This window comes from Pseudoxanthomonas sp. CCNWLW251, from assembly GCF_037402255.1.
Classification (GTDB): Bacteria; Pseudomonadota; Gammaproteobacteria; order Xanthomonadales; family Xanthomonadaceae; genus Pseudoxanthomonas_A.
Genome location: NZ_JBBEGA010000001.1, coordinates 1,302,723 through 1,360,393 on the forward strand (window position 1 = coordinate 1,302,723; position 57,671 = coordinate 1,360,393).

Genomic DNA, 57,671 nt, shown 5'->3' on the forward strand with positions numbered 1-57,671 from the left:
AAGGCGCTGTGCGAGAAGCAGCGTGTGGTCGGCGATGCCGACCTGCAGGCGCTGATGCAGGATGCCGCAGTCAGCGACGGCTACCGGTTGGCCTCGATGACGATCAGCGATGTCGGCAGCCGCGCCAACGCGCTGGTCGAACTGTCGGATCCGGATGGCAACCGCGTATCCGAAACCGCGCAGGGCAACGGACCGGTCGATGCGCTGTTCAGCGCGCTGGCCGCCGCCACCGGTGTGCAGCTGCAGTTGGAGAGCTACCAGGTGCACAGCGTCGGCATCGGTGCCGATGCGCGGGGCGAGGCCAGCCTGTCGGTGCGTTGCAATGGCGAAGAGTACGAGGGTACCGGCACCAGCAAGGACATCATCGAAGCCAGCGCGCTGGCCTGGCTGGACGTGGCCAACCGGTTGCTGCGCCAGCGCCGCATCGAGAAGCAGGAAGCAGCGGCCGCCTAGGAACCTCCCACCGTCATTCCGGCGAATGCCGGAATCCAGTGCGCTGTTGGTTCTTGCTCAGCGAGTCGGACAACAGCAACGGCAACATGGATCCCGGCTTCCGCCGGGATGACGACGGAAAACGGGTTGGATCGCCTTGTTCGACACACCATGAAAAGCATGACGGGAACCTCTGCATGACTGCGCCACGCACCCTGTTCGACAAACTGTGGGACGCCCACGTCGTCGTCCCCGAGACCGACGCGGCGCCCGCCGTGCTGTACATCGACCTGCACCTGATCCACGAGGTCACCTCGCCGCAGGCTTTCACCGAGCTCGGGGCGCGCGGCCTGTCGCCGCGCCGCCCGGACCGCACCAAGGCGACGATGGACCACTCCACACCGACCCTGCCCGCTGGCCCGGACGGGAAGCTGCCTTACTACACGCAGGCCGCCGAAACGCAGGTGGATACGCTGGCACGCAACTGCGCGCAGCACGGCATCGAGCTGTTCGACATGGCGTCGCCGAACCGCGGCATCGTCCACGTCATCGCGCCCGAGCAGGGCTTCACCCTGCCCGGCATGACCATCGTATGCGGCGACAGCCACACCAGCACGCATGGTGCGTTCGGCGCGCTGGCCTTCGGCATCGGCACCAGTGAAGTGGGCCATGTGCTGGCCACGCAGTGCCTGCTGCAGCGCAAGCCGAAGACGATGGCGATCACCGTGGACGGTGCGCTGGCACCGGGCGTGGGCGCCAAGGACATCGTGCTGCACGTGATCGGCGTGATCGGCGTCAATGGCGGCACCGGCCATGTGATCGAGTTCCGCGGCAGCGCGATCGAGGCACTGGACATGGAACAGCGCATGACCCTGTGCAACATGTCGATCGAAGCCGGCGCGCGCGCGGGCATGGTGGCCCCCGACCAGACCACGTTCGACTGGGTGGCACGCACGCCGCGCGGGCCGAAGGGCGAAGCCTTCGATGCGGCGGTCGCCTACTGGAAGACGTTGCGCAGCGAGGACGGCGCCGCATTCGATGCCGAGGTACGCATCGAGGCCGCCGACATCCGCCCGACCCTGACCTGGGGCACGCACCCCGGCACCGCGATCGCGGTGGACGCACCGATTCCCGCGCCCGCCGATGCGGCCGCGCAGAAGGGGCTGGACTACATGCACCTGAGCGCCGGCCAGCGTCTGGAAGGCACGCCGGTGGACGTGGTGTTCGTCGGTTCGTGCACGAACGGCCGCCTGCGCGACATGCGCGAAGTGGCGCAGGTGCTGCGCGGCCGCCAGGTCGCCGCGGGCGTGCGCATGCTGGTCGTGCCGGGTTCGGAGATCGTCAAGCGCGAAGCCGAGGCCGAGGGCATCGATGCCATCGTGCGTGCTGCCGGTGCCGAATGGCGGGAGCCCGGCTGCTCGATGTGCATCGCGATGAATGGCGACCTGGTGGCGCCGGGCCAGTTGGCCGTCAGCACGAGCAACCGCAATTTCGAAGGCCGCCAGGGGCCCGGCGCGCGCACGCTGCTGGCGTCGCCGTTGACAGCCGCATGGGCGGCGGTGAACGGACGTGTCAGCGATCCGCGCGACCTGTTCGCCGCACACAAGGAGGTGGCGTGATGCCCGGCTTCCGCGAACTGCGCTCCAAGAGCGTGGTGTTGGCGCAGACCAACATCGATACCGACCAGATCATCCCGGCACGCTTCCTGTCCACGACCGAACGTGCCGGCCTGGGCAAGAACGCCTTCAACGACTGGCGCTGGCAGGCCGATGGTTCGCCGAACCCGGCGTTCCCGTTCAACCAGGTGGAGAACGCCGGCAGGCAGATCCTGCTGGCCGGGCGCAATTTCGGCTGCGGCTCCTCGCGCGAGCATGCGCCGTGGGCCCTCACCGATCTCGGCCTGCGCGCCATCGTCAGCAGCGAGATCGCCGACATCTTCCGCAACAACAGCCTGAAGAACGGCCTGGTGCCGGTGGTGCTGCCGGAGGAGATCGTGCAGTCGCTGATGCAGCGGCCGGACGATGAGCTGGTCGTCGACATCGCGAGCCGGGAACTGCGCACGCCCGACGGCTCCGTCTTCGCGTTCCCGCTGGATGCCTTCGCGCAGACCTGCCTGCTGGAAGGCGTGGACGAACTGGGCTACCTGCTGGCCCGCCACAACGACATCGAACATTACGAGGCCACCCGCCATGCACGCTGATATCGCCCTCCTGCCCGGTGACGGGATCGGTCCCGAGGTCACCGCTGCCGCCCTCACCGTGCTGCGCTCACTGGCGCGGCGCCATGGCCATACCTTCGACTTCCACGAATACGACATCGGGGGCATCGCCATCGACCGTCACGGCGAGCCGCTGCCGCAGGCCACGCTGCAGGGCTGCCAGCAGGCCGACGCCGTCCTGCTTGGCGCGGTCGGCGGCCCGAAGTGGTCGGACCCCAATGCGAAGGTCCGCCCCGAGCAGGGCCTGCTGGCGTTGCGCAAGGGCCTGGGCCTGTTCGCCAACCTGCGCCCGGTGCGTCCGCACCCGGCTGCATTGAATGCATCGCCGATCAAGCCGCACCTGCTCACCGGCGTGGACATCGTGGTGGTGCGCGAGCTGACCGGCGGCATCTACTTCGGCGAGAAGACCCGCGATGCACGCGGCGCCAGCGACCTGTGCAGCTACAGCGTCACCGAGATCGAGCGCGTGGTACGCAGCGCCTTCAGGCTGGCGCGCCAGCGCCGCAGCTACCTGGTGTCGGTGGACAAGGCCAATGTGCTGGAGACCTCGCGCCTGTGGCGCGACGTGGCCACGCGGATCGGCCGGGAGGAATTCCCGGACGTGAAGCTGGAGCACCAGCTGGTCGACTCGATGGCGATGCACCTGCTGGCCAAACCGCGCGAGTACGACGTGATCGTCACCGAGAACATGTTCGGCGACATCCTCACCGACGAGGCCTCGATGCTGGCGGGTTCACTGGGCCTGCTGCCGTCCGCCTCGCTGGGCGATGGCAAGATCGGCCTGTACGAACCGATCCACGGCTCCGCGCCCGACATCGCAGGCAAGGGCATCGCCAATCCCTACGCGACCATCCTGAGCTGTGCGCTGCTGTTGCGTCACTCGCTGGGCCTGCACGAAGAGGCCGACTGCATCGAGCGGGCCGTGGATGGCGCGCTCAACGCACAGGTCTTCACCAACGACCTGGCCACCGGCGGTCGCGGCGTGTCCACGCAGGTCGCGGCGCAGGCGGTCATCGAGCAGATGCAGGCGCATTGCTACGTGGCGGAACTGCGCGACTGAGCAATCGGATGCGCCGCGCCTGTCAGTTCGACACCAGCCGGTCGCGCCCCCGCTCCTTGGCACGATAGAGGCGTTCGTCGGCCACGCGCAGCAGATCGCGCAGGTCCTGGCCCGGCTGCAGTTCGGCCATGCCGATGCTGACCGTGCAGCGCAGCGCGCTGCCGTCCGGCGCCTCGATGCTGGCCTGCGCGATGCCCTCGCGCAGCGCCTCCAGCCGCGCGCGCGCAACGGTCCACGGCAGTTGCTGGCACACCAGGAATTCCTCGCCGCCGTAGCGCGCGATCAGCACGCCTTCCTGATCGCCTGCCAGCTGCCCGGCCAGCGCCGCCACCTGCGACAGCACGTCGTCACCGAACGCATGCCCATAGCGGTCGTTGACCGACTTGAAGTGATCGATGTCCATCAAGGCGACGCAGAGCGGACGGCCTTCGCGACGGCTGGCCTCCAGCGCATCGGCCAGGAACGCATCCCCCGCGCGCCGATTGGCCAGACGGGTCAGGGGATCATGCCCGGCCTGGTAGGCCAGTTGTTCCAGCAGGTGGGCATGGGCCTGGCTGGCCCGCTCGAGCTGCGCGTTCTTGTCGCTCAGCTCCGAGGTGCGTGCGTCCACCAGCGCTTCAAGCCTGCGCTGCCGGCGCCGCTGGCGCCGCATCGCTATCAGCAGGATGCCCCAGCCGGCCAGCGCCAGCAGCAGCGCGTAAGCCGCCATCGCCCATGCGCGCTGCCACCACGGCGCCGCCTTGTCGAACGCCACCGCCTGCGTCACCACGGCGTCCTGCTTGCTCCAATCCGCGGGCGCATTCATCACCTGGACCTCGAAGCGCAGCTGTCCGGAGGGCAGGTTGGTGTACACGGCGGCGTGGGCGATGCCGTCGTCGGTCTCGATCCAGTCGCGATCGAAGCCCACCATGCGGTAGCGATAACGCAGGCGCTCGGGTGCGCGCTGGTTGATGCCGGTGAAACGGATCACCACCCGTCGCGTGTCTGCGGCCAGATCATGGCTCGCCTGCATGGGCAACACGCGGCCGTCGGCTTCCACGGCTTCCATCACCAGTGTGACGCCCTGGGCGCGCTGGCGCCTTGCGTCGTCGGGATCGATCACGCCAATGCCGTTTGCCGTCGCGAACCACAGCTTGCCGTCGCGCATGCGCCATCCCGCCGGTGCGCTCGCGCCGTTGGCCTGGCTGCTGGGCAGACCATCGGCGTGGGTGAATGCCTCCACCGGCAAGCGGGCCAGGTGATGGTTTTCCACCGCCGTCAGCGCCGGTCGGGAGATACGGAACACGCCCCGGTTGCTCGATGCCCAGAAATCGCCGTTGTCGTCTTCCAGCAACCGGAAGAGACGGTTGTTGGGCAGGCCCTGGCGATGATCGAACTGCACGAACCGCCCGTCCCGCCAGTGCAGCAGGCCGCGATCGGTCGCGATCCACAGGCTGCCATCGGGATCGGCCAGGAAGTCGAACGCGGCCACGGCGGGGAAACCGGAGCCCGGCGTCCATGTCCGCAGCGACCCATCACGGCGCATCATCGCCATGCCGTTGCTGGTGCCGATCCACATCCCGCCCTCGCCGGTTTCGTACAGGACGTAGACATTTCCTTCGGGCAGGCCGTCGGCGGCACTGTAGTGCCGCACGATGCGCCCCTCCCGGTACACGCTCAGGCCCTCGTTGCTGCCGATCCACAATGAGCCGTCCGCGCGCTCCAGCAGGGCGCGCACATGGTTGGAGGGCAGGCCCCGTGCTTCGTCGATGCGCCAGGGCAGCGTCTGTTTGGTGTCAGCGGTAGCAGGCAGGTGGATCACGCCCTGGTCGTAGGTTCCCACCCAGAGCCCGCCGTCGCGCGCGTTGGCCATCGACAGCACGGAGGGGTCGGGCTTGCCATCGAATGCCAGCGACACCGCGCGGCTGCGACCGTTCTCCCATGCGTCCACGCCCATCGGATGACCGATCCAGACGCCCTGCCCCGGCCGTTCGATGATGGCGCGCACGTAGATGTCGCGCAGGCCGTTGCTGCGTCCAAGTCCGAAGACGGGCCCGTCGGAGATGCGGAACAACCCGTTCGTGGTGCCCACCCACAGCAGGCCGTCGCGATCCTCGAACAGGGCCGGGGCCAGGCGACCCATCAGGCCGTTGCGCTCTCCCAGCGTCTCATGGCGCCCATGCACATACCGGCGCAGGCCATCCAGGGTGGAGATCCACAGATTGCCGTTGCGGTCCTCCAGCATGGCCTCGGCGCGCGCGCCGGTGATCTGCTGCGCGCGACCCCGTTCGATCCGCCATGCGCCCCCGCTTCCTCCCACCAACATGCCGCCCCAGCGCGAAGGCTGGATGGCAAGCACAGAGGTCTCGGGCAGGCCCATCGCGCGTCCCCAGTCGCTGGCCCGGCCCTGGGCGATCCGGAACAGGCCGTGCCGGTTGCCCACCAGCGCCTGCCCGTCGGGCAACGGCAGGATCGCCAGCACGCGCTCGTTGGCCAGGCGCGCGTGTGCGCTGCCGACGTCGTGCAGGCGACCATCGCCGTCGAGGCGGAACAGGGAATGATCGGTACCGATCCACAACACCCCGTCCGGGCCGAACCGCAGCACCGACACGTCCGGCAAGGTGCCGGCACGTCCGGGCAGGCGTTGCCAGCGGCCCTGGTGAAACCGCAGCAAGCCGGGGCCGACACGCCCCAGGCTGAGCACCATGCCGCCCTCGGGATGGGGCGTGATGGCACGCACGCCCTCGATTTCCAGGCCCTGCACGGTGCCCGCGTCGTACTGGGTGAAGCGGCGACCATCAAACCGCGCGGCGCCTTCCCATGTTCCGGTCCACAGGTAGCCCTCGGCATCCTGGCTGAGGGCGTGCACCAGGTTGTGCGACAACCCGTCCTCCATGGTCCAGCGCGCAAGCGTGTACTCCTCCACCTTGCGCGCAGGGTCGAGCGCCCACGCGGGCGCGCCGACGAACAGGGCCAACAGGCAGAGGCCGGGGATCAGCAGGCAGCGCACGGCACCGGGTCCGGAGGTCTTCGACCTGTGCAGTATCGGCTGCGGCGGGGGTTTCTTTGAACCCCGCCGCGCGCGGGGCGTTACGGACCGGCGCCCTGCTCCGGCTTGACCTTGAACCATGCCGCATACAGCGCGGGCAGGAAGAACAGCGTCAGCACCGTGGCCACGGTCAGGCCGCCCATGATCGCCACCGCCATCGGGCCGAAAAAGGCACTCCGCGACAGCGGGATCATCGCCAGCACCGCCGCCAGTGCGGTCAGCACGATGGGACGGAAGCGGCGCACGGTGGCGTCGATGATCGCGTGCCAGCGGTCATGCCCGGCGCGGATGTCCTGGTCGATCTGGTCCACCAGGATCACCGAGTTGCGCATGATCATGCCGGCCAGTGCGATGGTGCCCAGCATGGCGACGAAACCGAACGGCACCCGGAACACCAGCAATGCCAGGGTCACGCCGATCAGGCCCAACGGCGCGGTCAGCAGCACCAGCGCCACCCGCGAGAAGCTGCGCAGCTGCAGCATCAACAGCGTGGTGACCACCAGCAGGAACAACGGCATGCCGGCGGCAATGGACTTCTGCCCGCGCCCGGAATCCTCCACCGTACCGCCGGTCTCCAGCAGGTAGCCCTGCGGCAACTGCGAGCGTATCCCGTCCAGCGTCGGCAGGATCTGCTGCACCACCGTGGGCGGCGTCACGTCATCATTGCGGATGTCGGCGCGCACGGTGACTGTCGGCAGACGGTCGCGGTGCCAGATGATGCCGTCCTCGAACGCGTATTCGAGGTTGGCGATCTGCGACAGCGGCACGCTGCCGCCGTTGCTGGTCGGCACGGCCAGGCTGCCCAGCAGGTCCAGGCGGGCGCGCTCTTCGTCCGGTCCCCGCAACAGGATCTCGACCAGTTCGTTGCCTTCACGATAGGTGCTCACGCTCAGGCCCGACAGCGAACCCGACAGGAAGTGCGAGACCTGCGCCGTGCTGACACCCAGCGCGCGTGCGCGATCCTGGTCGATCTCCAGCCGCACGACCTTGCTGGGCTCGCTCCAGTCCAGGTTGACGTTGGTGACGTGCGGGTTCGCGCGCACTTTTTCCGCCACCTGCCGCGCGATCGCCTGCGCGCGGTCGACGTGCTCGCCGGAGATGCGGAACTGCACCGGATAACCCACCGGCGGCCCGTTCTCCAGCCGCGTCACGCGGAACTGCAGCTCGGGGAACTGCGGGCCGACCTCGTCGATCAGCCAGCGGCGCACGTCCTCGCGGGCCCGGGCGTCATCCGTCAACACGACGAACTGCGAGAAATTCGCCTGCGGCAACTGCTGGTCCAGTGGCAGGTAGAAACGCGGCGAACCGGTGCCGATGTAGGCCACGTAGTTCTGGATGCCCTTGCGCGTGGCCAGCAGTTTCTCCAGCTTGCGCGCCTGCGCATCGGTGGACTTCAGCGAACTGCCCTCGGCCAGTTCCAGGTCCACCATCAGTTCCGGGCGCACCGAATCCGGGAAGAACTGCTGCGGCACGAAGCGGAACAGCGCGATCGACGCGACGAACGCCGCGACGGTGACGCCGATCACTAGCCAGCGGCGACGCAGGCAGAACGCCAGCCAGCCACGGAACCGCTGGTAGAACGGCGTGTGGTACGGATTGTGGTCATGCGCGTCATGCGGCTTCGGCGCCAGCAACGCGCCGTACTGCGGCCAGCGATCGGCCAGCCGCGCGCGGAACCCGTGCCAGCGCGCCGCGAACGAACCCGGTTTCGGCGGCTGCGGATTGCCCAGGTCGGGCAGCATCTTGTCGCCCAGGTAGGGAATGAACAGCACCGCGGCGACCCACGACACCACCAGCGCGATGGTCACCACCTGGAACAGCGACCGCGTGTATTCCCCCGTGCTGGACGCCGCCGTGGCGATCGGCAGGAAGCCGGCCGCCGTCACCAGCGTGCCCGTCAGCATCGGGAACGCCGTGGACTCGTAGGCGAAGCTGGCCGCCTTCAGGCGATCGAAGCCCTGCTCCATCTTGATGGCCATCATCTCCACCGCGATGATCGCGTCGTCGACCAGCAGGCCCAGCGCCAGCACCAGCGCGCCCAGCGAGATCTTGTGCAGGCCGATGCCGAAGTAGTGCATCACGGCGAACGTCATCGCCAGCACCAGCGGGATGGACACCGCCACCACCAGCCCGGTGCGCAGGCCCAGCGAGAAGAAGCTGACCAGCAGCACGATGATCACCGCTTCGGCGAGCACGCGGACGAATTCGCCCACGGATTCCTCCACAGCGGCCGGCTGGTCCGACACCTTGCGCAATTCCATGCCCAGCGGCAGGGTCTTCTGCAGGCGCTGGAACTCGGTCTCCAGCGTCTGGCCGAGCTTGAGGATGTCGCCGCCGTCCTTCATCGCCACCGCGATGCCGATGCCGGGCTGGCCCATGAAACGCATGCGCGGCGCCGCGGGATCGGCGAAGCCGCGCTTGATCTCGGCGATGTCGCCCAGCTTCACCGTACGGCCGCCGGCGCGGATCGGGAACTCCCGGATCTCGTCCACCGAACTGAATTCGCCGCTCACGCGCAACTGCACGCGATCGCTCGCCGTTTCGAAGAAGCCCGCCGGCGTCATCGCATTCTGTTCTTCCAGCGCCTGCTGGACCGCGCTCAACGGAATGCCGAGCGTGGCCAGCTTGGTGTTGGACAGCTCGATCCAGATCTTCTCGTCCTGCAGCCCGACGAGTTCGACCTTGCCGACGTCGTCCACCCGCTGCAGTTCCAACTGGATCCGGTCGGCATAGTCCTTCATCACCGCGTAATCGAAGCCATCGCCGGTGAGCGCATAGATGTTGCCGAACGTGTCGCCGAATTCGTCGTTGAAGAACGGACCGATCACGCCGCTCGGCAGCGTGGCACGGACGTCGCCGACCTTCTTGCGCACCTGGTACCAGAGGTCCGGAATTTCCTTCGACTTCATGGAGTCGCGCGCCATGAAGATCACCTGCGATTCACCGGGACGCGAGTACGAGCGGATGAACTCGTAGTTGCCGGTGGTCATCAGCGCCTTCTCGATGCGCTCGGTCACCTGCTGCGAGACTTCCTCGGCGGTCGCGCCCGGCCATACCGTTCGCACGACCATCGCCTTGAAGGTGAACGGCGGATCCTCGGACTGGCCCAGGTGCTTGTACGACCACGCACCGATGATGCCCAGCAGGATCATCAGGAACAGCACCAGGCTGCGGTTGGTCAGTGCCCATTCGGAAAGGTTGAAGCGGCGCATGCCGTTACTCCGGGCGCGATGCGATGTTGGCCGCATCGCCACCCGCGGCGACCCGGAGCGGGCGGTTGTTGCGGTCCACCGGCACCACGGTCTGCCCTTCGCGCAGGAGATGTCCGCCGGCCGCGACGACCCAGTCGCTGGCCTTCACTCCGCCCAGCACCGGCACCGAGGCTTCGCCATACCGCCCCAGCTGCACCACCTGCGCACGCACCCTGCCGGTCGCGGGATCGACGATCCACACCGTGGTCCTGCCCTCACTTCCACGCTGGATGGCCGACAGCGGCAGCTTCAATGCGGCCTTGCTGCCGTTTTCCTGCACGTAGACGCGCGCGCTCTGGCCCAGTTCGACCTGCTGCTGCGCGTCGCCCACCAGGCTGACGCGCGCGGCATAGGTGCGCGTCTGCGCGTCGGCAGCGGGCGCGATCTCCCGGATGGTCCCGGGCAGGCGCTGGCCGGGCGCATTCCACAGCTCGACCATCACCGGCTGGCCTACGCTGAAATCACGGATGCGGTTCTCCGGCAGGCCGATAGCCACTTCGCGTCCACCATCGGCGGCCAGGGTGAAGACGGTCTGCCCGGCCGCGACCACCTGGCCGGCTTCGGCCTGGCGACTGGCGATCACACCGTCGCGCGGAGCACGCAGTTGCGAATAGCCTTCCTGGTTGCGCATCACGTCCATCTGCGCACGTGCGGCACGCGCCTGGCCTTCGGCCGCCTTGTACGCGGCAACCTGCGCGTCGTACGCCGACTGGCTGATCAACTTGTCGCCGACCAGCTTCGCGTAGCGGTCCCGGTCGCCACGCGCACGGACAAGGTCGGCGTCGGCCGCAGCAAGTTGCGCCTGCGCGGCCTGTGCCTGCAGCGCGAAGTCGCCCGCGTCCAGCAGCGCGAGCACCTCGCCCTTCTGCACGCGTGCACCGGCGTCGACATTGCGACGCACCAGGTTGCCGCCGACACGGAACGACAGCGGACTCTCCTCGCGTGCGCGCACCTCGCCGGCATACGCCGAGAGGACGGCCTCGGCGCCACCGCCAGGGTGGACCACCAGCGCGGGGCGCGGCGATTCCACAGGCTGCTCCGCACCGCACGCGGCCAGGCCGAGCAGCACGATTCCGAACACTCCGTTCCAGCGCATATGGCGCATACACCGCTCCATGACGACTTCAATTAGTAGACTTGGCGGTATAGTATAAATATCGAACCGAGTAGTCTAGTATTAAGACATGGTCAGCCCGCCCACTTCCGCCAGCCGTCGCAAGCCCCCCGCCAAGCCCGCCACCAGCGGTCCCGGCCGCCCGAAGGATCTCGGCAAGCGTGCCGCGATCCTGGAGGCCGCCAAGCAATTGTTCGCGCGCGAGGGTTTCAACGGCGTCAGCATGGACCAGATTGCCGCCGAGGCGGGCGTCTCCAAGCTGACGGTCTACAGCCACTTCGGCGACAAGGACGCCCTGTTCGCCGCCGCCGTGCAGGCCAAGTGCGAGGAAATGCTCCCCGACACGCTGTTCCAGATCGAGCTGAAGGGCTCGCTGCGCGAACAGCTGAAAGCCATCGCACAGGCTTTCTTCGCGCTGATCACCAGCGAAGAGGCCATCAGCACGCACCGCATGATGATGGTCCCGGGCAACATCGACGACAAACTCAAGCGAACTTTCTGGGAAGCCGGCCCGCAGCGCACCCATGAAGCGTTCGCGGCACTGTTGCAGGCGCAGGTTGCCAAAGGAGAGCTGGACATCCCCGACGTGGCGACGGCCTCGATCCAGTTCTTCACCCTCATAAAGGGCGAATTGCATGCCCGCATGACATGCGGCCTGTGCAGCCAGCCCGGCCAGCTCGACACCCGGCGGCATATCGACGCCACCGTGGACATGTTCCTGAGGGCCTATGGACGGCGCTGAAGCTGAAGGCCAGCCCCGCGCGCCGGAGGTGGCGATGACTTCCGGCACTGCGCCCGCCATGGGGGCTGCCCCGATCCTTGCCCAGCGCGGACGGGGCCAGCCCGGTAAAATGCCCGGCCCAGCCCCCCGCGTCGGATAACCACCCCCATGACGATCAACTACACCCAGGCCCGCGAAAACATGGTCGAGCAGCAGGTACGTCCCTGGGACGTGCTGGATGCGCGCGTGCTGGAAACGCTGGCCACGCTGCCGCGCGAGGTCTTCGTGGCGGACTCGCACCGCGCGCTGGCGTATGCGGACCTGGAACTGCCACTGGGCCACGGCCAGTCGATGATGAAGCCCGTCGTCGAAGGCCGCACCCTGCAGGCCTTGAAGCCGCAGGCCGATGAGGACGTGCTGGAGATCGGCACCGGCAGCGGCTATCTGACCGCCTGCCTGGGCCACCTGGCGCGCGACGTCGTCAGCCTGGAGATCCACCCCGAATTCGCCGAGGCTGCGCGTGCGCGCCTCGATGCCGCTGGCCTGGGCAGCAACGTCCGCATCGACGCCCTCGACGCGCTGACGTGGGACACCGACCGCCGCTTCGACGTGATCTGCGTGACCGGTGCCATGGCCAGCGTGCCTGCCCGCTTCGTGCAATGGCTGCGCCCCGGTGGCCGCCTGTTCGTCGTGCGGGGTACGTCGCCGGTGATGGAAGCCGTGCTGCACGTCAACGATGTCAACGGCCCACGCATCGAATCGTTGTTCGAAACCGACCTCCCCTACCTGGTCGGCGCCGCGCCGGCGCCCCAGTTCGTCTTCTGAAGATTAAAAAAAGGAACCCGCATGAGCCGTCGCCCCCTCGCACTAGCGCTCGCCCTGGCCCTGCCGTCTGCGGCCGGCGCCACCGACCTGATGCAGACCTATGAGCTGGCGCGCACAGGCGACCCTCAGCTGTCCATCGCCGAATCCACCCGCCTGTTCGACAAGGAAGGCGCGGTGCAGGCACGTGCAGCGCTGCTGCCTCAGATCACCGGCAGCGCGGGCTATACGCTGACGCACGACAGCCGGCCGGGCGATCCGCTGGGTGACGGCAAGAGCCGCAGCTACGGTGCCTCGGTCAACCAGACAATCTTCGACTGGAGCCGCATCGCCAACCTGCGTGGCCAGCGCGCCATCAGCCAGGCCGCCGACTACGATCTGGCCTCGGCGAACAATGAGCTGATCACCCGCACCTCGGCCGCGTATTTCAACGTGCTGATCGGCATCGAGTCGCTGGCGGCCGCCGAAACCAACGAGGCCGCGTCGAAGAAGCAGTTCGATTACGCGCAGAAGCGCCTGGACGTGGGCCTGGCGCCGATCACCGACGTGCATGAAGCCCGCGCCCAGTACGACAGCGCGCGCGCCAACACCATCCTGGCCCGCAACTCCCTCGATGACAGCTACCGTGCACTGGCCGAGATCACCGGCCAGCCGATCAGCGGGCTGAAGGGTCTGCCGGATGACTTCCGCCCGGAACTGCCGGCGGAGCAGAACGCCCAGACCTGGGTCGATCGCGCGCTGGAGCAGAACCCCGATCTCAAGTCGGCGGAGTACTCGCTGGAGTCCGCACAGCATGGTGTCTCCAGCGCCCGCGCGGGCCACTATCCCACGTTGAACTTCCGCGGTGCCTACAACAACGGCACCGCCTGGGACAGCGTGCCGGGCACGTTGTCGCAGGACGGCGAAGGCTACAACTGGGGCGTGACCCTGACCGTACCGATCTTCTCGGGTGGCGCCACCCAGTCCGGCGTGCGCCAGGCGCTGGCCCAGCGTGACCGCGCGTCGGACGGCCTGGAGCAGACCCGCCGCGCGCTGATCCGCAACACCAGCAATGCCTACCAGGCACTGGTCGCCGGCGTCAGCGAAGTGGAAGCCCGCCGCCTGGCGGTGGTCTCCGCGCAAAGCGCGCTGGATGCCTCGCAGGTCGGCCTGGAAGTCGGCACCCGCACCGTGCTGGACGTGCTGCAGAACCAGCGCACGCTGTTCCAGGCGCAGGTGGATTATTCAGAGGCAAAGTATCGCTTCCTGCAGAACCGCCTGTTGCTGGAACAAGCAGCCGGCACGCTGGATGGTGCGGATGTGCAGGACGTCAACCGCCTGCTGACTGCGGATGCCGAAGCACGCCTGTCTACGCCAGTTAGCGATACACAGTGAGCTTGAACGTCAAGCTCCTAAGCAATGAAGGCCGCCGACGAGCACCTTCAGGGTGGTGATGAGAAACGGCGGGAGCAATCCCGCCGTTTCCTTTTGGGTAACTGGATTTCTTCTCAGTTACTGGATGAAGCAAGTGCCAGACACCGTGACCGACCAGTGACCCAAGCTGTTTTCATAAGCAAATGGCACCGTGTAGCTCACAAGACTCCCTCCTCGTTGCCTGCAAGCCAGACTGGCCGATCCAGCAGCATAGGAAACGGCTGCTTGACGTGTGGGCCCCGCTCCATTCGCTGTTACATATGCATACGCTGCAATTGCAGGAAAGCTTAAAACAGTTGCAATCGTGGCAATAGCGACTACTCGGACTTTCTTGAGTGCGTTCTTCATAGATCAATCCTTGAAATATGACAAAGGCCACCAGTGTGGCAGCCTCAGTATCTCATCGACATATTGCGCCGATGCTAAAGAACCATTAACCAGAATTCCGGCGACCTATAACCTCCATTTCAACAAAAATTTCTGCGGTATGCTCACCGAGTAGAGGCGGCGGTCGAACATAGCGAATGGGTGTAGCCGACATTTTATCGGGCTGGCCACGATAGGTAGTGACGCGGCGGATGCCGAAGCACACCTGTCGTCGCAGCCCGTTTCGCAGTAATCCCTCGCGCCCCTGGCGTTACGACAACGGCGGGCTTCGGCCCGCCGATGTCGTTCGGGCGTGCGGTCGCGACTTACGTCGCTCCTACAATCGGGACTCAGATCGCGCCGCGCGCCCGCAGCGCCGCGACCTCATCGTCGCTGTAGCCCGCCTCACGCAACACGTTGTCGGTGTGCTGCCCCAGCATCGGCGGCGCACGCGACGGCTGCACCGGTGTCACCGACAACTTGATCGGACTGCCCACCAGCGGCAACGTGCCGGCATGCGGGTGCGGCACCTCGACGACCATGCCGCGCGCTCGAACCTGCGGATCGGCGAACACATCGGCAAGGTCGTTGACCGGGCCGCAGGGAATGCCTGCGGCTTCGAGCAACGACAGCCATGCGCGCCGGTCGCGTTGCAGAAAGTGCGCCTGGAGCATCGGTACGAGCACGTCGCGACATCGCACGCGCTCCGCGTTCGTGGTGAACCGCGCGTCGGTGGCGAGTGCAGGTTCATCCAGCAGGTCGCACAGGCGCGCGAACTGCCGGTCGTTGCCGACGGCGACGATGATGTGACCGTCGGCCACCACGAATACCTGGTAAGGCACGATGTTGGCGTGTGCATTGCCCTGCCGTGGCGGCACGTCGCCACCGACCAGATAGTGGCTGCCCAGATTGGCCAGCATCGCAACCTGCGCATCCAGCAGAGCCATGTCGATCACCTGCCCTTCGCCCGTGGCGTCGCGATGGCGAAGCGCAGCGAGGATGGCGACGGTGGCGTACAGGCCGGTGAACAGGTCCGCCACCGCCACGCCGACCTTCTGGGGCTCGCCCTGCGCGGCGCCGGTGACACTCATCAGGCCACCGAGCCCCTGCACGGCAAAGTCGTAACCCGCGCGCTGCGCATACGGACCGTCCTGGCCGAAGCCGGTGATCGAGCAGTACACCAGGCGCGGATTGGCGGCGCGCAGCGTCGCGGCATCCAGTCCGTACCGCGCCATGTCGCCGACCTTGAAGTTCTCCACCAGCACATCGCTTTGCATCGCAAGCCGCCGGATGATGGCCTGGCCATCGTCGGTGGAGATGTCCACCGTCAGCGAGCGCTTGTTGCGGTTCGCGCACAGGAAATACGCGGACTCTGCGGTTTCGTTCCCCGCTGCGTCGCGCAGGAAGGGCGGCCCCCATCCACGCGTATCGTCGCCACTGCCCGGCCGTTCAACCTTGATGACATCTGCGCCGAGGTCCGCGAGCACCTGCGTGCTCCATGGCCCGGCAAGCACGCGCGTCAGGTCCAGTACGCGCACGCCGGCCAGCGCGCGCGGCGCAACGCCGTTCATGCCACCGGAGCCGGCATGTGCGGCGCGATCATCGCCAGCGTGCGTGCCAGTGCGCCGCGACCGTGTTCGACCAGGGCGCGACCACGGTTCGCCATGTCGTGGCGCCGCGCGTCATCGGCGAGCAGGTCTTCGATGGCGACGGCCACCCCTGTCGCGTCCGGCGCGATCACGAGGGCTTCGGCTTCCTTCAGGCGGCGGGAGATCTCGCTGAAGTTGTGCAGGTGCGGTCCGGTGACGGCAGGCGTGCCGACGGCAGCCGGCTCCAGCATGTTGTGTCCTCCGATGGCTTGCAGGCTGCCGCCGACGAAGGCCACGTCGGCGCAGGCGTAGAACGCCATCAGCTCGCCCAGCGTGTCGAGTACGAAGACATCATCGCCGGACGACGGCCAGCGGTCTCCTCGCCGGGTTCCCACCTTCCAGCCGGCGTCGCGCGCGGCCTCCACCACGCGCGGGAAGCGCTCCGGATGGCGTGGCGCCCACAGCAGCAGCAGGTCGGGCCAGCGCTTGCGCAACCGCGCATGGATGGCGAGTACCGGCGCCTCTTCATCCTCGTGCGTGCTCGCGGCGATCCAGACGCGACGCTGCGCGGCCAGGTGCCCGCGGAAACCGGCGACGATGTCGGCCACGGTGTCCGGCACGGGGATGTCGAACTTCAGATTGCCGACGTCGCGTACCTGTTCGGGCGCGGCGCCCAGCTGCACGAAACGGGCGGCATCGTCACCGGACTGCGCGGCCACGCGACGCACCGTGCGCAGCATGCGTGCGATCAGCGGACGCAGCACGCTGTAGCCGCGCAGTGACCGCGCTGAAAGACGCGCGTTGAGGATGTACACCGGCACCTTCCGGTCATGGCAGCCGAACAACAGGCTGGGCCACAGCTCGGTCTCCATGATCAGCGCCAGCCGCGGCGGGAAATGGCGCAGGAACCGCGCGACGGCGCCGGGAAGATCGTAGGGCGAGTACACATGCAGCACGCGATCGCCCCACAGCGCCTGCACGCGCTCCGAGCCGGTGGGCGTGATGGTGGTGATCAGCAGGCGCAGGCCGCGATGGCGCCTGAGCAGTGCATTCACCACGGGCGCGGCCGCGTTCACTTCGCCCACCGATACCGCATGCAGCCAGACATCCACCGGACTGCCCGGCGTGTCGTAGCTGCCGTAGCGTTCGTTCCAGCGCTGGAAGTACTCGGGGTAGCGGAAGCCGCGCCAGATCAAGTGGTACAGGGTGACCGGCGTCAACACGTACAGCACCGCCGAATAGAGGGCGCGCAGCAGGCGTTCGGCGGTTCGGTTCGGCATCGCCGACAAGGATACCCGGGGCCGCCGTTACAATGGGCCATGGCCGAAACCGAGAAGCGATCCGCCGACGCCCGCGAGCGTCCACCCATGGGACCCGCACAGTGGCCGGCCTGGCTCGGCATCGGGCTCGCATGGCTGGTGGCGCGCCTGCCGTGGGCGTTGCAGCGCGTGCTGGGACGCCTCATCGGCACGCTGCTCTTTGCCGCGATGCGCGAGCGCAGGAACGTCGCCCGCCGCAACATCGCCCTGTGCTTCCCGGAGCTGGAAGCGGGTGCCCGGGACGCGCTGGCGCGCGCCAGTTTCGGCGAGCTCGGCATCGGGCTGTTCGAGTTCGCGCGCGCCTGGTGGGGCAGCGTGGCACCGATGCGGCGGGGATTGCGGGTCGAGGGCCTGGAGCACCTGGCGGCGGCGCGTGCCGGCGGCCGCGGAGTGATCGTGGTGTCCGGACACTTCACCACGCTGGAGATCTCGGCACGACTGATGTGCGACCACGCACCGCTGGCCGGCATGTATCGCCCGCACAACCAGGGCGCGATGGAGTGGGCAGTCAAGCGCGGCCGCCTGCGTTATGCCACCGCAATGTTCACCCGCGAAGAGTTGCGCCCTGCCCTGAAACACCTCAAGCAGGGCGGGCTGCTCTGGTTCGCGCCCGACCAGGACACGCGGCGCGGCGAGAGCGTGTTCGTTCCGTTCTTCGGCCACCCCGCCTACAGCCTCACGTCCACCCATCAGTTGGCGCGGCTGTCGGGCGCGGCGGTGATCGCGTTCTCGCACGTCCGACGCGAAGACGGTGGTTACACGCTGACATTGTCGCCCGCGCTGGAGGATTTCCCGTCATCGGACGCCACGGCGGACACTGCGCGCGTGATCGCCGCGATCGAGTCCATGGTGCGCGAAGCCCCCACGCAATACCTGTGGATCCACCGCCGCTTCAAGCGTCAGCCCAACGGGCGCGGCGAACTCTACCGGTAGAGGCCGGGTTCGCCCTGGGGCCGCGTCTTGAAACGCCGGTGCACCCACAGGTACTGCTCGGGATGCCGGCGCACGACGGCTTCCAGTTCCGCCATGTAGCGTGCCGCATCCTGCACCGGGTCGCCGGTCGGCCATCCTTCCCACGTCGGCTCGACGCGCAGCTGGTAGCGTCCCGCCGCGTCACGATGGAACCAGAACGGCAGCACGACGGCATTGCTGCGGCGTGCGAGATCGGGCGTGGCGGTCAGGGTCGCGGCCTGCACGCCGAAGAACGGCACGAAGGCATTCTGGTAGTTGAAATCCTGGTCCGCGGAATACGCGACGATGCCGCCGCGCGACAGCGTGCGCAGCAGGCCGCGCACATCCTTCTTGCCAATGACATCGGCGAAGACGCGGCGACGGGCAGTGTCGAGCAGATGCTCGATGCAGGGATCGTTGTTGCGCCGCGCGACGATGCTCACCCGTTCGCCCAGCGCGTCGCCCAGCAGGCGCGCGCACAGTTCGGAGTGCGGAATGTGGCCGCCGAACAGCAGGATGCCGCGCCCCTGCGCGCGCGCGGCGCGCATGTGTTCCAGCCCCTGCACGTCGGCCAGCCCGCGCAGCGCCTGCGCAGGTGCGTACCAGCCGCGCACGAGTTCGAACATGCCGGTCACCGTGGCGCGCAGGGTGTCGCGCAGCAGGCGGGCGCGGGCACGGTCATCCAGTGCGGGGAAACACAGCGCGATGTTGGTCGCCGCGTAACGGCGCCGCTTGCCGAGCAGCGGCCACAGCAACCACGTCGTGAGGTTCCCGAGCCGCAGCAGCACCCGCTGCGGCAACCGCGCGACCGCCGACGCGATCAGGTTGGCGGGCGCCACGAACCAGCAGCGCGCGCCCGCCGCGTGCTCAATCGTCATCGCGCGCCAGCAGGCTGCCGGCGTACAAGGCTGCCAGCATCAGCGTCAGGCCGCCCCAGAACGTGGAATAGAACGCAAGGTGCGTGTTGAACGGGAAGACCGTCACCGCCAGCGCCAGCATCGCCGGCCGCGCGCGGTCCTTCGCCTGCGGTGCGGCATAACGCCAGGCACGCCATGCCAGCGCTGCGCCCGCCAGCCACAGCAACAGGCCGATGACGCCGGTTTCACTGAGCACTTCCAGCACGATCTGGTGGGCGTGGAACGCCGGACCCTGGCCCCATGCAGGCCGCTCGCCGGCCCCTGCATCGCACCCGGGGAATGCTTCGCGGAAGCCCCGCGCACCCACGCCGTTGATGGGGTGCTCGACGATCATGCAACCGGCGGCGGACCAGATCTGCCCACGGCCCGACAAGGCGGTGTCCACGCCGGATTCGTTGGCGGTCAATGCATGCGTGGTGAGCCGGATGCGCTCCCGAACCTGCGTGGAAGACATGGCTAGCAGCGTCAGTATCAGTAGTCCCGCCGCCAGCACACCGAACAGCCTGCGCAGGCCGAGCAACCGCCACCCGGATACCACCAGGACCAATGCGTAGGTAATCCATGACGCGCGGGCGCCCGCAAGCAGGATGACCAGACCGATGGCCCCGGCGGCCAAGATCCATCCGAGCGAATCCATGCGCCGCGCCGCTGCAAACAGCAGGAACGGCGACAGGCTCGCCATCACGACGCCCAGCTTCCGGTTGCAGGGGCCGAGGAAGCCACTGAGCCTGTCGATGCCGGCCATCTGTTCCGCAGTGCACATCGGGCGTCCGCTGACCAGTTGCTTGAGCTGGTCCAGGCCCCAGAACAACGGACTGGTGCCGAACACGACCTGCGCCAGCGCGTCCAGCGTCCACACCGCCACGATGATGGCGAGACCGTTGAAGGTGGTACGCCGTGCTTCCCTGTTCGCCACGGCGGCGGCCACCAGCCACAGGAACGGCAGGTAGCGAAGATCCACCGCGGCCTCGCGAAATGCCCGCGGTGCGTCGACGGCATCCACGGCCGAGATGACTTCGGGCAGCCAATAGGCGGCAAACAGCGCGCTGGTCAGCGCCCATGCCGCGCCGCTCAGCAGGCGCGTGCCGCCACGGAACCTGTCGAGCAGCAACCGGATGACGGCCGCCAGTGCGCCCAACACCATCACGGCCTCGGCATAGCCCGGTGCCGGCCAGAGGGCGACGAACGTCAGCACCCACGCGGGTGCCCAGCGCCAGCCGTGGGTGCGGCCACGGACAGGCATGTCAGGGATCGATGGCGAGTCGGCGGTCATCGGCAAGGTCGTGGTAAAGGGCGAGCGTGGCGTCCTGCATCGCGCGCAGGGTGTAGGCGTCCATCGTAGCCAATGGCGGCGGCGGATGGGCGAGCATCGAACGCGCCGCGTCGAACAGGCGGTCTCCATCGAATGCCGGCACCGCGCCCGCGGGCTGCAGTTCGCGCAGCAATTCGCCGACACCGCCATGCGCCCAGCCGGCGACGGGACGTCCCACGGACAGCGCTTCGACCACGGTCCGGCCGAACGCTTCGGGCTTGCGCGACAGCTGCAACACCAGGTCGCTGGCGGCGTAGGCGCGTGCGATGGCGGTTGTCGGTGGCGTGATCGCGAGCGCATCGGCGCATCCGCCACGTCGCGCGTCTGCTTCCAGGTCGAGGACGTAGTGCTCGCGCCCCGCCTCGCGCGTGCCCGGCATCCAGAGGCGCGCATCGATGCCGCTGCCACGCAGGCGGGCCAGCAGCGCGATGGCGTCCTGGTGGCCCTTGAGGCGAGTGCCGCGCCCCGGCAGCAGCAGCAGCGGGCCTTCGCCCACCAGCGCTGGGTGCTGGGTGGCAGCCCACGCACGTGCGTCAGGATCGCGCGAGGAGGCGCGTGGGAACTGCGCCGGATCGATGCCGCGCGGAATCACGACCAGCTTGCCGGCGTCGGTCTGCGGATAGTGCTGGCGCAGATACGCGCGCACCGTGTCGGACACGCAGATCACGCGCTCGCCGTACGTCATCACCGCGCTGTAGCGCCCAGGCGAATTGAGACCGTGCATGGTGGTGACGAATCGTGGCCGCGCGGCTGCGGGCATCGCACGGATCGCCCACAGGCCAAGCCACGCAGGAAGCCGCGAGCGCGCGTGCACGATGTCGGCGCCGACATCGGCGAACAACCGGCGCAGCGTGATCACATGGCGCAATGTCGGCAGTGATTTGCGACCGATGTCGAGCGTGACGTGCTCCGCGCCCGTCGCCCGCAACGCCGGCTCCAGCCGCCCGCCCGCCGACACCACCACGGCACGGTGGCCTGCGCGCACCAGTGCATCCGCGATCTCGAGGGTGGAACGTTCGACGCCGCCGGATTCCAGCGCCGGCAGCAGCTGGACGACGGTCAGGCGGCGCATGGGCGATGGGCCGCGCGCTTCGGCCGCATCAGGCGATCAGTCGGCCAGGACGAAATGCGAACCGCAGTACGGGCACTGCACATCCCCACCCGGCGCGTCTTCGATGGGCAGGTAGACGCGCGGGTGCGAATTCCACAGCGCCATCGACGGCAGCGGGCAGCTCAGCGGCAGGTCGGCGCGCGAGACGGTGTAGCGCTTCTCGGCGTTGGCGGGCGCGGTGGCGGTCTGGGTCATGGCAATGCGGGACGTGCTGGAACGAGGCGGCCAGTCTACCAGCCGGTACCGTGACGGCCCAAGGAAGGGGTTCCCATGACGGAAAACGCCGCCCGGCGCGAGCGGGGCGGCGTTTCCGGCAGCATCCGGCCGGCGCGCGAAGGCCGGGGAAGGCGTGCTTACTTCTTGGCGTCGGCCGTGGCTTCGGTGGTGATCTTCAGCGTCACTTCGTCGCTGACCATCGGGGCGTACGCGCCCACGCCGAAGTCGCTGCGCTTCACGGTGGCGGTGGCATCGAAGCCGATCGCCGGCACCTTCTTCATCGGGTGCTCGCCGGCCTTGTTGAGGGTCACGTCCAGCACCACCGGCTTGGTGATGCCCTTGATGGTCAGGTCACCGGTGACCTTCAGCTTGCCTTCCCCGGCCGCTTCCACCTGGGTGCTCTTGAAGGTGGCGGACGGGTACTTGGCGGCGTCGAACCACTTGTCGCTGGTCAGGTGCTCGTAGAACTGGTCGGCCAGCGCGCTCAGGCCGCTCAGCGGCAGGGTGACCTGGACGCTTGACGCGGAGACCTTGTCGGCGTCGTACACCAGGGTGCCGTCGGCCTGGCCGAAGTTGGCGCTCGGGTTGGAGAAGCCGAAATGGTTCCAGGTCGCCAGCACGTTGGTGTGGCCGGGGTCGATCTTGTAGGTGACCGGCGCGGCGAAGGCGGAGCCGGCGAAGGCGAACAGGGCGGCAACGAGCAGGGTCTTGCGCATGGGATATCTCCGGGGTGGTGGGGTGTCAGAGGATGCGCGCGGCTTCGTCGAAGCCCAGGCGCGGGGAACGCGGGAAAATGCTGGCCGGGTCGCCATGGCCCAGGTTGACCAGGATGTCGGACTTGATCGCGGTGCCGGCGAAGAAGGCCTCGTCGACCTTCGCGGCGTTGAAGCCGGTCATCGGACCGGCATCCAGGCCGAGCGCGCGCGCGGCGACGATCAGGTAGCCCGCCTGCAGGCTGGCATTGCGCAGCGCGGGCTTGAAGCGGTTCTCGCGCGGGCCGTCGAACCAGGCCTTGGCATCGGTATGCGGGAACAGGAACGGCAGCTTCTCGTGGAAGTCCTCGTCGCGGCCGATGATGACGGTCACCGGGGCGGCCATGGTCTTGGCGTAGTTGCCCTCGTCCAGCGCGGGGCCCAGCTTGGCCTTGGCTTCGGCCGACTTCACGAACACGAAGCGCGCCGGCGTGGTGTTGGCCTGGGTGGGACCGAACTTCAGCAGGTCGTACAGCTGGCGCAGCGTGTCGTCGCTGACGTCACCGCCGAACGCGTTGTAGGTGCGGGCGGTGCGGAACAACTGGTCGAGCGAAGCGGCGTCGAGAACGTGGGGCATGGCATACCTGTCGCGAAGAGGGAAACAGCATCCGCAGCGGCCGGCCTGGGCCGGCGGATCGGACGGGCAGTGTAGGGCGTCCTGACTATGGCAACATCCAACCGACCCGGAACGGATTGTTTTAACCAGTGGAACGAACGAGCCCTCCCACGACCGATTCGGCGCGCCCCTGGACCCTGACCGATGGCCACGCCGGCAATGTGCGGCAGGCCCGGGCGTTGATGAAGGAGCTGGATGCCGGTGAAGCGCGCGAGTGGGTGCTGCAACCGCGTGCGCCGTGGCGCTGGGCGGCCCCTCGCCTCTGGCCCGGATCCACGCAGGCGTTCGGAAGCGCTTTCGCCGCTGCCCTGCGCACGCCCCCTCCGCTGGCCGTCGGCTGTGGCCGGCAGGCTGCACTGGCAACGCGGCTGCTGCGCGGGCGCGGCAGCAAGGCGGTGCAGATCCTCGCCCCTCGCATCGACCCCATGCACTGGGACGTGGTCATCGCGCCAGCGCATGACGGCCTGCGTGGCCGCAACATCATCACCCTGACAGGCAGCCTGAACCCGGTCGACGATACCTGGCTGGCGGACGCGCGCCTGCAGTTCGCGACCTTCGCCCACCTGCCCTCGCCGCGCACCGCTGTATTGCTGGGCGGCGACAGCGCGCATGCGCGCTTCGACCCTGCAGCCTTCCTGGCGTTGGCCGCGGACCTGGACGCGGTGCTGGCGCGCGAGGGCGGCAGCGTGCTGGTGACCACCTCGCGGCGCACGCCGCGCCAGGTGATCGACGCAGTGCGCCAACGCTATGCAGCCACGCCCGGCATTGTCTGGTGCGGCGAACACGATGGCCCGAACCCCTACCCCGGCCTGCTGGCCTGGGCCGACCGCATCGTCTGCACGCCGGACTCGGTCAACATGCTGTCCGAAGCCTGTGCGACCAGGGTGCCCGTGCACGTCTTCGATCCCCACCGCGTCAGTGGCCGGCCGCGCCGGTTCTTGGACGCCCTGCTGCAACGCGGGCGCATCCGCGTGATGGATGGCGCACTGCAGGCCTTCGATGTCGAACCGCTGCGGGAAACAGCGCGCGTGGCCGCGGCACTCCGCGACCGCCTCGCGCCCTGACGTCAACGGCGCGCTTCCGTCGCCATCCGCACCGCCAGCGCCGCCAGCACCGTGCCCATCAGCCAGCGCTGGGCCGTGGCCCAGAAGGGCCGCTGCGCCAGGAAGGCGGCAACACTGCCCGCGAATACCGCAATCAGCGCATTGACGACCAGGCTGACGAGGATCTGCACCGAACCCAGCGCGAGCGACTGCGCCAGCACGTCACCGCGCGCAGGGTCGATGAACTGCGGCAGCAACGACAGGTAGAGCACCGCGATCTTGGGATTCAGCAGATTGGTCAGCAGTCCCATCAGGAACAGCTTGCGTGGGCCATCGGCCGGCAGTTCGCGCACCTGCAGTGGCGAACGGCCACCGGGGCGCACTGCCTGCCAGGCCAGGTAGAGCAGATAGGCTGCGCCGGTGATGCGCAGCGCGTCGTACGCATAGGGCACCGTCATCAGCAGCGCTGTGATGCCGAAGGCGGCGCACAGCATGTAGACCACGAATCCGGCGGCAACACCGCCCAGCGATATCAGTCCGGCACGCGTGCCCTGGCTGATCGAGCGCGACACCAGATAGATCATGTTCGGCCCCGGCGTGAGGACCATGCCGAGCGCGATCAGTGCGAATGCGAGTAGCGGGGAAGCGTCGGGCACGGAGCATCTCCTGGTGGAGGAAAGGATGCCCAGGCGCGCGGCGGCGATGCCCGCGCTTCCCGAGGGTGCTCCCTCCAGGCGCCAGTCACGCGGGGGTGCAGGTTAGCGGCGGACGCGCGCGACTGGCAAGCGCCCTTCACGGGGCGAACACCAGTCCATGCGCCTCCGCCGTGCGGACGACCAGCGCGCGGGCGGTCGCCAGCGCGGCATTCTCGACCACCAGTCGCGGCCGCCGGTCCAGCGTGCAGGCCAGCCCTTCGGCCACGAAGGTGGCATGCACCCGGCAGAGTGCCTCGGCTTCCTCGGGCGGCAGCACACCGGCCTCCGCCATCGCGATGATCAATCCGCTGCTGTCGCGCGGTGCGAGCAACGCCGGGTGCGTGGCGGAGTCGCGCAGCACCAGGTACTGCAGCAGGAATTCCAGATCCACCAGCCCGCCCGCGCCCTGCTTCAGGTCGAAGCGCGCGGCATCGCTGCGGTCCAGTTCGCCGCGCATGCGTGCACGCATGTGGATCACGTCGTCCCGGAGTTTCGCGGCATCGCGCCGAGAGGACAGTGTTTGCGCACGGATACGTTCGAACGCCGCCAGCAGGCCGGCATCGCCGGCGATGCCCCGGGCACGCACCAGAGCCTGGTGCTCCCAGGTCCAGGCGCGCTCGCGCTGGTAATCGCCGAAGCTGGCCAGCGACGAGACCAGCAGACCCTTGGCGCCGTCGGGGCGGAGGCGTACGTCCACATCGTAGAGGCGTCCCGCCGCCGTCACCGCGCCCAGCAGGGCGACGATCTTCTGCGCCAGGCGCGCATACCAGCGACCCGCCTCCAATGGGCGCGCGCCATCGGATTCGGCATCGGCGGGCGCATCGAACAGGAACACCAGGTCCAGGTCCGAACCGAAACCGAGTTCCTCGCCGCCCAGGCTGCCGTAACCGATCACCGCGAACCGGCCGCCTGCGACACCGCCATGTGCCGACGCGACATCGCGCGCGGCGACCTGCACAACGACCCGGACGACCTCGTCGGCCAGCCACGCCAACTGGCGCACGCTGTCGCGCGCCGCCTGGCGACCATCGAGCGCGGCCAGCGCCACGCGGAAGCTCAGCGCGAGCCGCCGCTCGTTCACGACACGCAGGCAGGTTTCCGGATCGTCCTCCACCAGTGCCGCTTCGCACTCCATGCGCAGTTCGTCGCGATCGGGCATCGGGCCGGAGACGCGGGTGTCGAGCAGTTCGTCGAGCAGCAAGGGGTACTGCGCCAGCCGCTCGGACAGCAGCGCACTGCGCGCCAGCACGTTGACCAGCCGCGCCAGTGCGCTGGGCTGTTCGTCGAGCAGCGCGAGATAGCTGGCGCGGCGCAGGATCGCCTGCAGCAGCGACAACACGCGCCGCAATGCCGCATCCGGTTGCGACGACCGTGCGCAGGCGTCGAGCAAGGCCGGCAGCACGCGATCTAGCCGCGCACGCGAACCATCGGACAGCGCGCGCACGCCACTGAACTGGGCGAACTCGCGCAACGCACCATCGGCGCTGCCCGCGTCGGCGAACCCGGATGCGGCCAGCGTCTGGACATCGCCGCCATCGGGCAGCGCGCGCCAGTACAGCGCCAGCGCATCCGGCGCGGCATCGCGCTGGCGCGGTGCGAGCAGTTCGGCGAACTCGGCCGACACCCGCGCACGCTGCAGGTCCAGTGCGACGCGCAACGCATCCCAGTCCGGATAGTCCAGGCCACGCGCGATGCGGTGGCGGTCCATCGCGTCCTCCGGCAGCGCATGCGTCTGCGCATCGCGCAGCATCTGCAGGCGATTCTCCAGCCGGCGCAGGAAACGGTAGGCCTGCGCCAGCGCATCGCCCTCCTCTTCGGACATCTGCCGCGTGGCGACCAGCGCGGGCAAGGCCATGCGCAGCCTCCGCTCGCGCAGCGCGGCTTCGCGCCCACCGCGGATCAGCTGCAACGCCTGCACCAGGAACTCGATCTCGCGGATGCCGCCGGGCCCGCGCTTGATGTCATCGGCCAACTCGCGGCGCGCGACTTCGGCGGCGATCGCCGCCTTCATCTCGCGCAGCCCGTCGAGCGCCGTGTAGTCCAGGTAGCGCCGATAGACAAACGGGCGCAGCGATTCCAGCCAGCGCTCGCCCGCCTCGATGTCACCGGCCACGGCGCGCGCTTTCAGCCACGCATAGCGCTCCCAGTCGCGGCCTTCGCGCTGGAAGTACTGATCCATGCCGGCGAACGACAGCGCCACCCGCCCGGCGTTGCCGAACGGCCGGAGGCGCAGGTCGACGCGATGGCAGAAGCCATCGACGGTGGGCTCGTCCAGCAACTTCGCCAACCGCTGGCCCAGCCGCATGAAGTAATCCTCGGCCGCGAGCGATCGCGCACCGTCCGACTCGCCGCCCTGCGGATACGCGTAGACCAGGTCGATGTCCGACGAGAAGTTCAGTTCGCCGCCGCCCAACTTGCCCAGCCCGAACACGACCAGCCGCTGCACGCTGCCGTCGGGTGCGCGCACGACGCCATGGCGGTGTGCGAACTCGGCTTCCAATGCCTCCAGCGCGGTCTGCAGACAGACTTCGGCCAATCGCGTGGTGCCTGCGAGCGTGTCGTCCACCGTGTCGAGGCCATGCACATCGCGCCACACCAGGCGCGTGGATTCGGCGGTGCGGTAGCGACGCAGCAACTCGGGCCATTGCACGGCGTTGTCCGCCACCAGCGCAGGCACTGGCCACGGTGCGGCGCCATCGTCGTGCAGCAGTGCCGCCAGCAGGTCGGGCTGCCGGCGCAGCGTTTCGAATGCGAAGTCGCTGGTCGCGATCACGCGCGACACACGATCGACATTGCGCGCGTCGCCGAGCAGGGCATCCAGGTCAGACGACGCGGTGCGCAGGCGCGCCAATCCGCGTTCGGTCAGTGCTTCAAGCTCGGCATCGAGGGAGAGGGTCGCGTCGTTCATCGCGGCCGATTGTGGCATGGGCCAACGACTGTTGTAGGAGCGACGTCAGTCGCGACCGCGGACCACGACTCGGCATTGCACCCTGGTCAGGACGCCTCATGTCAGGGGGCATGCTTTTGCACTCCCTTCACGCTCGCTGGCGAGCCGGCCGTGCGGTCGCGACTGACGTCGCTCCTACAACGAGCGGATTACGCTGCCTGCGACAGGTCCGGCAGCGCGGCTTCGTGCTGCAGCGACAGGCCGAACTGGTCCGCCATGTGCTTCAGCAATACCGGCTTCACCTGGTCCATGCCGGTGGGGCCGCCGAGGTCGGCAAGCGAAACCACCTGCAGGCCCTGGTAGCCGCAGGGGTTGATGCGGTGGAACGGTTCCAGGTCCATCGCGATATTGAACGCGAGGCCATGAAACGTGCAGCCGCGCCGCACGCGGATGCCGAGCGCACCGATCTTGGCGCCGGCCACGTACACGCCGGGGGCGCCGTCCTTGCGCTCGGCATGGAGGTTCCATTCGGCCAGCGTGTCGATCATCGCCTGCTCGATCTTGCAGACGTAGTCGCGCACGCCCACCTTCAGGCGCTTCAGGTCGAACAGCGGGTACGCAACGATCTGGCCGGGGCCGTGGTAGGTCACCTGGCCGCCGCGGTCGACGTGGATGACGGGAATGTCGCCCGCCGCCAGCACGTGCTCGGGCTTGCCGGCCTGGCCGAGGGTGAACACCGGGTCGTGTTCGACCAGCCACAGTTCGTCGCGGGTGGTATCGGTCCGCGCGTCGGTGAAGCGCTGCATGGCGCGCCACACCGGCTCATACGGTTGCCGTCCCAGTTCGCGGACGACGCAGGGCGACGTCACAGCGTCCACTTCACTTCGGGATGCTCGCGCAACGCTTCATGGGCGGCGTCGTACTGCGCACGGTCATTGGCCTGGAAGCGGATGCGCACGGATACGTACTTGCCGTTGGCCGAGTGCTTCCAGGTGATGTCTTCATGCACCACCGGCACGCCGGAGGCTTCCAGCAGGCGGGGAAGTTCGGTTTCCAGGCCGGTGCCGGCCGTGCCCATCGCGCTGAGCTCGAAGGTGCCGGGGAACTGGAAGCCGTGGTCGGGGTTGTCGGATTTGATTTCCATGCGGGAATTATTGGGATGGCGGGCGGGAAAGCCAAGCCGTGGGCATCCCGGAACGAGGAAGGGCCGCTTTCGCGGCCCTTCGTGCACATCCGGCAGGCGGTTCAGCGCGCCAGCTGCACCAGGCTGGATGACACCCACCCCTTGTTGCCCAGTTCGTCTTCCACTTCCCACATCATCCCGTCCTTGTTGCCGGTGGGGTACAGCAGCATGCCCGGGTCGAGGTCGCGCACGGCCTTGCCGGTGCCCTTGGGATTGGCGAACAGGCGCCCCGGCTTGGTCATTTCCACTGCCTGCTGGGCGTTGGAAGCGGACGCATTGCCGGACAGGCCGCCCAGCTCGGTCACCAGGTTGGTGTACGCCTGCAGGTAGGCCAGCGTGATGACCTGGCCGATCTCGGTGTTGGCGTAGCCGCTGGCACCGCCGCCGCCCCAGTGGCTGCCGGTGAACAGGCTGCCGCCCGCGCCCCAACCGATGTCGGTCTTCTTGGCGCTGCCTTCGGCCATGGCGACCTGCTCGGAGGAGCGCACGTCGGTGACCGTCAGCACCACGTCTGCGGTCTTCTTCTTGAAATCCAGGCCGCCCACGGCGCGACCGAGGTTGCCCCCCACCAGCCCCCCGAGCAGGCCGCTGATCGCATTGCCGCCGGCATTGCTGTTCTGCGAGATCAGGTCGGGCACCAGCACGTAGTCGGCGGCGCGGATCTGGCCCTTGCCGATGTTGGAGCGGTTGCGCAGCTCGCCGCTGGCCGCCAGGTCGCGCTCGGCCATCGCGGCGCCCATGCCCACGCCGCGATCGACGAGGGTGAAGCAGCGCGACTTGTTGACGAAGACCTTGATCAGCTTCGATGGCGCCGGCAGTTGCTGGCCACTCCACCAGTTCACGCCGTCCTCCGGTTCGATCACCGAGATCGAACCCAGCGGCTTGCTGCAGGTCGGGATCTCGGCCATCTGCTGCTTGCGCTGGTCCTGCGCGCTCTGCCGTTGCGCGAAGGCAGGCAGCGTGGCGGCGATGGCCAGCATGCCCACCGCGATGCGGAGCGTGTTGTTCGTTCCCCTGTTCACTCGTCTATCTCCTTGAAAGGTTGTCGCCCCATGCGAGGGCATTCCGTCGATGCAGGGGCGCCACGGCACGTGTGCCGTTGTCCCCGTCCTCGATGATAGGCCATGGCGGCCATGTTCCCCGGTAGGCACGAGAAATGTGACTGGCTGCGGCCAGCCGCGCGGGGTGATGGCCGATGCGCGCCTTGCGCCATAATCCGCTCCCCTCCCGCGAGTCCGGCCGTGTCCTACCTGCTCATCAGCGTCGTCTGCAGCGTCCTGGTCTCGGTGCTGCTCAAGCTGATGCAGCGGCGCGGCATCGATACCGCCCAGGGCATCACCTGGAACTACCTGGCCGCGTCGTTGTTGTGCTTCGCGCTGCTGGACCCGCCGCTGGCAGCCCTGTCGCGTGCCGGCGCGCCGCACATGGAACTGGCCCTGCTGGCCCTGTTGCTGCCCGGCATCTTCCTGGCGCTGTCGGCGTCCGTGCGTGCCGCGGGCATCGTGCGCACCGACGTGGCGCAACGGATGTCGCTGGTGCTGTCGCTGCTGGCGGCGTTCCTGTGGTTCGGCGAACGCGTGGACAGCCTGAGGATCATCGGCCTCGTCCTCGGCGTGGCGGCCATCGTCATGCTGGTGCTGCGCCCGCGACACGGGCCGGCCAACGATGCAGACGCGGGCTGGACCGGCTGGGCGCTGCCGCTGCTCGTGCTGATGGGCTACGCGAGCGTCGACGTGCTGTTGAAGCGTCTTTCCGCAGCGGGCACACCGTTTGCCGCCTCGCTGCAGGTGGCTTTCGTCGCGGCCTTCGTGGTGATGCTGGCCGTGCAGATGCTGCGTGCCTGGCGTGGGCGGATCGCGCTGACCGGTGCTGCGCTTGCCAGCGGCCTGCTGCTGGGCACACTGAACTTCGCCAACATCCTGTTCTACGTGAAGGCCCACCGCGCATTGCCGGAGAACCCGGCGGTGGTGTTCTCGATGATGAACATCGGCGTGGTGCTGCTGGGCACGCTGGTGGGCACGCTCGGTTTCGGCGAACGTCTGAGCCGCCTCAATCTGCTGGCCATCCCGCTGGCCATCGTGGCGATAGGCTTGATCGCCGCGGGCATGCGCTGAGCGGGAAATGAAGAAGCCGGCTTCCGCCGGCTTCTTGTTCGTCATGGCGCGTGGCAGATCACTCCGACTCCCACCACATCCAGAAGGCGTCCCACAGGCGCTTGAAGAAGCCGGCTTCCTCGATGGCGGTGATCGCCACCAGCGGCGACTGCGCGACCACCTTGCCGTCCAGCGTGACTTTCACCGTGCCGATGGCCTGGCCTGCGGTGATCGGCGCCACCAGCGTCTTCGGCACGTCCATGGTCGGCTTCAGGTCGTCGTAGCGGCCACGCGGCACGCTGACCAGCATCGGCTGCGCCACACCCAGCTGCACGTCCTTGGTCTTGCCCTTCCACACGCGCTGGGTGGCGATGGCCTTGCCGGGCTCGTACAGGCGGTGCGTCTCGTAGAAGCGGAAGCCCCAGTTCAACAGCGCCAGGCTGTCGTCGGCGCGCTGCTTCTCGGACGTGGAACCCATCACCACCGCGATCAGGCGCTGGTCGCCGCGCTTGGCCGAGCTCATCAGGCAGTAGCCGGCAGCGGAATGGTGGCCGGTCTTGATGCCGTCGACGCTGGGGTCGCGCCACAGCAGCAGATTGCGGTTCGGCTGGGTGATGGCGCCAACCGTGAATTCCTTGATCTTGTTGAAGGCGTACTGCTCGGGGTATTCGCGGATCAGCGCGCGCCCCAGCAGGGCCAGATCGTACGCGGTGGAGTAGTGCTCCGGTGCCGACAGGCCATGCGCGTTGGCAAAATGCGAACCCTTCATGCCGATCTGCGCGGCGTAGTTGTTCATCAGTGCCGCGAAGGCTTCCTGGCTGCCGGCAGCATGTTCGGCCAGCGCGATGGCGGCGTCGTTGCCGGACTGGACGGCCATGCCGGTCTCCATGTCCAGCAACGATGCGGTCTTGTTGACGGCGAACCCGCTGTAGCTGCCATCGGTGCCGGCGCCGCCCTCGCGCCAGGCGCGCTCGCTCATCATCACCTGGTCGGTGGGCTTGATCTTGCCGTTCTTCTGTTCGGCCGCCAGCACGTACGAAGTCATGACCTTGGTGATGCTGGCCGGTTCGACGCGCTCGTTGTAGTTCTCGCCCGCCAATACCTGGCCGGTGATGTAGTCCATCAGCACCCAGGCAGTAGCGGTGGGCGTGGGCGCGGGCGGGATGGCCACGGCGGCGGACGCCGGTGCGGTGGCGGGTTGCGGGGTCGGCGCCGGGGTCTGGGCGATGGCCAGGCCCATGGCGGTGGTCGCGAGCGCGGCAAGGACGAAACGGAACTTCATCGGCGGAAAACTCCTGGCGAGGCCGTGGGCCTGACGATTCAAGGCGATCATTGTAGGGAGGCCGGCCGCGGGTTGGGTTGGAAAGACGTAAAAACCGGCGAACAGGCGGCTTGCAGGGTTACTCGCGGACCACCTGCGGGCGGCCGAAACCCAGGCTCGCGATCCTGCCGGCGAGGACTTCCGCCGTGGCGACATCGGGTGCGCCCACGCGCAGGCGCCACAGCGTGCGGCCCTGGCCGGGGACGTCGCTGAGCCGCGCATCGACGATGCCGGCCGCCGCGAGACGTGCCAGTGCCCGGTCCGCGTTGTCGCGGCTCGAGAAGCTGGCGACCTGCAGTTGCAGGGCGGAAGGCGGTGATGCCGATTCCGCGGCGGCACCAGATGGTGCTGTCGCGGCCTGTACCGGCTGCGGCGGCGGCGCGACGCTGGAAACCGGGGATGCAACCGGTGCCCCGGGCTTGCCGGACGCCACGCGCACGCCGTTGGCCTTCATCCACGCTTCGAAGCCGGCCGCACTCGGCGCATCACCCGGCTTGGCAGGCACGTGGTAGCGCGCGGTGTCCTGCGGCAAACGTCCGACCAGGTGATCCATCGCGGAAGGCGCGGGCGCGGTGGCCAGCGTGCTGTCGTCCGGCGTCAATGCGCGCACCTCGACACGTCCGGTGCCGCGCTGGGTGATGCCCAGGCGCACGGCCGCTGCATAGCTGAGGTCGATCACGCGGCCTTCGTGGAACGGCCCGCGATCGTTCACCCGCACCACCACCGACTTGCCGTTGTCCAGGTTGGTGACGCGGGCGAAGCTGGGCAGCGGCAGCGACTTGTGCGCCGCGCTGTAGGCGTACATGTCGTACACCTCCTGGTTGGAGGTGCGGCGGCCGTGGAACTTGTTGCCGTAGTACGACGCCGTGCCCTGCTCCACGTAGCCATCGACGCGGTCGAGCACCCGGTACTGCTTGCCGAGCACCGAGTAGGGCGACTTGTTGCCCACGCGCGAGCGCGCCTCGGCGGTGACGACGGGTTCGCGGATGCAGTCCAGGTCCGGCACATGATCCGGCGTGGTATCCGACACGCCCGGCTTGTAGAGACCGCCTGCGGTGTAGTCGCCGCGCGTGGCCAGGTTTTCCTGGGCCGGGGCGTAACGCGAGCAGTCCTTGCCGGCGACGGTGGGCGAAGGCGCCGTTGGCGACGGCCGGACCGCACCGCCGGTTGCGGAAGGCGACGGGGACTTCTTCGGCGCCGTGCCGCACGCGGCCAGGGCCACTGCCAGCACGGGCAATGCCAGCCACTTCATGCCGACGGGATCTCTCGGCCCGCGATGGCCTGCGACAGCTGGTGCACGGCCATCGCATACATCTTCGAATTGTTGTAGCGCGTGATCGCGTAGTAGTTCTGGAAGCCCAGCCAGTACTGCTTGCCGTCGGCGCCATCCAGCTGTACCAGCGTGGCGGTGGCGTCGGGGGCGACGGGATCGAGCGGGCGATAGCCCTTCTCCGCCAGCTGCGCCAGCGTGTAGTCGGGCGTCCACGTTTCCGGATTGAACTCGGCGAAGCCCGGCTGCAACTGCGCACGTGCGACCACCGCACCGCCCGGCACCCAGCCGCCGCGTTCGCCGCCCTTCTTGCGGAAGTAGTTGGCAATGGACGCGAAAATATCCGGATACGTGGTGAACAGGTCGCGACGACCGTCGCCGTTGCCATCCACCGCGAACTCGCGGTAGCTGGATGGCATGAACTGGCCCAGCCCCATCGCGCCGGCATAGCTGCCGGTCAGCGAGGCGATGTCGAGCTTCTCCTCGCGACCCAGCGCGAACAGCTGCGCCAGTTCGTCGCGGAAGAACTGCTCGCGACGGTGTTCGTAGGCCGTGCGCTCGGGATTGCCGCTGCGCGGATAGCGGAATGCCAGCGTGTACAGCGCATCCAGCACCTTGTGGCGACCGGTGAAACCGCCGTAGTTGGTCTCCACGCCGATGATCGACACGATCACTTCGGCAGGCACGCCGTATTGCTGTTCGACGCGGGCCAGTTCGTCGCGGTGCTCGGCGATGAACGTGCGGCCACCGTCGATGCGCGTCTGGGTGAGGAAGCCCACCCGGTACTCGCTCCACGGCTTCACGCGTTCAGCAGGACGCGACATCGCGGCTACCACGCTGTCCAGGAACTGTGCCTTGGCCAGCGTGGCCTCGATCTCGGCGGGCGCGATGCCGTACTTCGCCGCGGTATCGCGCACGAACTGCGCGCGCGCGGTGGGAAAATCGACCGGCTTCAGCACCTCGGCGGGCACCTCGGCGACGCGCTCGACCGAGGTTTCGGCGGGCGTCGTCGGAGCAGGAGCGGAGGGAGTCGCCGAAGAAGCCGGCGGCGGTTGCGGTGTGGCGCAGGACGCAAGGCCCAGCACCAGCAGAGAGGAAAGTGCGTGTCGCATCATCGGCGCGAGGGTAGCACGCGATTTTGCGGGCAGGGTGAACGGAGCACGTCGTGATGCGGCATCAATACCCGTGCACGGGCCGGTGCGCGCGCACCGCCATCACCAGTCCCAGGCCCGCGAGCAGCGATACCGCGGACGTGCCACCGTAACTCAGCAGCGGCATCGGCACGCCGACCACAGGCAACAGGCCGGACACCATGCCGCCGTTGACGATGACGTAGACGAACAGCGCCATCCCCAGCGTACCGGCGAGCAGGCGCGAATACGTGTCGCGCGCGTCCATCGCAATCCACAGGCAGCGCCCCACCACGAACAGATAGAGCGCCAGCACCGTGGCCACGCCGGCCCAGCCGAATTCTTCGGACAGCACCGAAAAGATGAAGTCGGTGGTGTGCTCCGGCAGGTAATCCAGGTGCGACTGCGAGCCCTGCCCCCAGCCCTTGCCGGTCCAGCCGCCGCCGCCGATCGCGATCTTCGACTGCAGGATGTTCCAGCCCGCGCCGAGCGGATCGTTCTCGGGGTCGCGGAAGGTCAGGATGCGGTTCTGCTGGTATTCGCGCAGGAACGAGAACCACGAGATCGGCGCGAACATCACCAGGCCCACCGCCGTGCCGCCCAGCACGCCCGCCGTGATGAACCACCACCACGACAGCCCCGCGAGGTACAGGCCGAACACGCCGCTCGCAGCGACCAGCATCGCCGTGCCGAAGTCCGGCTGCATCAGGATCAGGCCAGTCGGCAACCCGATCAGCAGCGCCGACACGAAGGTCGTTCGCCAGCCCGGTGGCAGCGGCTCGCGATGCAGGTACCACGCCAGCATCATCGGCAACGCGATCTTCAACAGTTCGGAGGGCTGCAGGTAGAAGACCTTCAGGTCGATCCAGTGCGCGCCGTGCTTGCCCGTGCCGATGAACAGCACCAGCACCAGCGGCACCAGCGCCACCGCGAACACGCCGGGTGTCCACGCGCGCAACCGCACCGGTGTGACGCGCGACAGTGCCCACATGGCGGCCAGGCCGACGCCGAAGCGCACGCCCTGCGCCAGCATCAGGCGCGCGCCCAACGCTTCGCCACCGGCGCTGTACAGCACCGCCAGGCCGATCGCCATCAAGGCGACCAGCGCACCCAGCAACGGCCAATCGAGCGTGCGCAGCAGATGGCGCAGCAGGTCGAAGCCCCAGCGCAGCAGGTCGGTCATGCCTGCCTCCGCACCGCAGAAGCGGCTTCAAGCCCCTCTCCCCCCGGAAGAGGGGTTGGGGTGAGGGTCGGGGCGTACGCGGTGGCGGACATGTTCGAGCGCAAAGGTACGAGCGCGGCCACGCCATGAGCATCTCCGCCCATCCGCTCTTCGCCGACCCTCACTCCAACCCCTCCCCCAATGGGAGAGGGGCTTTGAGCGGGCGCCCCGCCCGAGCGAGAGGGGCCCGGAACCTGGCTTGGATTCGGGTTCGGATTCGTCGGCTGCACGGGTGCCGTTGCCGGCGATGTGGCGGGCGCCGTGCCTGCGGGCGCCGCCTCCTCGCCCTCCTTCTCCGGCATCTTCCCCAGCAGATACGCATCGAAGATCTTGCGCGCCATCGGGCCGGCGGTGCTGCCGCCGTAACCGCCGCCCTCCACCGCGATGGCGATGGCGATGGTCGGGTTGTCGGCCGGCGCGAAGCCGACGAACAACGAGCGATGGCGCAGGTGCATCGGCAGGCTGCGCGGATCGACGGCGGCGGTACCGCGACGGCTGATCACCTGCGCGGTGCCGGTCTTGCCGGCCATGAGGTACGACGCACCCTGGGCCACGCGCCAGCCCGTGCCGCCCGGCTGCATTGTGTCCTGCATGCCGAGCCGCACCACTTCCACGTTCGCCGGGTTGGGACTGATGGCGATGGGCGCAGGCTGCGGCGTCGGTTCCCATGGCCGATCGAAGCCCACGCGCGTCTGTCTGACCAGGTGCGGCCGCCGCATCTGCCCGCTGGCGATGCCGGCCGTGGCCCGCACCAGTTGCAGCGGCGTGACCTTCCAGTCGCCCTGCCCGATGGCGACGTTCACCGTGTCGCCCGGATACCAGCGCTCCTTGCGCGCCTTGAGCTTGGCCTGCGGCGACGGCAGGATCCCGTCGATCTCGCCGCGCAGGTCGATGCCCGTGGGTTCGCCGAACCCGTAATGCTCCATGTACCGGTCGAACTGTTCGATGCCCAGATCCAGCGCGAGACGGTAGTAGTACGTGTTGACGGATTGCGAGATCGACTTGCGCAGATCGGTCACCCCGTGGCCGCGCCGGCTCGCGTCGCCCCAGCCGCGACTCGTACCGGGCAGGTAGAACATGCCCGTGGAGACCACGGTGTCCTCAGGCTTGCGCTTGCCGCTGTCCAGGCCGGCCAGCGCGATCAGCGGCTTCAGCGTGGAACCCGGCGCCACGCCGCCCAGCACCAGCCGGTTGAACTGCGGCCGCGACGGATTCTCGTTGAGCGCCCTGAAATCCTTGCTGGAGATGCCGTTGACGAACAGGTTGGGGTCGTAGCTGGGCAGGCTGACCATCGCCAGCACCTCGCCCGTGCGCGGATCGACCGCGATGGCCGACCCTTCCAGCTCGCCGAACGAATCGACGATGGCCTGCTGCAGCGTCGCATCCACGCTCAGGCGCAGGTCGGTGCCTGCCTGCGCAGGCACGCGGCCGACCACGCGCAGCGCGCGCCCTTCCACGTTGGTCTCGACCTTCTCGTAGCCGATCTTCCCGCGCAACTGCTCGTCGTAGTAGCGCTCCAGGCCGGTCTTGCCGATGTGGGTCAGGGCGGAATTGATCTCGCCGAGTTGCTCGAGGTCCTTCTCGTCCACGCGGCCGACATAGCCGACGATGTGCGCGAACAGGTCGCCGTAGGGATAGCGCCGGGTCAGGTACGGCACCAGCTCGACGCCCGGATAACGCCAGCGGTCCACCGCGAAGCGCGCCATTTCCTCCTCGCCCACACGCAGCTTGAGCGTGATCGGGCGGAACCCGCGCGTGGTCTTGCGGGTGGCCTCGAAGCGTTCGATGTCTTCGGGCGAGAGTTCGATGATCCTGCCGAGTTCGGCCACCAGCTTCGCCGGTTCCTTCACCTTGTCCGGGGTGACGTCGAGCCGGAACGCCGGCACGTTTTCCGCCAGCAGCAGTCCGTTGCGGTCGTAGATGGCGCCGCGGCCGGGCACAACGGGGCGCGGACGGATGCGGTTGGCTTCCGAGCGCGTGGCGTAGTCGTCATGGTCGACCACCTGCAGCTTGAAGTACCAGGCGCCCAGGCCGATCAGGCACAGCGCCACCACCACGAAGCCCGTCACCGCACGCCGACGGAACTGGTCGGCTTCGGCATGCGGGTTCTTGCTGCGCCGGCGCGGCCCGATCATCGCTCAGCCCCGCTTGCGGCGACCCAGCCGCAGCGCGTCCATCAACACGAACAGCGGCGGCCACAGCAACATGCCCAGCAGCGGCGCCCACCAGTATTCCCACGGGAGCGTCGGTTCGCCCAACGCCAGGTGCACCACCGTGGTCACGATGCGATCGTTGAGCAGCAGGCCACCGATGGCCAGCGCCTGCTGCGACATCGGGAAGAAACGCAACCGCGCGCGGAAGCGCTGCAGGATGAACGCCATGATGAGCAGCCGCAGCGCCTGTTCGCCCAGCAGGGTCCCGAACATCAGGTCGGCGACCAGGCCGATGGCGACGGCGAAACCGAGGCCGGCACTGTCCGGCGCCTCGATCACCCAGTAGGCCACGATCAGCGCCAGCCAGTAGGGACGCAGCGGCTGCAGCAGGTCGGGCAACGGCAGCAGGCCCAGCAGCAGGGCGATGACAATGCTCACCGGCATCAGCCAGCCCGCACGCGAGCGACTCATCGTTGCGGCTCCTGCGGCGGAGGTTCAGTGCGTCGGGCGCGTGCGTTGAGCCCCTCTCCCCCCGGGAGCGGGGTTGGAGTGAGGGTCGGGACGTTCGCAGTGTTCGGCGCTCGCGGAGAACCCGTCGCGGGCGCGGCAGAGGCTTGTTCGGCGGCGCCTACACTGCCTTCGTTGCCCCTCACCCCAACCCCGCTCCCGGCGGGAGAGGGGCTTTGGGTCGCGGGCGCGGACGCCGGCACGCCTTCGGGCTGGGTCGCGCCTTCCACGGGCGACGACGCTTCGGGCAGGAACCGCGCCGGATCGGCCGGCGGCAACGGCTGTGGCGGTGCGGACTTCAGCAGCAGCACGTCGCGGCCGCGGTCCAGGCGTGCGGCCGGCGTGACGTCGCCGATCAGGAACGCGTGGCTGTCATCCGGACGCAGGGCCGAAATCGTGCCGACTGGGAACCCGGCCGGGAAGCGGCCGCCCAGGCCGGAGGTCACCAGCAGGTCGCCCACCTGCGCGCCACTGTTCAGCGGCACATCGGCCAGTTCCAGCAGATCGCTGCGGCCGCGCCCATAGACGATCAGCCGCACGCCGTTGCGCGCGATCACCACCGGCACCGCGTGGTCGGGATCGGTCAGCAACAGCACGGTGGCATGGGCAGGCGTGGTCTCGATGATCTGGCCCATCAGGCCGCCCGCGTCGATCACCGACTGCCCGACGGTAGCCCCCGCGCGGCTGCCCGCATCCAGCACCAGGCGCTGGCGGCCGGGTGCCAGGTCGATGTCCAGGATGGGGGCCAGTTGCACGTCCAGTCCGCGGGACGTCTTCACGCCCAGCAGCGCGCGCAACTGCGCGTTGTCGGCCGCCGCCGTCTGCAGGCGGGCGAGCCGGGCGTTGGCGACCAGCGCATCGTTGCGCAGGCGCGCGTTCTCTTCCTGCAGCCCGCTGCGCGTCGCGGCATCGTCCTGTACGCGGGTGGTCACGCGGCCGGGCAGGCCAGCCAGCCACCACAACGGCTGCGTGACCACGTTGGCCTGCGCACGCACCTGCGACAGCCAGCCACCACGATGGTCCAGGATCACCAGCGCGATGGTCAGCGCCAGATAGCCCAGCAACCGGAGCGTGCTGGCGACTTCACCGGGGCGGGAGGCAACAGGGGGACCGGCGTAGGAAGGCATCAGGGCCGGGCGTCGGGAAGGGGGAATCGGGAATGGGAAAACGCGCGCGGACGGCGTCTCGAATCGTGCGCCTCCGGCAACGGCTGCGGAAGCGGACGCGGGTCGGGAAAACCAGGAACACGGACGGGCGACATGCCCATCCCCAACTCCCGGTTCCCCTTTCCGTTCTTCATTCCGGCGCGAAGAACTCGTTGCCGTGCATGTCCACCAGCTCCAGCGCACGACCGCCACCGCGGGCCACGCAGGTCAGCGGGTCGTCGGCCACCTGCACGTGCAGGCCGGTCTCCTCGCTGATCAGGCGGTCGAGGTCGCGCAGCAGGGCGCCGCCGCCGGTCAGCACGATGCCGCGCTCGGCGACGTCGGCGCACAGTTCCGGCGGGGTCTGTTCCAGCGCCAGCTTGACCGCGCTGACGATGCCGGACAGCGGCTCGTGGAGGGCTTCCAGCACTTCGTTGGAGTTGATCTTGATCATCTTCGGCACGCCCTCGGCGAGGTTGCGGCCGGAGATCTCCATCTCCTGCACCTCGGCCTGCGGGTAGGCGCAGCCGATCTCCAGCTTGATGCGCTCGGCCGTGGCCTCACCGATCAGCATGCCGTGGTTGCGGCGCACGTAGTTGGTGATGAACTCGTCGAAGCGGTCGCCGCCGATGCGGACCGACTGCGAATAGACGATGCCGTTCAGCGAGATCACCGCCACCTCGGTGGTGCCGCCGCCGATGTCGATGACCATCGAACCGCGCGCCTCGGTCACCGGCATGCCGGCACCGATCGCGGCCGCCATGGGCTCCTCGATCAGGTAGACGTCACGCGCGCCGGCCTCTTCTGCCGATTCCTTGATGGCGCGGCGCTCCACCTGAGTGGAGCCTGCCGGCACACACACCAGCACGCGCGGGCTGGGGCGCAGGAAGCGCGACTTGTGCACCTTCTTGATGAAGTACTTCAGCATCGCCTCGGTGTAGGTGAAGTCGGCGATCACGCCATCCTTCATCGGGCGGATGGTGGTGATGTGGCCCGGGGTACGGCCGAGCATCTGCTTGGCCTCCGCGCCGACCGCCGCGACCGAGCGCGAACCGCCGATGGCACGGTCCTGGCGCACCGCCACGACCGAGGGTTCGTTCAGCACGATGCCCTGCCCGCGCACGTAGATCAGGGTATTGGCCGTGCCCAGGTCGATGGACAGGTCGTTGGAGAACATGCCGCGGAGCTTCTTGAACATCGGGGGACGGGTTCCTGCTGGGGGCGGATCGCCTTGAAATGGCGATTTTTTGGGCAAAAAACGAAGTCAGCTAGCCTAACAATCCGGCATGGTGCGGGCAAGGAAAAATCTCGTGAATACACGGGGAAAACCGCTGTTCGCTGCGTCCGCCCGCACGCATGGTCCTGGCGACCGCGCGGCCGGCAGCGCCGGATCAAGGCTGGTCGGCACCGGCCCCAGCCGGTAACCTTCGCACCGGCGCACCGGGAATGGGGCGCACGTCCCGATTTTCCTGCGGCCCGGGACGGCCGCATCCGCCTCCAACCGAGTCTGCCGATGTCCGCACTGATCTGTGGTTCCCTTGCCTACGACACCATCATGGTGTTCCCGGACCAGTTCAAGAACCACATCCTGCCGGACAAGGTGCACATCCTGAACGTGTCGTTCCTGGTGCCGCGCATGCGCCGCGAGTTCGGCGGCTGCGCGGGCAACATCGCCTACAACCTGAAGCTGCTGGGCGGGGATCCGATCCCGATGGCCACGGTGGGGCAGGATTTCGGCCCGTATCGCGAGCACTTCACCGAGCAGGGCATCCGCCTGGAGAAGGTGAAGGTGATCGACGAGCTGTTCACCCCGCAGGCGTTCATCACCACCGACCACGACAACAACCAGATCACCGCCTTCCATCCGGGCGCGATGATGCGCAGCTACGAGAACCACGTGAAGGACGTAGCCGGGGTGACCTTCGGTATCGTCAGCCCGGACGGACGCGAGGGCATGATCCAGAACGCGGCCGAGTTCGCGGAAGGCGGGATTCCCTTCATTTTCGACCCGGGCCAGGCCATGCCGCTGTTCAACGGCGAGGAACTGCGCAACTTCATCGAACTGGCGGACTATGTGACCGTCAATGATTACGAGTCCAACCTGCTGCAGGAACGCACCGGCTGGAACGAGGCCGACATCGTCAAGCGCGTGAAGGCCTACATCACCACCCGTGGCCCGCATGGCTCGCAGATCCATACGCCGGACAAGACCTACGACATCCCGCCGGCGCACGAGCGCCGCGTGACCGACCCCACCGGCTGTGGCGACGCCTTCCGCGCCGGCCTGATCTTCGGCATCGAGAAGGGCTATGACTGGCTGACCATCGGCCGCATGGGCAACCTGATGGGGGCCTTGAAAGTCGAGCACCCGGGCACCCAGAACCAGCGCTTCGACTACGACGAGTTCAACGAACAGTTCAAGCAGCAGTTTGGCTATTCGCTGTAACCGCAACCAGCGCAGCCCCGCTTCCCGCCGTGGCCTTGGCTGCGGCTGACACGCCTCCGGCCCGCCGGCACACTCGCGCTGCCGATGCGCAATGCGTAAGGTAAGACCGGGGGATGGCGCAGGCGCCGGTCCCCGCGCCGTCAGCAATCAGGCAGGGGCAGCATGGTCGGGCAGCAACGCCAACCCATTCCACGGGATCCAAGCGATCCCGTGCCCGCCATCGCCCTGTTCCGTCGATTGTCATGCCAGGCCCTGCTGGTCGCCGTGGTGGTCTTCCTTGCCAGCGGCCTCGGCATCCTGACCCGTCCCGAGAAGCAGCTGGCCGCGTTCTGGCTGACCAATGCATTGCTGTTGGGGCTGTTCGCGCGCCGTCCGGCGCTGGCGTCACCCGCCGGCTGGGCTGCGGCGGCGCTGGGCTATGTCGCGGCGGACCTGCTCACCGGCACCTCGCTGCCCACCACCGTGCGCCTGACGGCGGCAAACCTGGCGGGTGTACTGGCCGGGTATCTCGTGTTCCGGCACATCCGCGAGGAAGACCTCCGCCTGCAGCATCCGCTGTCCATGCTGTGGGTGCTGGCGGTATCGGCAACGGCGGCGGTGGGCGCGAGCCTGGTGGGCAGCCTGACCTCCCACGCGATGATGCGGATGGGCTTCCTGACCGCCAGCGGTTTCTGGTTTTCCGCCGAACTGGTCAGCTACGTCGCCGTCCTGCCGGTCGTCCTGCTGGCTCCCGCGCCCGGGCAAGCGCTTCGCGAACTCCGCGACGGACTGGACCGCGCACGCCAGCGGCCCCTGCTGCTGATGCCGCTGGTCGCGCTGGCGCTGACAATCCTGCTGGGCGTGGCCATCGGCGGCCCCGGCGCCATCGCGTTCCCGGTGCCGGCATTGCTGTGGTGCGCATTGGCGTATCGGCTGTTCACCACGGCGGTGATCACGGCATTGCTGTGCATGTGGACACTGATCGCGATCGCGACGGGCCTGATCGATCTGCAACTGCAGGAGACCAGCGTGCAGCCGGTCATTTCGTTGCGCATGGGCATGGCCCTGCTGGCCGTGGCACCCCTCACGGTCGCCAGCGTCAACGCGATGCGCAACCGCCTGCTCGCCACCCTCAACCACACCGCCGACCACGATGCGCTGACCAGCGCATTGAACCGTCGCGCCTTCCTGCGCCGCGGCGGCGACCTGATGGCGCACGCCCATCGGCATGGCCAACCCGTTGCCGCGATGATGCTGGACATCGACCACTTCAAGTCGGTCAACGACCGACACGGGCACGCCGCGGGCGACACCGTGCTGGTGACTTTCGCGCAACGGATGCGCTCGCACCTGCGCGAAGACGGCCTGTTCGGTCGCCTGGGGGGCGAGGAGTTCGCCGTCCTGCTGCCGGGGGTCGACGCGGTGTCGGCCATCGCCGTGGCCGAGCGCCTGCGCGAACTCGCAGGCGAACCCATGCCGCTGGACGACGGACGCGTCCTCGACATCACGGTAAGCGTCGGCGTGTCCGCGCCCTCCAGTCCTGAGAGTGCCGATGCGCTGGAACGGCTACTCAGCCAGGCCGACGTGGCGCTCTATCGCGCCAAGGCGACGGGGCGCAACCGGGTGGTGGCGTAGCACCGTCGGCCTCATTCCCATCCCGGCATCTGGCTGCCGTCCAGGCCGCCCGTTTCGAACACGGCCTTGTGCGTGCCGCCATCCTTCACCGTGAACTCGATCTCCAGCACCTTCGTCTTGCGCGCGAGTCGCCACAGGGCCTTCTCGTCGTCGATGAACATCGCGGTGGCTTCATCGGTATCCGGACGGTTGGCCGACATGCGCCGGGGCGCCGCGCCGTCGGCGACCACGGACACCTGGCAGCGGCTGTAGCAGGCGCGGGCGAAGTCGCTCGCCTGCAGCACCAGGTAGCTGCTGCGCTTCCAGGTGGGATGGTCGCGGAACACCAGTTGCACCGGCTTGGCCCCGCTGCCGTCCACATCCACGGGCTCCTTGCTCAGCAGCGCGGCCGAACGCTGCGTGCCGCCATCGGTGCCGACCTGCGAGTAATCCCACAGGGCTTCCATCCGGCGCTGCTCGCGCGCGGCTTCAGCCTTTTCCTTCACGTCATCCAGGGCCGGGCCGATGCGAGCAGCCGCCTCGCTCTGCGGATACTGGTCGAGCAGCGCCACGCCGTGGATGCGCGCCATGTCCCAGTCGCTGGAGGCTACGGCGCTGTCGTATTTCTTCGCCAGTTCGGCCGCCTGCTGCTCGACGGCGGCGGCCTGCGCTGCGGCGGCGGCGGCGCGTTCGGCTTCGCGATCGCCGCAGGCCGAGACGGCCAGGCAGGCGATCGCCAGCAGGAGGGACTTCATTGCGTGCTTCTTCATCGGGGTACGCCTCGCTGGATCAACAGGGCGACTGCGGCCGCCACCTCGTCGGGTTTTTCCATGATGGACATGTGGCCGCAACCATCGAGTGAAACCTGCATGGCCTGCGGCATCTTCGCGGCATACAGCGCCATCGCGCTGGGATCGATCACGCGGTCCTGCCGGCACCACAGCAGCAGCGCCGGCTGGCGGATCGCCGCAGCCGCTTCGCCGGGCAGGAAACGTTCGTCGCTGCGGCCGATCCGGTCCAGCACCTGCTGCTCGAATGGCGCCTGCGCGATACGCCAGTCGATCACCGCCCGCGATGCCGGCCACGGGATGGACGGCTGCACGCCGCGATCGTGGAAGACAGTATCAAGGTAGCGCTGCAGCGACGCGGCATCGTGGACGGCGAACGGATTCTGCCCGGCCAGCACCTCGATGCCGAAGCGGTTGTCGGCGAACCGCACGCCTGCCGCATCGACGAGGCCCACACGCGCGACGACTTCCGGATGCCGGGCCGACGTGATCGCCACGATGCCGCCGCCCATCGAATGGCCGAGCAGCACGATCGGGCTGCCATCGCGCCGGACCTGCGCCAGGAACGCCGACAGCCTCCCGGCCTGCGCGGAGAATCCGTAGTCGGCCCCGGCGACACGCTGGCTCTCGCCCCAGCCCGGCAGGTCGGGGATGACGAGCCGGTACCGGCCGCGCAGCCGCGCCGCGAGCGGATACCAGTTCTCCTTGCTGCCGGTGAAGCCATGCACCATGACCACCGTCGGGGCATCGTCCGACGCCGCTTCGCGCTCGTCGTAGGCCCAGCGGTGGTCGCCGATGACGATGCGTTTCTCGGACAGCCCGACCCACGCTCCCTGCAGGGCCATGACGGCACGCAGCGGCGCCATCGGGTCCCGCCATGCCCACGCCACCAGTGCACAGACAAGAACGGCCGCCCCCAGGGCGACCGTCCGTGCGCGGGTCAGGCGGAGCGGCATGCCTTACGGGCCCGCCGGTGCCTTCGCCAGCGTCGCCTCGACCGAACCCGTCGTGATCGGGTGGTAGCCCGGCCTGGCGCGCGCGAAGCTCTCGCGTGCGAAGGCCAGGCCGTCCGGTGTCTTCGCCAGTTCTTCGTAGATCGGCATGATCAGCTTGCGGCGGCCGACGCGCTCGATGAACCTGGCGATCTCCGGACGCGCGTCCACGTAGCCGCTGCGGATCGTCAGCGGATACCAGCGCATCGCGATCTCGCCATTGGCGGTACCCGTGAAGTGATACGCGTCGTCGAGCTGCTTGAGCTGCGCCACGGTCAGCTTGTCGCCCATGCCCTCGATGAAGTGCACCCACTGCTGGGTGATCCAGGTGCCGGTGACCTGCGGGTTCGGCAACTGGCCGCTTCCCTGCCAGGCGATGCGTGCGGTGTCGGTGCTGGAGAAGCCGCGCGACTGCACCTGCGGAGCGCGCGCCGGGATGCCCGGCGCATAGATCCATTCCTGGATCTCGGCATCGCTGACCAGGTTCGGATGCTTGTCGAACAGGTTCTTCTTCGCGTAGTCCAGGAACTGCTCGGTGGTGATGCTCTGGAAAGCGAAGTGATCGAAGTAGCCGCGCAGGAAGGCGTCGAACTCCTGCCGGCCGAAACGCTCCTCCAGCATCTGCAGGAACCAGGCGCCCTTGTCGTAGGACACGGCGCTGAGCGCGTCGTCGGCATCCAGCTTCGTGCCCGGCTTCACTGCCAGCGCCTGGGTGGCCTCCGGCATCGTGCCGATTTCCTTCTTCAGGCCGTTGCGCGCGATCGCGTATTCCATGCTGGCCTGTTCCTTGCCATACAGGGATTCGACGATGCGGTTCTCGACGTAACTGGTGAAACCCTCGTTCAACCAGCCGTGCTTGGCGCTGGAGAAGGTCACCAGGTTGCCCGACCAGCTGTGCGCCAGCTCGTGCGCGATCAGCGAGACCAGCGTCTTGTCGCCGACGATCACGGTGGGCGTGATGAAGCTCAGGCGCGGGTTTTCCATGCCGCCGTACGGGAACGACGGCGGCAGCACCAGCATGTCGTAGCGGTCCCAGCGGTAGGGGCCGTACAGCTGCTCGGTGGTGGCGATCATCTTTTCGGTGTCTTCGAACTCCTTGGTGGCCTTGTCGACCATCGCCGGTTCGGCCCATACGCCGCTACGGGCGGAGATCGGCTTGAAGACCAGGTCGCCCGCGGCGATCGCCATCAGGTACGACGGGATCTTCTGCGGCATCTTGAAGGTGTAGTCGCCGTCGCGCACGGCGGCCGGATCGTTGTCGGCGCTCATCAGCACCATCACGTCCGGACGCGAGGTCACGTGCGCGCTGTAGGTGTAGCGCACCTGCGGCGTGTCCTGCAGCGGCACCCAGCTGCGCGCGTGGATCTGCTGCGACTGGCTGAACATGAAGGGCAGCTGCTTGCCTTCGGTCATTTCCGGTGTCAGCCACTGCAGGCCGGAGGCCTCCGGCGAACTCGTGTAGGTGACCCTGACCTTGGTGTTGCGCGCGGGCGTCTCGATGGTCAGCTTGCTGCCCAGCACCGGATCCTTCGTTGCCAGTGCGTACTGCAGCGGCGCCCAGGCGTTGTCGGCTTCGCCCTCGACCTTCGTGATGGTCAGGTCGCGCGTGTCCAGCACCAGTTGGGTGGCGGCCTTGTCCTTCCAGTCCAGGGTGTAGGTGGCGGTGCCTCCGATCGTCTTGGTGTCGAAGTCGACCGCGATGTCCAGCGCCAGGTCGGCGATGGCAACCTTCTGCGGTTCGGCATAGGAATGCTCGTCGCGGTCGACGGCCTTCTCGATGGCGGGCTTGGGCATGGCGGCCACGGGGGCGGATTCAGGTTCCTTGGAGCAACCGGCCACCAGCACGGCGGCGCAGGACAACAGCAAAGCCAGTGAACGCATCAGGGGACTTCCAGCGATCGGGGGAAGCGGGCAGTTTACCGCGCCACCTTCCTGATCGACCCGTTTCCGTTGCAGAAGTGCCCCGTGGGCACTCCTGCGGGGTCCTGCACAGCGTGGGTCAGACCTTGTAACCGGTATGGATGGCCACGATGCCGGCGGAGAGGTTCTTGTAGCTCGTCCGCGCGAAGCCCGCAGCATCCATCATGCCCTGCAGTTCGGCCTGCGGCGGATGTTTGCGGATGCTCTCGGCCAGGTACTGGTAGCTGTCCGCGTCCTGCGCGAACAGTTTCCCCAGTTTCGGCAACACCTTGAACGAGTGGAAGTCGTACACGGGCTTGAACCAGTCCACCGTGACTTCGGAAAACTCCAGCACGCGCGCCTGGCCACCGACCTTCAGCACGCGGTGCATGTCGCGCAGCGCGGCGTCCTTGTCGGTGACGTTGCGCAGGCCGAAGGCAATGGTCACCAGGTCGAAGCTGGCATCGGGAAACGGCAGCGCCTCGGCGTTGCACTGCACGTACTCCAGGCCCTGGACCAGGCCGCGGTCGGTCATGCGGTCGCGGCCCACCGACAACATGCCGGCATTGATGTCGCCCAGCACGATCTGCCCGGTGTCGCCCACGCGGTCCTTCAGCAATGCGGCGATGTCGCCCGTGCCGCCCGCGAGGTCCAGCACGCGGTCGCCGCGCTTCACCTGGCAGGTGCCCACGAAGTAGCGCTTCCACACCCGATGGATGCCGAGGCTCATCAGGTCGTTCATCAGGTCGTAGTTGCCGGCGACCGACGTGAAGACCTCGCCCACCAGCTTCTGCTTGTCCTTGGCGGCGACATCGCGGAAGCCGAAATGGGTGGTGCCGCGTTCGTAGGGGGATTCGCTCATCACCGGATTATCGCACTACCGGCCGGGCCAGCCCACGCCCAGGGCATCCACCCCGTATCCAAGCAGGCCGGGCGACCCCGGCCTGAGTGCTCAACGCTCCATCAGCGCACACACGGCCTGGAGGCGCAGCGCCCTGGGCAGGACGTCGCAGCCGCGCCTGCGGGCCCTGCCGGCCGCGACGGCCACCGGCGTCACGCGTGGTGGCTGGCTGACCGGCGGCGACGAAGAAGCCGCGACCGTGGCCGGCCTCACGAGCACGGGCGCCGGCGAGCTCATCGAGCGCGGTCGTGGCCCGATGCGCACCACGAAGCCATTCGCCGTCGCCGACACCACCTCGACCCAATGCAGATCGTCGGGCGTGTTCCAGCGACCGCCCACCTTCAGCATCGAGCCTTCATTGCTCGACAGGGTGGCGGCGGGAACATCACGGTCGACGCTGTAGGCGATGCCGTAATCCTCCAGCTTGTGGATGATCACCGCGTCACCGGCCAGCTTGGCCTCGTAGGTCCCGGTGCGCCGCCGCGCTTCCAGCGTGTAGATCACGGTCTTGTACGGATCCGGCTGCGACGGCATGGCCAGCACGACCAGTTGCGCATTGGTCGTCTGCACCAGACTGGCGGCATCCAGCACGAACTCCTGCGTCTCGCGGTTGTCGGCGGCGATGGTGCGCTTGCGCGACGCCGGCAACCAGCCCAGCCGCTCGCGCTGGTACATGTTGATGTGCTTGGGCAGCAGGCCATAGGTCGTATCGCTGGTGGCGTTGCGCCAGGCATCGCTCATCAGGTCCCACGGATTGTCGTAGGTGTCGCTGTCACCGTCGGAATTGTCGGAATGCGGCAACCCGTAGCCATGCCCCATCTCATGGGCGAGCGGAGCGAGGTTGATGAACGACCAGGGCGGACTCCACGTCACCCGTGTGCAGGTGTATACGCCGTCGAGCGTCGCGCAGGCGCCGCCGCCCCATGCATTGCCATCCAGTTCTCCGTTGAACATCAGGTTGACGCCCTGGATGTTCCTGAAGTCCACCTCGGCATCCGCCGCCGCCGCACAGTCGGCGAAAAGCGTGGACAGCTGGGCCTTCTGCTTGCCGTTGGTGGTGGTCAGGTACGCGACTCGCGGTTGGGGCAAGGTGTACCAGCCGTGCGCGGTGCTTCCCGCAAGGTTGACCTGGCCGTAGGACACCTCCGACCAGTAGTGGCCCAGCTGGCCCGGCGCGTTGCCGTACTGCTCCTGGAAATACGCGCGTGGCTTCTGCTCGCTTTCGATGTCGGCGAACTTGCACATCAGCGTCACCCAGCGCGTCGCGCCGAGCACGGGCGCCGCGGCCATCACGCGGCCATCCGCACCCATCGACGTCGCCCGTTGCGGAACCCGTCCTGTGGGCACGATGGTGTCGATCACGGAGCGTGCAGACGAGGACGACATCACCTTCGTGGCCGGTGCCTGGTACGACACCGCGACATGGCGGTTCGCCAGCGCATACAGGTCGCCGGCCGCGCGCCGGGATTGCGCGACATCCAGCGGCATGCGCTGGCCAGGACCGGTTTCCAGCCATACGTCCAGTTGCGGCGCTGCCTGCACCCGGCCAGGCAGCGCGCGCGGAGGGTCCGCCCACTGCAGTTGCAGGATGCCTTGCACGACGGTTTCCGCCCGCAGCGGAAAGGCCGGAAGAGTGCCTGCCAATGCCAATACACATCCGGTGATGAGCGCCCGAACGCTCATCTGCCGTGCATCGGCCGATCGGTGTTTGAACACGCGCGACCCCGCTCACGATCGGCGGGCCGACATGACACCGCCATGGGGGGTGTCGGCTGGCTTGCGCGGGTCTTGAGCCGGTTTCGCGGCGAATGCGCCCATTCGCGACACGGATGTTCCGAACTGCGATGCAGTGCAGGAATCGAACGCGAACCTCATCGTGTTCGCGGACAACGCCGCGCACTGGCGCCGCGTCAGGGAATGCCGGAGCGTGTCGGGAGATCCCCTACGGCTCAGCGCTCGCGCAGTGTGCACACCGCCGCGCGCGAGTTTCCCGTACGCGCGGAACTGCAACGGGCAGGTGGCATCGCGCGCACGCCATTGCCGCTCGCCGGCGCGACGACCGGGGATGACGCGGATGAGGACGTCACGGGCGTCGTCCTCACCAGTGCGGGCAGCGGACTGCTCATGACGCGCGGCGGACCGATCGTCAACACGAAGCCGGTCGCCGTCTGCGCCTTGACGGTGACCACATGCGACCCTTCGGGCGTAACCCAGCGCTCGCCCACCTTGAACATGGAGCCTTCGTTGTTCGCGCGATTGGCCGCCGGCACGTCGGCATCGACGCTGTATGCGGTACCCGAGCGCTCGACCCTGTGGATGATCACGGCGTCGCCGGCGAGTGCATTCTCGTAGGCACCCTGACGCCTGCGCGCCTCCAGCGTGTAGACGATGGTCGCGTACGGATCCGCCTGCGGCGACAGTGACAGCACCAGCATCTGCACATCGCCGGACGTTGGCAGGTGGGCATAGTCCAGCGCGATCTCGCGCGTGGCCAGATCGCCCAGCGCGATCACCCGCTGGCGCGCCGCGTCCACCCAGTTCAACCGGTGCCGCTGGAACATGTTGATGTGCTTGGGGCGCGTGCCGTACGTGGCGTCGCCCACTGCATTGGCCCAGCCATCGCTCATCACGTCCCACGGATTGTCGTAGGTGTCGTCGTCACCGTCGGAGTTGTCCGAATGCGGCAAGCCGTAACCGTGGCCCATCTCGTGCGCGAGTGGCGCAAGGTTGCTGAAGGACCAGGGCGGATTCCACGTCACGCGCGTGCAGAAGTTGGTCCTGCCTTCCAGCGGCGCGCAGCTCCCGCCACCCCAGGCATAGCCATCCAGATTGCCGTTGAACATCATGTTCACGCCCTGCACGCTGTTGAAATCCACCGTCGCGTCCGCCGCCGCACCGCAATCGGCGAACAGCTTCCTGAGATCGGCCTTGTCCTTGCCGTTCTCCTGCGTGACGTACTGGCTGCGGGGCTGCGGCAGCGTGAACCAGCCGTACGCACTGCTGCCCGTCAGGTCGATCTTGTTGTAGGACACCTCGCGCCAGTAGTGGCCTAGCTGCCCGACCGCCTCGCCGTACTGGGAATCGAAGAACGCCTTGTTCTTCTGCTCGGCATCGATGTCGCTGAACTTGCACATCAGCGTGACCCAGCGCGTGTTGCCACCCACGGGCGCTGCGGCCATCACGCGCGCGTTGGCGGGGTGCACGGGCGCCGATTGCGTGACCCGATCCGCCGGCACGATGGCCTGGATGGCCGGCGCGGACGACATCACGCGCCCCTGTGCCGCGAACGCCACCGCTACGCGGCGATTGGCCAGCACATACAGATCGCCTGCTGCCAGGCGTGCCTGCGCCGCGTCAAGCACGATGCGGCTGCCATCGTCCTTCACCAGATGCGCGTTGAAGCGGGGCTGCAGGCGTGCCTGTCCGGGGGCCGGCCGCGCGGGATCGCCCCACTCCAGTTGCAGCAGCCCCTGTTCGATGGTCTGCGCGCGGACATCACCCATCCCGGCAAGACCCAGCATCGCCAGCACGATGATCGTCCACCTGCGACCCTTCGCCGCTCGCGTCTCCATGTCCACTCCCCCACTCCATCGTCATGCGGATGCGCGCCGCGCGCGCGTGAGGCGTTGTAGTGCGCACGCATCATGCGCGCCGTGAGTGGCATCACATTCGGGGATGTGTGATGCTGGATTCTTGAGCAGCGTCACGCTGCATGCCGACGACGACCCCTTCATGAGCCACGTGCCCGACTACCGCGCCCTCCTCGAAACCGCCATCGCCGAAGCGCGCCTAGGTCTGGCCGAAGGTGGCATTCCGATCGGGGCCGCGCTGTACCACGACGACGGGCGACTGCTGGGCTGCGGCCACAACCGCCGCGTGCAGGAAGGCGATCCTTCCGTGCACGGCGAGACCGATGCCTTCCGCAAGGCTGGTCGCCAGCGGCGCTACCAGGACACCATCATGGTCACCACGCTCGCACCCTGCTGGTACTGCAGCGGACTGGTGCGCCAGTTCAACATCGGCACCGTGGTGGTGGGCGAATCGGTGAATTTCCAGGGCGGAATCGACTGGCTCCGCGAAGCCGGCGTCAATGTCATCGATCTGCAGAACCGGGAATGCATCGACCTGCTGGGCGACTACATCCGCGCCAATCCCGAGGTGTGGAACGAGGATATCGGCGAGGACTGAAGCCTGCGGCCCTCAGGCCGGTTTCATCACCATCAGCCAGAAGATCGCGATCACGCTGATGAAGGCAGGCCAGCCGAGCCAGAACCACCAGCGCATCGCGTGGTAGTAGGCCGGCGGCAGCGGCTGCGATGCTGCCACCGCCTGCAGGGCCAGATCACGTGCACGGATCTGCAGCCACAGCACCGGCAGCCAGCACGCACCGATCACGAAGAACAGCATCAGTGCCGCCTTCACCCAGAAGACATCCAGTGGCAGCCCCAGCAATCGGGTCAGCCACCAGCCCGTGGCCAGCTGCACGATGACGGACGGCGCAGTGAAACAGGTGTCGGCGATGACCACCGTGCGCGCGGTGGATGCGATCACGCGCGGATCGCCGCGCAGGTGCGCCAGCCACATGAAGAACGCGATACCCAGCCCCGTGCCGAACAGCAGCGTGGAGGCCAGGATGTGGATCCACTTCACCCACAGGTAGGTCATCTCAGCGTCGCTCCGTCAGGACCCACAGCACTGCCAATGCAGGCAGCAACACCAGGTTCTTGGCCATTCCGCCCAGCGGATCCCACCACAGCGCCGGGACCATGCCGCCGAGCAGCAGCGTGTAGGCCACCAGCAGAAGCAGCATCGCGCCGATGGCGGCACGGGGGCGCCAGCCGCTGGCCAGCCAGAGGCCCAGCAGGAGATCGGCCACGCCCCCCACGCGCGCCAGCATGATGGGCTCCCACGCGGCCAACGGCGTGCCCGACGACAATCGCAGGATGTCGGCGGCCGGCGTGACGAGGCCGGCCAATGCCGACAGCAGCCACAATGCCACCACGGCCCAGCGCAGGGCGGGCGCGAGGAAGTACAGCTGCGCCTGCCAGCGGTCCTGCACCTGGCTGGGCGCTTGCGCCAGGGCCTCCGCAAGCGTACGAGGCCGCAGCCCGAACGAGGCCTCCAGTCGGTCGGCCGCCTCCGGTGCCGTCGTGTTGCCCCGTCGCAACATGCGCCACATCGTTCGCCCGACAGGCCCCCGCCCCACGGCTTCCATCACCGATACCGCGAGCGAGACGCAGGCTTCCGGCACGGCCACAACGCGTTCGCCGGGAACGCGCAACCAGCGTCGCCATTGCCGCTGATAGTCGTGCAACGACATCGGCGCGGGGCCGCCCACTTCGTAGGTGCCGGAGACCGTGCCATCGACCGCGCGCGCGACAAGTTCGCCCACGTCTTCGGCTGCGACGGGTTGCACCTGCCAGCGGCCATCGCCCGGCAGCCACTGCGCGCCCGGGAATCCCGCCAGGGCGCGCAGTAGCGATGTGCCGCCGTAGGAACCACTGACCGAATAGACCACCGACGGACGCAGCACGACGGACGAGACGGCGAGCGCGGCGAGCTGTTCGTCGAAACGATGTTTGGACGCGATGAAGGGCCCGTCTTCCGGCAGGCCGAGCGCGGAGACCTGCACGAACCGCTTCACGCCACGGTCCACGCAGGCGTGTGCGAGCGCCAGCGGCGCAGCCACGTGCACGGCCCCGAAGGTCTGCCCGCCCTCCTCGCGGAGGATGCCTGCGGCATTGACCACCGCATCCACGCCGTCCAGCAGTGGCCTCCAATTCTCGGGACGCTGCATCGCCATCAGGTCGCAGGCGCGCTCGTCATCCGCGAGCGCGTGTTCCTTCGGACGCACTGCGCGCAGCACGCGCCAGCCGTGGCGATGGAGCGCCGCCACCAGATAGCCTCCGATGAATCCCGCACCTCCGACCACCAGCACGGTGCGTCCATTTCCCTCGGGAGATCGCTGCGCCATGCCTGCCATGCGGTCGTTCCGTGTCCGTGGAAATGAAGGGCAGCGCAGGATCAGGCCTTGCGCACGAACTCCGACTTGAGCTTCATCGCGCCGATGCCGTCGATCTTGCAGTCGATGTCGTGGTCGCCATCGACCAGGCGGATGTTCTTGACCTTGGTGCCCACCTTCACCACCAGCGAAGAACCCTTGACCTTCAGGTCCTTGATGACGGTGACGGTGTCGCCATCCTGCAGCGGGTTGCCGTTGGCATCCTTGATGACGCGCGCGTCATCGTCTGCGAGGGCTGTGCCGGCGGACCATTCATGGCCGCATTCCGGGCAGGCCAGCTGCACGCCATCCTCGTAGGTGTACTCGGATCGGCATTGCGGGCAGGGCGGCAGCGTGCTCATGGGAGGGACGACATCGTTCGGACGGTGCAGGATTGTAACCGACGGCTCGGACTCCCCTCCCGTAAACGAAGAACCCGCCTCGCGGCGGGTTCGTGGCGTCAGAGGATGTAGCGGCTCAGGTCGGGATCCTGCACCAGCTCGCCGAGGTGCGCATCGACATACGCTCGGTCGATGGTGACGCTCTGGCCATCGCGATCAGGCGCCTCGTAGCTCAACGTGTCCAGCAGGCGCTCCAGCACGGTATGCAGGCGCCGCGCACCGATGTTTTCCTGGCGTTCGTTGACCAGCGCGGCGATCTTGGCAAGACGGTCGATGGCATCGTCGCTGAAGCGCAGCGTCACGCCTTCGGTCTTCATCAGCTCGACATACTGCTTGCTCAACGCAGCCTTGGGCTCGGTGAGGATGCGGATGAAGTCCTCCTTGCTCAGGGCCGAGAGCTCGACGCGGATCGGGAAGCGACCCTGCAGTTCCGGGATCAGGTCGCTGGGCTTGGCCAGATGGAACGCGCCCGAGGCGATGAACAGGATGTGGTCGGTCTTCACCGTGCCGTATTTGGTCGACACATTGCTGCCTTCCACCAGCGGCAGCAGGTCGCGCTGGACGCCCTCGCGGCTGACGTCGCCGCCGCTCATGTTGCCGCCGCGCTTGGCAACCTTGTCGATCTCGTCGATGAAGACGATGCCGTGCTGCTCGCAGGCCTCGATGGCGGCGGCGCGGATGTCGTCCTCGTTGACCAGCTTGGCGGCCTCTTCCTCGACCAGCTGCGGGCGCGCGGCCTTGATCGTCACCGTGCGCTTGTGGGTCTTGTTGCCGCCCAGGTTGGAGAACATCTGCCGGAGCTGCTGGCCCATCTCCTCCATGCCGGGGGGCGTCATGATGTCGACACCGACATTGGCGGCCAGCTCCAGCTCGATCTCGCGTTCGTCCAGGTCGCCGTTGCGCAACTGCCGGCGCAGCTTCTGCCGGGTCTCGGATTCTTTCGACGATGGCTCCGCGCCGATGTCGACCGTGGTGGTGTTCGCACCGAAGCCGAACCCGCCGCCGGCGCCTTCGCGTCGCGGCAGCAGCGCATCCAGGATGCGGTCCTCGGCGCGGTCCTCGGCCTGGGTACGCATGCGCGCCTTGGCCTGTTCGCGATACATCTTCACCGCCGTGTCGGCCAGGTCGCGGACGATCTGCTCGACATCCTTGCCCACGTAGCCGACCTCGGTGAAGCGCGTGGCCTCGACCTTCACGAACGGCGCGTTGGCCAGCGTGGCCAGGCGGCGCGCGATCTCGGTCTTGCCTACGCCGGTCGGGCCGATCAGCAGGATGTTCTTCGGCATCACCTCGTTGCGCAGGCCGGCATCCAGCTGCATGCGGCGCCAGCGGTTGCGCAACGCGATGGCGACCGCGCGCTTGGCGGCGTGCTGGCCGACGATGTGGCGGTCGAGTTCCTGCACGATCTCGCGCGGGGTCATGGTGGAGGACGTGTTTTCGGTCATGGCGATGGTTCTGTAGGAGGGGCTTCAGCCCCGGCCGCGATGGACGGGGCACGTGGATGGCGGGAGCGTCAGAGCTCTTCGACCACTACGTTGCGGTTGGTATAGATGCAGATGTCGCCGGCGATGTTCAGCGCTTCAACAGCGATGGACTTCGCGTCCAGTTCGGTGTGCGCGAGTAGCGCGCGGGCGGCGGACAATGCGTACGAACCGCCGGACCCGATGGCGATGATGCCGTCCTCCGGCTCGATCACGTCGCCGGTGCCGCTGATGATCAGCGACGTCTCCTTGTCGGCGACGGCGAGCAACGCTTCGAGCTTGCCCAGGCGGCGCTCGGTGCGCCAGTCCTTCGCCAGCTCCACGGCGGCACGCGTCAGCTGCCCGTGCTTTTCCAGCTTGGCCTCGAACAGCTCGAACAGCGTGAAGGCATCGGCGGCGGCGCCCGCAAAACCGGCCAGCACCTGGCCGTCGCGGCCGAGCCGGCGCACCTTGCGCGCATTGCCTTTCATCACGGTGTGGCCCAGCGTCACCTGCCCGTCGCCGGCGACGGCGACGTGGCCATTGCGACGTACGCAAAGGATGGTGGTGGCGTGGAAGACGTTCGGGTTCTGGCTGGGGTCCATGGAGGCCTCCGGGGTGTTCCCCCAGAGGTGGGGACGCCGGTCCCCGGTTCAAGCATGACCTTCGACTTGATTGATCTCCTGCGGGAGCGACGTGAGTTGCGACCGCATGGCTCGGACCATCACGGACCCGTCTCTGCAGCCACCATCGGACAACGCGCCGGGACGTGCCTGCTGCGTCGCGACTCACGTCGCTCCCACAGGGGATCAGCGCTTGCGCTTCGCCCTGGGATGCGCCGCGTCGTACACCTTGGCCAGGTGCTGGAAATCGAGATGCGTGTAGATCTGCGTGGTGGCGATGTCGGCATGCCCCAGCAGTTCCTGCACGCCACGCAGGTCGCCGGACGATTCCAGGATGTGGCTGGCGAAGCTGTGCCGCAGCATGTGCGGGTGCACGTGCTTGAACAGGCCCTGCCGCTGCGCCAGCTGCTTGATGCGGATCTGCACGGCGCGCTGCGAGATCGGCCCCTCCCCTCGCCCCGGGAACACGAACGCCTCGTTGCCCACCGTCCGTTCCTGCCGCCACTCGGCGAGCGCGTTGCGTGCATGCGATCCCACGGGCACCTTGCGTTCCTTGTTGCCCTTGCCCAACACCGTGACCATGCCACCCACCATGTCGAGGTCGCGCCAGCGCAGCGCGCACAACTCGCTGAGGCGAAGCCCGGAGGAGTAGAACAGTTCGAGCAGTGCGCGGTCGCGCTTGCCCAGTGGCGCATCCACCGGCACTTCCA

General features: G+C 68.0%; 49 protein-coding genes and 1 riboswitch (2 of these 50 cut by a window edge). Of the genes, 13 read left to right on the forward strand and 36 right to left on the reverse strand.

Annotated elements, in window-relative coordinates:
- The 4 genes from WBN46_RS06165 to leuB all read left to right on the forward strand — a co-directional run.
- Positions 1-453: the 3' end of a 2-isopropylmalate synthase gene (locus tag WBN46_RS06165; RefSeq protein ID WP_337730733.1), read on the forward strand. The gene continues 1,101 nt to the left of window position 1, outside the view; only the last 453 of its 1,554 coding nucleotides appear in the window; its start codon lies off the left edge, out of view; its stop codon occupies positions 451-453.
- A gap of 176 nt (positions 454-629) precedes the next feature.
- A complete protein-coding gene (gene leuC, locus WBN46_RS06170) occupies positions 630-2,051 on the forward strand; it encodes a 3-isopropylmalate dehydratase large subunit (protein ID WP_337730734.1) in 1,422 nt (473 codons plus the stop codon).
- A complete protein-coding gene (gene leuD, locus WBN46_RS06175; RefSeq protein WP_337730735.1) occupies positions 2,051-2,632 on the forward strand; it encodes a 3-isopropylmalate dehydratase small subunit in 582 nt (193 codons plus the stop codon). Before leuC ends, leuD begins: the two co-directional genes overlap by 1 nt.
- Positions 2,622-3,710, forward strand: coding sequence for a 3-isopropylmalate dehydrogenase (gene leuB, locus WBN46_RS06180; RefSeq protein WP_337730736.1), 1,089 nt, complete (start codon positions 2,622-2,624; stop codon positions 3,708-3,710). Before leuD ends, leuB begins: the two co-directional genes overlap by 11 nt.
- Positions 3,711-3,732: 22 nt before the next feature.
- Here the strand turns inward: leuB and WBN46_RS06185 are convergent, their stop codons facing one another.
- The 3 genes from WBN46_RS06185 to WBN46_RS06195 form a co-directional block, all read right to left on the reverse strand.
- Positions 3,733-6,699 carry a two-component regulator propeller domain-containing protein gene (locus WBN46_RS06185; protein ID WP_337730737.1) on the reverse strand — a complete coding sequence of 989 codons (2,967 nt, stop codon included), beginning with the start codon at positions 6,697-6,699 and terminating at the stop codon, positions 3,733-3,735.
- Between the two features lie 80 nt (positions 6,700-6,779).
- Positions 6,780-9,950 (reverse strand): efflux RND transporter permease subunit, encoded by a 3,171-nt coding sequence (locus WBN46_RS06190; RefSeq protein WP_337730738.1) that lies wholly within the window; start codon positions 9,948-9,950, stop codon positions 6,780-6,782.
- Positions 9,951-9,954: 4 nt separating this feature from the next.
- A complete protein-coding gene (locus tag WBN46_RS06195; RefSeq protein WP_337730739.1) occupies positions 9,955-11,094 on the reverse strand; it encodes an efflux RND transporter periplasmic adaptor subunit in 1,140 nt (379 codons plus the stop codon).
- 79 nt (positions 11,095-11,173) lie between these two features.
- Between WBN46_RS06195 and WBN46_RS06200 the strand changes: the two genes are divergently transcribed.
- From WBN46_RS06200 to WBN46_RS06210, 3 genes are all read left to right on the forward strand, one after another.
- A complete protein-coding gene (locus tag WBN46_RS06200; protein ID WP_192200062.1) occupies positions 11,174-11,845 on the forward strand; it encodes a TetR/AcrR family transcriptional regulator in 672 nt (223 codons plus the stop codon).
- Between the two features lie 147 nt (positions 11,846-11,992).
- Positions 11,993-12,649: a protein-L-isoaspartate O-methyltransferase gene (locus WBN46_RS06205; protein ID WP_337730740.1), complete on the forward strand. Its 657-nt coding sequence runs from the start codon at positions 11,993-11,995 to the stop codon at positions 12,647-12,649.
- Between the two features lie 21 nt (positions 12,650-12,670).
- Complete coding sequence (locus tag WBN46_RS06210; RefSeq protein ID WP_337730741.1) at positions 12,671-14,020, forward strand: TolC family outer membrane protein; 1,350 nt, start codon at positions 12,671-12,673, stop codon at positions 14,018-14,020.
- Positions 14,021-14,775: 755 nt separating this feature from the next.
- Here the strand turns inward: WBN46_RS06210 and WBN46_RS06215 are convergent.
- Positions 14,776-15,996, reverse strand: a complete 1,221-nt coding sequence (locus tag WBN46_RS06215; RefSeq protein ID WP_337730742.1) for a CaiB/BaiF CoA-transferase family protein — start codon at positions 15,994-15,996, stop codon at positions 14,776-14,778.
- A complete protein-coding gene (waaA, locus tag WBN46_RS06220) occupies positions 15,993-17,294 on the reverse strand; it encodes a lipid IV(A) 3-deoxy-D-manno-octulosonic acid transferase (RefSeq protein ID WP_337730743.1) in 1,302 nt (433 codons plus the stop codon). The genes WBN46_RS06215 and waaA overlap by 4 nt, the downstream gene beginning before the upstream one ends.
- 87 nt (positions 17,295-17,381) lie before the next feature.
- Here waaA and lpxL point away from each other — a divergent pair, with 87 nt between their 5' ends.
- On the forward strand, positions 17,382-18,266 hold the full coding sequence (lpxL, locus tag WBN46_RS06225) for an LpxL/LpxP family Kdo(2)-lipid IV(A) lauroyl/palmitoleoyl acyltransferase (protein ID WP_337730744.1): 885 nt from the start codon (positions 17,382-17,384) through the stop codon (positions 18,264-18,266).
- Here lpxL and WBN46_RS06230 read toward each other — a convergent pair.
- The 6 genes from WBN46_RS06230 to WBN46_RS06255 form a co-directional block, all read right to left on the reverse strand.
- Positions 18,257-19,162, reverse strand: a complete 906-nt coding sequence (locus tag WBN46_RS06230; protein ID WP_337730745.1) for a lipid A biosynthesis lauroyl acyltransferase — start codon at positions 19,160-19,162, stop codon at positions 18,257-18,259. The genes lpxL and WBN46_RS06230 overlap by 10 nt on opposite strands.
- Positions 19,152-20,474: an O-antigen ligase family protein gene (locus WBN46_RS06235; protein WP_337730746.1), complete on the reverse strand. Its 1,323-nt coding sequence runs from the start codon at positions 20,472-20,474 to the stop codon at positions 19,152-19,154. Before WBN46_RS06235 ends, WBN46_RS06230 begins: the two co-directional genes overlap by 11 nt.
- Positions 20,446-21,585 carry a glycosyltransferase gene (locus WBN46_RS06240; protein WP_337730747.1) on the reverse strand — a complete coding sequence of 380 codons (1,140 nt, stop codon included), beginning with the start codon at positions 21,583-21,585 and terminating at the stop codon, positions 20,446-20,448. The genes WBN46_RS06235 and WBN46_RS06240 overlap by 29 nt, the downstream gene beginning before the upstream one ends.
- 36 nt (positions 21,586-21,621) lie before the next feature.
- The gene (locus WBN46_RS06245; RefSeq protein WP_192200053.1) at positions 21,622-21,819 is read right to left on the reverse strand and encodes a zinc-finger domain-containing protein; all 198 of its coding nucleotides are present in this window, start codon (positions 21,817-21,819) and stop codon (positions 21,622-21,624) included.
- Positions 21,820-21,977: 158 nt separating this feature from the next.
- Positions 21,978-22,556, reverse strand: a complete 579-nt coding sequence (locus WBN46_RS06250; RefSeq protein ID WP_192200052.1) for a YceI family protein — start codon at positions 22,554-22,556, stop codon at positions 21,978-21,980.
- 25 nt (positions 22,557-22,581) lie between these two features.
- A complete protein-coding gene (locus WBN46_RS06255) occupies positions 22,582-23,169 on the reverse strand; it encodes a malonic semialdehyde reductase (RefSeq protein WP_192200051.1) in 588 nt (195 codons plus the stop codon).
- A 128-nt stretch (positions 23,170-23,297) separates the two neighbouring features.
- On the opposite strand from WBN46_RS06255, the gene WBN46_RS06260 reads away from it, so the two are divergent.
- Positions 23,298-24,272: a mitochondrial fission ELM1 family protein gene (locus WBN46_RS06260; protein WP_337730748.1), complete on the forward strand. Its 975-nt coding sequence runs from the start codon at positions 23,298-23,300 to the stop codon at positions 24,270-24,272.
- A gap of 2 nt (positions 24,273-24,274) precedes the next feature.
- On the opposite strand, the gene WBN46_RS06265 is transcribed toward WBN46_RS06260, so the two are convergent.
- The 5 genes from WBN46_RS06265 to WBN46_RS06285 form a co-directional block, all read right to left on the reverse strand.
- A complete protein-coding gene (locus WBN46_RS06265; protein WP_337730749.1) occupies positions 24,275-24,907 on the reverse strand; it encodes a LysE family translocator in 633 nt (210 codons plus the stop codon).
- Between the two features lie 20 nt (positions 24,908-24,927).
- Positions 24,928-25,006, reverse strand: a riboswitch (ZMP/ZTP riboswitch).
- Positions 25,007-25,043: 37 nt separating this feature from the next.
- The gene (glnE, locus tag WBN46_RS06270; protein ID WP_337730750.1) at positions 25,044-27,854 is read right to left on the reverse strand and encodes a bifunctional [glutamate--ammonia ligase]-adenylyl-L-tyrosine phosphorylase/[glutamate--ammonia-ligase] adenylyltransferase; all 2,811 of its coding nucleotides are present in this window, start codon (positions 27,852-27,854) and stop codon (positions 25,044-25,046) included.
- 188 nt (positions 27,855-28,042) lie between these two features.
- Complete coding sequence (gene lipB / locus WBN46_RS06275; protein WP_337730751.1) at positions 28,043-28,702, reverse strand: lipoyl(octanoyl) transferase LipB; 660 nt, start codon at positions 28,700-28,702, stop codon at positions 28,043-28,045.
- The gene (locus WBN46_RS06280) at positions 28,699-28,977 is read right to left on the reverse strand and encodes a DUF493 family protein (protein WP_337730752.1); all 279 of its coding nucleotides are present in this window, start codon (positions 28,975-28,977) and stop codon (positions 28,699-28,701) included. The genes lipB and WBN46_RS06280 overlap by 4 nt, the downstream gene beginning before the upstream one ends.
- A 101-nt stretch (positions 28,978-29,078) precedes the next feature.
- Positions 29,079-29,996 (reverse strand): CsgG/HfaB family protein, encoded by a 918-nt coding sequence (locus WBN46_RS06285; RefSeq protein ID WP_337730895.1) that lies wholly within the window; start codon positions 29,994-29,996, stop codon positions 29,079-29,081.
- 261 nt (positions 29,997-30,257) lie between these two features.
- On the opposite strand from WBN46_RS06285, the gene WBN46_RS06290 reads away from it, so the two are divergent.
- A complete protein-coding gene (locus WBN46_RS06290) occupies positions 30,258-31,130 on the forward strand; it encodes a DMT family transporter (RefSeq protein ID WP_337730753.1) in 873 nt (290 codons plus the stop codon).
- Between the two features lie 58 nt (positions 31,131-31,188).
- On the opposite strand, the gene WBN46_RS06295 is transcribed toward WBN46_RS06290, so the two are convergent.
- From WBN46_RS06295 to WBN46_RS06330, 8 genes are all read right to left on the reverse strand, one after another.
- The gene (locus WBN46_RS06295; RefSeq protein WP_337730754.1) at positions 31,189-32,391 is read right to left on the reverse strand and encodes a D-alanyl-D-alanine carboxypeptidase family protein; all 1,203 of its coding nucleotides are present in this window, start codon (positions 32,389-32,391) and stop codon (positions 31,189-31,191) included.
- A 118-nt stretch (positions 32,392-32,509) separates the two neighbouring features.
- On the reverse strand, positions 32,510-33,682 hold the full coding sequence (locus tag WBN46_RS06300; RefSeq protein WP_337730755.1) for a septal ring lytic transglycosylase RlpA family protein: 1,173 nt from the start codon (positions 33,680-33,682) through the stop codon (positions 32,510-32,512).
- On the reverse strand, positions 33,679-34,815 hold the full coding sequence (gene mltB, locus WBN46_RS06305; protein WP_337730756.1) for a lytic murein transglycosylase B: 1,137 nt from the start codon (positions 34,813-34,815) through the stop codon (positions 33,679-33,681). The genes WBN46_RS06300 and mltB overlap by 4 nt, the downstream gene beginning before the upstream one ends.
- Before the next feature lie 61 nt (positions 34,816-34,876).
- On the reverse strand, positions 34,877-36,013 hold the full coding sequence (gene rodA, locus WBN46_RS06310) for a rod shape-determining protein RodA (RefSeq protein WP_192200042.1): 1,137 nt from the start codon (positions 36,011-36,013) through the stop codon (positions 34,877-34,879).
- Positions 36,010-38,187: a penicillin-binding protein 2 gene (gene mrdA, locus WBN46_RS06315; protein ID WP_337730757.1), complete on the reverse strand. Its 2,178-nt coding sequence runs from the start codon at positions 38,185-38,187 to the stop codon at positions 36,010-36,012. The genes rodA and mrdA overlap by 4 nt, the downstream gene beginning before the upstream one ends.
- Positions 38,188-38,190: 3 nt before the next feature.
- Positions 38,191-38,676: a rod shape-determining protein MreD gene (gene mreD / locus WBN46_RS06320; protein WP_192200040.1), complete on the reverse strand. Its 486-nt coding sequence runs from the start codon at positions 38,674-38,676 to the stop codon at positions 38,191-38,193.
- Positions 38,673-39,839, reverse strand: a complete 1,167-nt coding sequence (gene mreC, locus WBN46_RS06325; protein ID WP_337730758.1) for a rod shape-determining protein MreC — start codon at positions 39,837-39,839, stop codon at positions 38,673-38,675. The genes mreD and mreC overlap by 4 nt, the downstream gene beginning before the upstream one ends.
- Positions 39,840-40,008: 169 nt before the next feature.
- Positions 40,009-41,055, reverse strand: a complete 1,047-nt coding sequence (locus tag WBN46_RS06330; RefSeq protein WP_055937350.1) for a rod shape-determining protein — start codon at positions 41,053-41,055, stop codon at positions 40,009-40,011.
- Positions 41,056-41,370: 315 nt separating this feature from the next.
- Here WBN46_RS06330 and WBN46_RS06335 point away from each other — a divergent pair, with 315 nt between their 5' ends.
- Positions 41,371-42,303: a carbohydrate kinase family protein gene (locus WBN46_RS06335; protein WP_192200038.1), complete on the forward strand. Its 933-nt coding sequence runs from the start codon at positions 41,371-41,373 to the stop codon at positions 42,301-42,303.
- Between the two features lie 210 nt (positions 42,304-42,513).
- A complete protein-coding gene (locus tag WBN46_RS06340) occupies positions 42,514-43,917 on the forward strand; it encodes a diguanylate cyclase (protein WP_337730759.1) in 1,404 nt (467 codons plus the stop codon).
- An 11-nt stretch (positions 43,918-43,928) separates the two neighbouring features.
- Here WBN46_RS06340 and WBN46_RS06345 read toward each other — a convergent pair whose 3' ends face one another.
- The 6 genes from WBN46_RS06345 to WBN46_RS06370 all read right to left on the reverse strand — a co-directional run bounded on the left by WBN46_RS06345 (position 43,929) and on the right by WBN46_RS06370 (position 52,048).
- Positions 43,929-44,651, reverse strand: coding sequence for a hypothetical protein (locus WBN46_RS06345; protein ID WP_337730760.1), 723 nt, complete (start codon positions 44,649-44,651; stop codon positions 43,929-43,931).
- 11 nt (positions 44,652-44,662) lie between these two features.
- A complete protein-coding gene (locus tag WBN46_RS06350) occupies positions 44,663-45,640 on the reverse strand; it encodes an alpha/beta hydrolase (protein ID WP_337730761.1) in 978 nt (325 codons plus the stop codon).
- Between the two features lie 3 nt (positions 45,641-45,643).
- Positions 45,644-47,557 carry a M1 family metallopeptidase gene (locus WBN46_RS06355; RefSeq protein ID WP_337730762.1) on the reverse strand — a complete coding sequence of 638 codons (1,914 nt, stop codon included), beginning with the start codon at positions 47,555-47,557 and terminating at the stop codon, positions 45,644-45,646.
- Positions 47,558-47,675: 118 nt separating this feature from the next.
- On the reverse strand, positions 47,676-48,437 hold the full coding sequence (gene ubiE, locus WBN46_RS06360; RefSeq protein ID WP_142123235.1) for a bifunctional demethylmenaquinone methyltransferase/2-methoxy-6-polyprenyl-1,4-benzoquinol methylase UbiE: 762 nt from the start codon (positions 48,435-48,437) through the stop codon (positions 47,676-47,678).
- Between the two features lie 90 nt (positions 48,438-48,527).
- Positions 48,528-50,075 carry a hypothetical protein gene (locus WBN46_RS06365; RefSeq protein WP_337730763.1) on the reverse strand — a complete coding sequence of 516 codons (1,548 nt, stop codon included), beginning with the start codon at positions 50,073-50,075 and terminating at the stop codon, positions 48,528-48,530.
- A 350-nt stretch (positions 50,076-50,425) separates the two neighbouring features.
- Positions 50,426-52,048, reverse strand: coding sequence for a hypothetical protein (locus WBN46_RS06370; protein WP_337730764.1), 1,623 nt, complete (start codon positions 52,046-52,048; stop codon positions 50,426-50,428).
- Positions 52,049-52,208: 160 nt separating this feature from the next.
- Here WBN46_RS06370 and WBN46_RS06375 point away from each other — a divergent pair, with 160 nt between their 5' ends.
- Positions 52,209-52,664, forward strand: coding sequence for a nucleoside deaminase (locus tag WBN46_RS06375; protein ID WP_337730896.1), 456 nt, complete (start codon positions 52,209-52,211; stop codon positions 52,662-52,664).
- A 12-nt stretch (positions 52,665-52,676) separates the two neighbouring features.
- Here WBN46_RS06375 and WBN46_RS06380 read toward each other — a convergent pair whose 3' ends face one another.
- The 6 genes from WBN46_RS06380 to xerC form a co-directional block, all read right to left on the reverse strand.
- Positions 52,677-53,141: a DUF2269 domain-containing protein gene (locus tag WBN46_RS06380; protein WP_337730765.1), complete on the reverse strand. Its 465-nt coding sequence runs from the start codon at positions 53,139-53,141 to the stop codon at positions 52,677-52,679.
- 1 nt (position 53,142) lies between these two features.
- On the reverse strand, positions 53,143-54,450 hold the full coding sequence (locus WBN46_RS06385; protein WP_337730766.1) for an NAD-dependent epimerase/dehydratase family protein: 1,308 nt from the start codon (positions 54,448-54,450) through the stop codon (positions 53,143-53,145).
- A 50-nt stretch (positions 54,451-54,500) separates the two neighbouring features.
- Positions 54,501-54,839 carry a zinc ribbon domain-containing protein YjdM gene (locus WBN46_RS06390; protein WP_337730767.1) on the reverse strand — a complete coding sequence of 113 codons (339 nt, stop codon included), beginning with the start codon at positions 54,837-54,839 and terminating at the stop codon, positions 54,501-54,503.
- Between the two features lie 98 nt (positions 54,840-54,937).
- Positions 54,938-56,323 (reverse strand): ATP-dependent protease ATPase subunit HslU, encoded by a 1,386-nt coding sequence (hslU, locus tag WBN46_RS06395; protein ID WP_337730768.1) that lies wholly within the window; start codon positions 56,321-56,323, stop codon positions 54,938-54,940.
- A gap of 68 nt (positions 56,324-56,391) precedes the next feature.
- A complete protein-coding gene (hslV, locus tag WBN46_RS06400; protein WP_337730769.1) occupies positions 56,392-56,943 on the reverse strand; it encodes an ATP-dependent protease subunit HslV in 552 nt (183 codons plus the stop codon).
- A gap of 204 nt (positions 56,944-57,147) precedes the next feature.
- Positions 57,148-57,671 carry the 3' portion of a tyrosine recombinase XerC gene (gene xerC, locus WBN46_RS06405; protein WP_337730770.1) on the reverse strand. 352 nt of this gene lie beyond the right edge of the window, so only the last 524 of its 876 coding nucleotides appear in the window; the start codon falls outside the window, past its right edge; the stop codon is at positions 57,148-57,150.

Coding starts and splice junctions, on each gene's coding strand:
- leuC (WP_337730734.1), top strand. CDS start 630: ATGACTGCGCCACGCACCCTGTTCGACAAACTGTGGGACGCCCACGTC.
- leuD (WP_337730735.1), top strand. CDS start 2,051: ATGCCCGGCTTCCGCGAACTGCGCTCCAAGAGCGTGGTGTTGGCGCAG.
- leuB (WP_337730736.1), top strand. CDS start 2,622: ATGCACGCTGATATCGCCCTCCTGCCCGGTGACGGGATCGGTCCCGAG.
- WBN46_RS06190 (WP_337730738.1), bottom strand. CDS start 9,950: ATGCGCCGCTTCAACCTTTCCGAATGGGCACTGACCAACCGCAGCCTG.
- WBN46_RS06195 (WP_337730739.1), bottom strand. CDS start 11,094: ATGCGCCATATGCGCTGGAACGGAGTGTTCGGAATCGTGCTGCTCGGC.
- WBN46_RS06200 (WP_192200062.1), top strand. CDS start 11,174: ATGGTCAGCCCGCCCACTTCCGCCAGCCGTCGCAAGCCCCCCGCCAAG.
- WBN46_RS06205 (WP_337730740.1), top strand. CDS start 11,993: ATGACGATCAACTACACCCAGGCCCGCGAAAACATGGTCGAGCAGCAG.
- WBN46_RS06210 (WP_337730741.1), top strand. CDS start 12,671: ATGAGCCGTCGCCCCCTCGCACTAGCGCTCGCCCTGGCCCTGCCGTCT.
- WBN46_RS06215 (WP_337730742.1), bottom strand. CDS start 15,996: ATGAACGGCGTTGCGCCGCGCGCGCTGGCCGGCGTGCGCGTACTGGAC.
- waaA (WP_337730743.1), bottom strand. CDS start 17,294: ATGCCGAACCGAACCGCCGAACGCCTGCTGCGCGCCCTCTATTCGGCG.
- lpxL (WP_337730744.1), top strand. CDS start 17,382: ATGGGACCCGCACAGTGGCCGGCCTGGCTCGGCATCGGGCTCGCATGG.
- WBN46_RS06230 (WP_337730745.1), bottom strand. CDS start 19,162: ATGACGATTGAGCACGCGGCGGGCGCGCGCTGCTGGTTCGTGGCGCCC.
- WBN46_RS06235 (WP_337730746.1), bottom strand. CDS start 20,474: ATGACCGCCGACTCGCCATCGATCCCTGACATGCCTGTCCGTGGCCGC.
- WBN46_RS06240 (WP_337730747.1), bottom strand. CDS start 21,585: ATGCGCCGCCTGACCGTCGTCCAGCTGCTGCCGGCGCTGGAATCCGGC.
- WBN46_RS06245 (WP_192200053.1), bottom strand. CDS start 21,819: ATGACCCAGACCGCCACCGCGCCCGCCAACGCCGAGAAGCGCTACACC.
- WBN46_RS06250 (WP_192200052.1), bottom strand. CDS start 22,556: ATGCGCAAGACCCTGCTCGTTGCCGCCCTGTTCGCCTTCGCCGGCTCC.
- WBN46_RS06255 (WP_192200051.1), bottom strand. CDS start 23,169: ATGCCCCACGTTCTCGACGCCGCTTCGCTCGACCAGTTGTTCCGCACC.
- glnE (WP_337730750.1), bottom strand. CDS start 27,854: ATGAACGACGCGACCCTCTCCCTCGATGCCGAGCTTGAAGCACTGACC.
- WBN46_RS06280 (WP_337730752.1), bottom strand. CDS start 28,977: ATGGAAATCAAATCCGACAACCCCGACCACGGCTTCCAGTTCCCCGGC.
- WBN46_RS06285 (WP_337730895.1), bottom strand. CDS start 29,996: ATGCTGGCCATCGCCGCCACGCTGCCTGCCTTCGCGCAACGGCAGAGC.
- WBN46_RS06295 (WP_337730754.1), bottom strand. CDS start 32,391: ATGAAGTTCCGTTTCGTCCTTGCCGCGCTCGCGACCACCGCCATGGGC.
- WBN46_RS06300 (WP_337730755.1), bottom strand. CDS start 33,682: ATGAAGTGGCTGGCATTGCCCGTGCTGGCAGTGGCCCTGGCCGCGTGC.
- mltB (WP_337730756.1), bottom strand. CDS start 34,815: ATGATGCGACACGCACTTTCCTCTCTGCTGGTGCTGGGCCTTGCGTCC.
- rodA (WP_192200042.1), bottom strand. CDS start 36,013: ATGACCGACCTGCTGCGCTGGGGCTTCGACCTGCTGCGCCATCTGCTG.
- mrdA (WP_337730757.1), bottom strand. CDS start 38,187: ATGATCGGGCCGCGCCGGCGCAGCAAGAACCCGCATGCCGAAGCCGAC.
- mreD (WP_192200040.1), bottom strand. CDS start 38,676: ATGAGTCGCTCGCGTGCGGGCTGGCTGATGCCGGTGAGCATTGTCATC.
- mreC (WP_337730758.1), bottom strand. CDS start 39,839: ATGCCTTCCTACGCCGGTCCCCCTGTTGCCTCCCGCCCCGGTGAAGTC.
- WBN46_RS06330 (WP_055937350.1), bottom strand. CDS start 41,055: ATGTTCAAGAAGCTCCGCGGCATGTTCTCCAACGACCTGTCCATCGAC.
- WBN46_RS06335 (WP_192200038.1), top strand. CDS start 41,371: ATGTCCGCACTGATCTGTGGTTCCCTTGCCTACGACACCATCATGGTG.
- WBN46_RS06345 (WP_337730760.1), bottom strand. CDS start 44,651: ATGAAGTCCCTCCTGCTGGCGATCGCCTGCCTGGCCGTCTCGGCCTGC.
- WBN46_RS06350 (WP_337730761.1), bottom strand. CDS start 45,640: ATGCCGCTCCGCCTGACCCGCGCACGGACGGTCGCCCTGGGGGCGGCC.
- WBN46_RS06355 (WP_337730762.1), bottom strand. CDS start 47,557: ATGCGTTCACTGGCTTTGCTGTTGTCCTGCGCCGCCGTGCTGGTGGCC.
- ubiE (WP_142123235.1), bottom strand. CDS start 48,437: ATGAGCGAATCCCCCTACGAACGCGGCACCACCCATTTCGGCTTCCGC.
- WBN46_RS06370 (WP_337730764.1), bottom strand. CDS start 52,048: ATGGAGACGCGAGCGGCGAAGGGTCGCAGGTGGACGATCATCGTGCTG.
- WBN46_RS06375 (WP_337730896.1), top strand. CDS start 52,209: ATGAGCCACGTGCCCGACTACCGCGCCCTCCTCGAAACCGCCATCGCC.
- WBN46_RS06380 (WP_337730765.1), bottom strand. CDS start 53,141: ATGACCTACCTGTGGGTGAAGTGGATCCACATCCTGGCCTCCACGCTG.
- WBN46_RS06385 (WP_337730766.1), bottom strand. CDS start 54,450: ATGGCGCAGCGATCTCCCGAGGGAAATGGACGCACCGTGCTGGTGGTC.
- WBN46_RS06390 (WP_337730767.1), bottom strand. CDS start 54,839: ATGAGCACGCTGCCGCCCTGCCCGCAATGCCGATCCGAGTACACCTAC.
- hslU (WP_337730768.1), bottom strand. CDS start 56,323: ATGACCGAAAACACGTCCTCCACCATGACCCCGCGCGAGATCGTGCAG.
- hslV (WP_337730769.1), bottom strand. CDS start 56,943: ATGGACCCCAGCCAGAACCCGAACGTCTTCCACGCCACCACCATCCTT.